Annotated in this window: 50 protein-coding genes and 1 tRNA gene (1 of these 51 running past the window's edge); 20 read left to right on the forward strand and 31 right to left on the reverse strand. The window is 61.3% G+C overall.

Going from position 1 to position 43,763, the window contains the following annotated elements:
• The 3 genes from QO231_RS07910 to prfA form a co-directional block, all read right to left on the reverse strand.
• On the reverse strand, nucleotides 1–352 hold the 5' portion of the coding sequence (locus QO231_RS07910) for a DUF4167 domain-containing protein (RefSeq protein WP_316774917.1). 326 nt of this gene lie to the left of the window's left edge; the window shows 352 of its 678 coding nt (coding positions 1–352); its start codon is at nucleotides 350–352; its stop codon lies beyond the left edge, outside the window.
• Nucleotides 353–588: 236 nt separating this feature from the next.
• On the reverse strand, nucleotides 589–1,401 hold the full coding sequence (gene prmC, locus QO231_RS07915; protein ID WP_316775007.1) for a peptide chain release factor N(5)-glutamine methyltransferase: 813 nt from the start codon (nucleotides 1,399–1,401) through the stop codon (nucleotides 589–591).
• A gap of 17 nt (nucleotides 1,402–1,418) precedes the next feature.
• Nucleotides 1,419–2,474: a peptide chain release factor 1 gene (prfA, locus tag QO231_RS07920; protein WP_316774918.1), complete on the reverse strand. Its 1,056-nt coding sequence runs from the start codon at nucleotides 2,472–2,474 to the stop codon at nucleotides 1,419–1,421.
• A 61-nt stretch (nucleotides 2,475–2,535) separates the two neighbouring features.
• Between prfA and QO231_RS07925 the strand changes: the two genes are divergently transcribed.
• Nucleotides 2,536–2,826: a hypothetical protein gene (locus QO231_RS07925; protein ID WP_316774919.1), complete on the forward strand. Its 291-nt coding sequence runs from the start codon at nucleotides 2,536–2,538 to the stop codon at nucleotides 2,824–2,826.
• On the opposite strand, the gene QO231_RS07930 is transcribed toward QO231_RS07925, so the two are convergent.
• From QO231_RS07930 to QO231_RS07945, 4 genes are read right to left on the reverse strand one after another with little or no spacing between them, the layout of a single operon-like run.
• Nucleotides 2,764–3,168 (reverse strand): DUF1499 domain-containing protein, encoded by a 405-nt coding sequence (locus QO231_RS07930; RefSeq protein ID WP_316774921.1) that lies wholly within the window; start codon nucleotides 3,166–3,168, stop codon nucleotides 2,764–2,766. The two genes, QO231_RS07925 and QO231_RS07930, sit on opposite strands and share 63 nt — an antisense overlap.
• A gap of 35 nt (nucleotides 3,169–3,203) precedes the next feature.
• Nucleotides 3,204–4,151 (reverse strand): agmatinase, encoded by a 948-nt coding sequence (gene speB, locus QO231_RS07935; protein WP_316774923.1) that lies wholly within the window; start codon nucleotides 4,149–4,151, stop codon nucleotides 3,204–3,206.
• Nucleotides 4,148–5,110 carry an agmatinase gene (gene speB, locus QO231_RS07940; RefSeq protein WP_316774925.1) on the reverse strand — a complete coding sequence of 321 codons (963 nt, stop codon included), beginning with the start codon at nucleotides 5,108–5,110 and terminating at the stop codon, nucleotides 4,148–4,150. The genes speB (QO231_RS07935) and speB (QO231_RS07940) overlap by 4 nt, the downstream gene beginning before the upstream one ends.
• Complete coding sequence (locus QO231_RS07945; protein WP_316774927.1) at nucleotides 5,111–6,289, reverse strand: M20 aminoacylase family protein; 1,179 nt, start codon at nucleotides 6,287–6,289, stop codon at nucleotides 5,111–5,113. It lies immediately after the preceding gene.
• A gap of 62 nt (nucleotides 6,290–6,351) precedes the next feature.
• Between QO231_RS07945 and mazG the strand changes: the two genes are divergently transcribed.
• Entirely contained in the window at nucleotides 6,352–7,176 is an 825-nt protein-coding gene (gene mazG / locus QO231_RS07950; protein ID WP_316774928.1) for a nucleoside triphosphate pyrophosphohydrolase, read from the forward strand.
• On the opposite strand, the gene QO231_RS07955 is transcribed toward mazG, so the two are convergent.
• Nucleotides 7,145–8,041 carry a hypothetical protein gene (locus tag QO231_RS07955; protein WP_316774929.1) on the reverse strand — a complete coding sequence of 299 codons (897 nt, stop codon included), beginning with the start codon at nucleotides 8,039–8,041 and terminating at the stop codon, nucleotides 7,145–7,147. The two genes, mazG and QO231_RS07955, sit on opposite strands and share 32 nt — an antisense overlap.
• Nucleotides 8,042–8,142: 101 nt before the next feature.
• Here QO231_RS07955 and QO231_RS07960 point away from each other — a divergent pair, with 101 nt between their 5' ends.
• Together QO231_RS07960 and QO231_RS07965 are read left to right on the forward strand one after the other, a co-directional pair.
• The gene (locus QO231_RS07960; RefSeq protein ID WP_316774930.1) at nucleotides 8,143–9,084 is read left to right on the forward strand and encodes a nucleoside hydrolase; all 942 of its coding nucleotides are present in this window, start codon (nucleotides 8,143–8,145) and stop codon (nucleotides 9,082–9,084) included.
• 180 nt (nucleotides 9,085–9,264) lie between these two features.
• Nucleotides 9,265–9,714 (forward strand): GNAT family N-acetyltransferase, encoded by a 450-nt coding sequence (locus QO231_RS07965; protein WP_316774932.1) that lies wholly within the window; start codon nucleotides 9,265–9,267, stop codon nucleotides 9,712–9,714.
• 36 nt (nucleotides 9,715–9,750) lie between these two features.
• Here the strand turns inward: QO231_RS07965 and QO231_RS07970 are convergent, their stop codons facing one another.
• The 3 genes from QO231_RS07970 to QO231_RS07980 are packed head-to-tail and all read right to left on the reverse strand — an operon-like array spanning nucleotide 9,751 to nucleotide 12,489.
• Nucleotides 9,751–10,257, reverse strand: a complete 507-nt coding sequence (locus QO231_RS07970; protein WP_316774933.1) for a GNAT family N-acetyltransferase — start codon at nucleotides 10,255–10,257, stop codon at nucleotides 9,751–9,753.
• A 17-nt stretch (nucleotides 10,258–10,274) separates the two neighbouring features.
• The gene (eno, locus tag QO231_RS07975; RefSeq protein WP_316774935.1) at nucleotides 10,275–11,552 is read right to left on the reverse strand and encodes a phosphopyruvate hydratase; all 1,278 of its coding nucleotides are present in this window, start codon (nucleotides 11,550–11,552) and stop codon (nucleotides 10,275–10,277) included.
• Nucleotides 11,553–11,565: 13 nt separating this feature from the next.
• Nucleotides 11,566–12,489, reverse strand: a complete 924-nt coding sequence (locus QO231_RS07980) for a DMT family transporter (RefSeq protein ID WP_316774936.1) — start codon at nucleotides 12,487–12,489, stop codon at nucleotides 11,566–11,568.
• Nucleotides 12,490–12,635: 146 nt separating this feature from the next.
• Here QO231_RS07980 and QO231_RS07985 point away from each other — a divergent pair, with 146 nt between their 5' ends.
• On the forward strand, nucleotides 12,636–13,679 hold the full coding sequence (locus tag QO231_RS07985; RefSeq protein WP_316774938.1) for an AbrB family transcriptional regulator: 1,044 nt from the start codon (nucleotides 12,636–12,638) through the stop codon (nucleotides 13,677–13,679).
• On the opposite strand, the gene QO231_RS07990 is transcribed toward QO231_RS07985, so the two are convergent.
• A complete protein-coding gene (locus QO231_RS07990; protein WP_316774939.1) occupies nucleotides 13,676–14,089 on the reverse strand; it encodes a Fur family transcriptional regulator in 414 nt (137 codons plus the stop codon). The genes QO231_RS07985 and QO231_RS07990 overlap by 4 nt on opposite strands.
• 403 nt (nucleotides 14,090–14,492) lie before the next feature.
• Here QO231_RS07990 and QO231_RS07995 point away from each other — a divergent pair, with 403 nt between their 5' ends.
• Nucleotides 14,493–15,770: a DEAD/DEAH box helicase gene (locus QO231_RS07995; RefSeq protein ID WP_316774941.1), complete on the forward strand. Its 1,278-nt coding sequence runs from the start codon at nucleotides 14,493–14,495 to the stop codon at nucleotides 15,768–15,770.
• A gap of 138 nt (nucleotides 15,771–15,908) precedes the next feature.
• Here QO231_RS07995 and QO231_RS08000 read toward each other — a convergent pair whose 3' ends face one another.
• The 3 genes from QO231_RS08000 to QO231_RS08010 form a co-directional block, all read right to left on the reverse strand.
• The gene (locus QO231_RS08000) at nucleotides 15,909–16,130 is read right to left on the reverse strand and encodes a hypothetical protein (RefSeq protein ID WP_316774943.1); all 222 of its coding nucleotides are present in this window, start codon (nucleotides 16,128–16,130) and stop codon (nucleotides 15,909–15,911) included.
• 15 nt (nucleotides 16,131–16,145) lie between these two features.
• Nucleotides 16,146–16,988, reverse strand: a complete 843-nt coding sequence (locus tag QO231_RS08005) for a DUF533 domain-containing protein (protein WP_316774945.1) — start codon at nucleotides 16,986–16,988, stop codon at nucleotides 16,146–16,148.
• Nucleotides 16,989–17,103: 115 nt separating this feature from the next.
• Nucleotides 17,104–17,817 (reverse strand): endonuclease/exonuclease/phosphatase family protein, encoded by a 714-nt coding sequence (locus tag QO231_RS08010; protein ID WP_316774947.1) that lies wholly within the window; start codon nucleotides 17,815–17,817, stop codon nucleotides 17,104–17,106.
• Between the two features lie 113 nt (nucleotides 17,818–17,930).
• Here QO231_RS08010 and QO231_RS08015 point away from each other — a divergent pair, with 113 nt between their 5' ends.
• Nucleotides 17,931–18,806, forward strand: coding sequence for a DMT family transporter (locus QO231_RS08015; protein WP_316774949.1), 876 nt, complete (start codon nucleotides 17,931–17,933; stop codon nucleotides 18,804–18,806).
• On the opposite strand, the gene QO231_RS08020 is transcribed toward QO231_RS08015, so the two are convergent.
• On the reverse strand, nucleotides 18,803–20,221 hold the full coding sequence (locus QO231_RS08020) for a protein adenylyltransferase SelO (protein WP_316774951.1): 1,419 nt from the start codon (nucleotides 20,219–20,221) through the stop codon (nucleotides 18,803–18,805). The genes QO231_RS08015 and QO231_RS08020 overlap by 4 nt on opposite strands.
• Before the next feature lie 46 nt (nucleotides 20,222–20,267).
• Here QO231_RS08020 and QO231_RS08025 point away from each other — a divergent pair, with 46 nt between their 5' ends.
• Nucleotides 20,268–20,687: a cupin domain-containing protein gene (locus QO231_RS08025; protein ID WP_316774953.1), complete on the forward strand. Its 420-nt coding sequence runs from the start codon at nucleotides 20,268–20,270 to the stop codon at nucleotides 20,685–20,687.
• A 52-nt stretch (nucleotides 20,688–20,739) separates the two neighbouring features.
• Here the strand turns inward: QO231_RS08025 and QO231_RS08030 are convergent, their stop codons facing one another.
• Nucleotides 20,740–21,864 (reverse strand): anhydro-N-acetylmuramic acid kinase, encoded by a 1,125-nt coding sequence (locus QO231_RS08030; protein WP_316774955.1) that lies wholly within the window; start codon nucleotides 21,862–21,864, stop codon nucleotides 20,740–20,742.
• Nucleotides 21,865–21,927: 63 nt separating this feature from the next.
• Here QO231_RS08030 and tyrS point away from each other — a divergent pair, with 63 nt between their 5' ends.
• Nucleotides 21,928–23,181: a tyrosine--tRNA ligase gene (gene tyrS, locus QO231_RS08035; RefSeq protein ID WP_316774956.1), complete on the forward strand. Its 1,254-nt coding sequence runs from the start codon at nucleotides 21,928–21,930 to the stop codon at nucleotides 23,179–23,181.
• A 105-nt stretch (nucleotides 23,182–23,286) separates the two neighbouring features.
• On the opposite strand, the gene QO231_RS08040 is transcribed toward tyrS, so the two are convergent.
• The gene (locus tag QO231_RS08040) at nucleotides 23,287–23,424 is read right to left on the reverse strand and encodes a hypothetical protein (RefSeq protein WP_316774957.1); all 138 of its coding nucleotides are present in this window, start codon (nucleotides 23,422–23,424) and stop codon (nucleotides 23,287–23,289) included.
• A gap of 46 nt (nucleotides 23,425–23,470) precedes the next feature.
• Between QO231_RS08040 and QO231_RS08045 the strand changes: the two genes are divergently transcribed.
• On the forward strand, nucleotides 23,471–24,400 hold the full coding sequence (locus tag QO231_RS08045) for a GNAT family N-acetyltransferase (RefSeq protein ID WP_316774959.1): 930 nt from the start codon (nucleotides 23,471–23,473) through the stop codon (nucleotides 24,398–24,400).
• 64 nt (nucleotides 24,401–24,464) lie between these two features.
• Nucleotides 24,465–25,220 carry a 3-hydroxyacyl-CoA dehydrogenase gene (locus tag QO231_RS08050; RefSeq protein ID WP_316774960.1) on the forward strand — a complete coding sequence of 252 codons (756 nt, stop codon included), beginning with the start codon at nucleotides 24,465–24,467 and terminating at the stop codon, nucleotides 25,218–25,220.
• On the opposite strand, the gene QO231_RS08055 is transcribed toward QO231_RS08050, so the two are convergent.
• From QO231_RS08055 to QO231_RS08065, 3 genes are all read right to left on the reverse strand, one after another.
• Entirely contained in the window at nucleotides 25,217–27,022 is a 1,806-nt protein-coding gene (locus QO231_RS08055; RefSeq protein ID WP_316774962.1) for an ABC-F family ATP-binding cassette domain-containing protein, read from the reverse strand. The genes QO231_RS08050 and QO231_RS08055 overlap by 4 nt on opposite strands.
• Nucleotides 27,023–27,094: 72 nt before the next feature.
• Nucleotides 27,095–27,835, reverse strand: coding sequence for a GNAT family N-acetyltransferase (locus tag QO231_RS08060; RefSeq protein WP_316774964.1), 741 nt, complete (start codon nucleotides 27,833–27,835; stop codon nucleotides 27,095–27,097).
• 82 nt (nucleotides 27,836–27,917) lie between these two features.
• Nucleotides 27,918–28,388, reverse strand: a complete 471-nt coding sequence (locus tag QO231_RS08065; RefSeq protein ID WP_316774966.1) for an outer membrane protein assembly factor BamE — start codon at nucleotides 28,386–28,388, stop codon at nucleotides 27,918–27,920.
• 84 nt (nucleotides 28,389–28,472) lie between these two features.
• Between QO231_RS08065 and QO231_RS08070 the strand changes: the two genes are divergently transcribed.
• The 8 genes from QO231_RS08070 (at nucleotide 28,473) to QO231_RS08105 (ending at nucleotide 34,008) form a co-directional block, all read left to right on the forward strand.
• Nucleotides 28,473–29,009, forward strand: coding sequence for a YceD family protein (locus tag QO231_RS08070; RefSeq protein WP_316774967.1), 537 nt, complete (start codon nucleotides 28,473–28,475; stop codon nucleotides 29,007–29,009).
• A 214-nt stretch (nucleotides 29,010–29,223) separates the two neighbouring features.
• Nucleotides 29,224–29,430 carry a 50S ribosomal protein L32 gene (gene rpmF / locus QO231_RS08075; RefSeq protein ID WP_316774968.1) on the forward strand — a complete coding sequence of 69 codons (207 nt, stop codon included), beginning with the start codon at nucleotides 29,224–29,226 and terminating at the stop codon, nucleotides 29,428–29,430.
• A gap of 21 nt (nucleotides 29,431–29,451) precedes the next feature.
• Entirely contained in the window at nucleotides 29,452–30,579 is a 1,128-nt protein-coding gene (gene plsX, locus QO231_RS08080) for a phosphate acyltransferase PlsX (RefSeq protein WP_316774970.1), read from the forward strand.
• Nucleotides 30,576–31,547, forward strand: coding sequence for a beta-ketoacyl-ACP synthase III (locus QO231_RS08085; protein WP_316774972.1), 972 nt, complete (start codon nucleotides 30,576–30,578; stop codon nucleotides 31,545–31,547). The genes plsX and QO231_RS08085 overlap by 4 nt, the downstream gene beginning before the upstream one ends.
• A 100-nt stretch (nucleotides 31,548–31,647) precedes the next feature.
• Entirely contained in the window at nucleotides 31,648–31,953 is a 306-nt protein-coding gene (gene ihfA / locus QO231_RS08090) for an integration host factor subunit alpha (RefSeq protein ID WP_316774974.1), read from the forward strand.
• A 15-nt stretch (nucleotides 31,954–31,968) separates the two neighbouring features.
• Nucleotides 31,969–32,754: a MerR family transcriptional regulator gene (locus QO231_RS08095; protein WP_316774975.1), complete on the forward strand. Its 786-nt coding sequence runs from the start codon at nucleotides 31,969–31,971 to the stop codon at nucleotides 32,752–32,754.
• Between the two features lie 60 nt (nucleotides 32,755–32,814).
• Nucleotides 32,815–32,891 (forward strand) — tRNA-Pro (locus QO231_RS08100).
• Between the two features lie 43 nt (nucleotides 32,892–32,934).
• On the forward strand, nucleotides 32,935–34,008 hold the full coding sequence (locus QO231_RS08105; protein ID WP_316774977.1) for a 2'-deoxycytidine 5'-triphosphate deaminase: 1,074 nt from the start codon (nucleotides 32,935–32,937) through the stop codon (nucleotides 34,006–34,008).
• A 19-nt stretch (nucleotides 34,009–34,027) separates the two neighbouring features.
• Here QO231_RS08105 and QO231_RS08110 read toward each other — a convergent pair whose 3' ends face one another.
• The 7 genes from QO231_RS08110 to QO231_RS08140 form a co-directional block, all read right to left on the reverse strand.
• On the reverse strand, nucleotides 34,028–34,270 hold the full coding sequence (locus QO231_RS08110; protein ID WP_316774979.1) for a hypothetical protein: 243 nt from the start codon (nucleotides 34,268–34,270) through the stop codon (nucleotides 34,028–34,030).
• 66 nt (nucleotides 34,271–34,336) lie between these two features.
• Nucleotides 34,337–34,945, reverse strand: a complete 609-nt coding sequence (gene scpB / locus QO231_RS08115) for an SMC-Scp complex subunit ScpB (protein WP_316775010.1) — start codon at nucleotides 34,943–34,945, stop codon at nucleotides 34,337–34,339.
• A 53-nt stretch (nucleotides 34,946–34,998) separates the two neighbouring features.
• Complete coding sequence (locus QO231_RS08120; protein ID WP_316774981.1) at nucleotides 34,999–35,790, reverse strand: segregation and condensation protein A; 792 nt, start codon at nucleotides 35,788–35,790, stop codon at nucleotides 34,999–35,001.
• The gene (nagZ, locus tag QO231_RS08125) at nucleotides 35,783–36,787 is read right to left on the reverse strand and encodes a beta-N-acetylhexosaminidase (RefSeq protein WP_316774983.1); all 1,005 of its coding nucleotides are present in this window, start codon (nucleotides 36,785–36,787) and stop codon (nucleotides 35,783–35,785) included. The genes QO231_RS08120 and nagZ overlap by 8 nt, the downstream gene beginning before the upstream one ends.
• Nucleotides 36,784–37,752, reverse strand: a complete 969-nt coding sequence (locus QO231_RS08130) for an SPOR domain-containing protein (protein WP_316774986.1) — start codon at nucleotides 37,750–37,752, stop codon at nucleotides 36,784–36,786. Before QO231_RS08130 ends, nagZ begins: the two co-directional genes overlap by 4 nt.
• Before the next feature lie 84 nt (nucleotides 37,753–37,836).
• Nucleotides 37,837–39,582, reverse strand: coding sequence for an arginine--tRNA ligase (gene argS / locus QO231_RS08135; RefSeq protein ID WP_316774987.1), 1,746 nt, complete (start codon nucleotides 39,580–39,582; stop codon nucleotides 37,837–37,839).
• A gap of 150 nt (nucleotides 39,583–39,732) precedes the next feature.
• The gene (locus tag QO231_RS08140) at nucleotides 39,733–40,902 is read right to left on the reverse strand and encodes a deoxyguanosinetriphosphate triphosphohydrolase (RefSeq protein ID WP_316774989.1); all 1,170 of its coding nucleotides are present in this window, start codon (nucleotides 40,900–40,902) and stop codon (nucleotides 39,733–39,735) included.
• Between the two features lie 82 nt (nucleotides 40,903–40,984).
• Here QO231_RS08140 and QO231_RS08145 point away from each other — a divergent pair, with 82 nt between their 5' ends.
• Complete coding sequence (locus QO231_RS08145; RefSeq protein WP_316774991.1) at nucleotides 40,985–41,308, forward strand: HesB/IscA family protein; 324 nt, start codon at nucleotides 40,985–40,987, stop codon at nucleotides 41,306–41,308.
• 9 nt (nucleotides 41,309–41,317) lie between these two features.
• On the opposite strand, the gene QO231_RS08150 is transcribed toward QO231_RS08145, so the two are convergent.
• The 3 genes from QO231_RS08150 to QO231_RS08160 form a co-directional block, all read right to left on the reverse strand.
• Nucleotides 41,318–42,235 carry a DMT family transporter gene (locus QO231_RS08150; RefSeq protein WP_316774993.1) on the reverse strand — a complete coding sequence of 306 codons (918 nt, stop codon included), beginning with the start codon at nucleotides 42,233–42,235 and terminating at the stop codon, nucleotides 41,318–41,320.
• Nucleotides 42,232–43,308 (reverse strand): DUF6902 family protein, encoded by a 1,077-nt coding sequence (locus QO231_RS08155; RefSeq protein ID WP_316774995.1) that lies wholly within the window; start codon nucleotides 43,306–43,308, stop codon nucleotides 42,232–42,234. The genes QO231_RS08150 and QO231_RS08155 overlap by 4 nt, the downstream gene beginning before the upstream one ends.
• Before the next feature lie 69 nt (nucleotides 43,309–43,377).
• A partial coding sequence (locus QO231_RS08160) for a DUF6749 domain-containing protein (RefSeq protein WP_316774996.1) occupies nucleotides 43,378–43,763 on the reverse strand: 386 nt, incomplete at its 5' end.

Below are 43,763 nucleotides of genomic sequence, written 5' to 3' on the forward strand. Positions count from 1 at the left end.
CAGCGGCCGCCTCGCGTTCCTGGCGCTCGGCGCGTTCACGATCACGCTCGGCCTGCCTTTCTCGGTTCTGACGTTCCTGCTCTTCACGCCGGTTGTCCATTTCCCGCTGTGCTTCACTCAGCAAACGCAGGTAATGCTCGGCGTGCTGCTGAAAGTTCTCGGTCGCGACGCGATCATTGCCCAGTTGCGCATCACGCGCCAACTGATTGTATTTCTCGATGATCTGCTGTGGCGTACCACGCACTTTTCCCTCAGGGCCGGAACTGTCAAAAACGCGGTTGATGACATTTCCACCACCCTGCGAGCGGTTGCGGTTCGACTTTGACCGCGAACGTGATTTGGACGATCTCATATGCTTAATGTCAGCCTTGTACTCGCTGTCTTTTGATCCGCTTCACGCCTCGTGCGTTCAAGTAAACACCGGATCACCGACTTTTTGGGCTTGGCGTTGCACGCGTGCTGCAAGAGCATCTGTCGGGGCAACACCCCTGAGTAACCATGTCCGGCAGGCACAGACAAGCCTTTCCAAGCATATTTCGCGTCTTTTTGCCTAAAATCGGTGCTTTTGGGTCGCAGAGGATCGATGAGTCAGGCTGCACGGGCCTGAATGACACGCGGTCGGCCATCAAGATCATGAATCACACCCGGCTCGATCAATCCGGCATCGTCCAGCAGGGCGATGACCGCATCGGCCTGTGTCGGGCCAATCTCCAGCAACAACCGGCCCCCGGGTCGCAGGTGATCCGCCGCGCGCGCGGCAATGGACCGATAGGCCCCCAGCCCGTCGCCACCATCGGTGAGCGCCATCTCTGGTTCATGCTGTCGCACTTCCGCCTGCAATTCGGGCATCTCGTCCTGCGCGATATAGGGTGGGTTCGACACGATCAGATCAAATGACCCCGAAACCGCACCAAACCAGTCCGACCGCAGGATCTCTGCACGGTTCTCAACATGATGCAGGATGACATTGGCGCTCGCCTGCAGACAGGCGGCTTCGCTCAGGTCGACCCCCAGCCCCGTCGATTGCGGGTTCTCTGCCAGCAACGTGACCAGAATGCAGCCGGACCCGACGCCCAGATCGAGCATCCTTGAGAACGGCTGCGACAGCGCGGCCTCGATCAGGGTTTCGGTCTCCGGTCGCGGATCGAGTACATCGGCGGTGATCTTGAACCTGCGGCCATAGAATTGCCGCTCGCCCACCAGATGCGACACGGGCACGCGAATGGCGCGCAGGGAAATCAGCTGTTCGTAGCGCTCGCCAATGTCCGGTGCCAGATCCTCGGGCGCGATCAGGGTCACACGGGCCGCATCGACCCGCGCGGCATGCGCCAGCAGAACACGTGCATCCCGCGCCGGCTCTGCAATCCCGGCGGCGCGCAGCCGCGCCGTCGCGGCCACCATTGCCTGGGCGGCGGTCGTCACGCGCCCATCTCGGCGAGCATCCGCGCTTGATCGTCAGCGGTCAGAGCGTCGATCACCTCCTCCAGATCGCCCTGCATCACCTGATCGAGCTTGTAGAGCGTCAGGTTGATACGGTGATCGGTCATGCGGCCTTGGGGGAAATTATAGGTGCGGATGCGTTCGGAACGGTCACCGCTGCCAACCTGCGCGGCCCGGTCGGCGGACCGTTCACTGTCGACCCTCTGGCGCTCCAGATCATACAGCCGAGTCTTGAGCACCTGCATGGCGATCTCGCGATTGCGGTGCTGACTCTTCTCGGAACTGGTGACCACGATCCCCGTCGGCAGATGGGTAATGCGCACCGCAGAATCGGTGGTGTTCACATGCTGCCCCCCGGCACCGGAACTTCGCATGGTGTCGATGCGCAGGTCATTCGCATCGATCTGAATATCCACGTCTTCTGCTTCGGGAAGCACCGCGACCGTGGCGGCCGAGGTATGAATGCGCCCGCCGCTTTCGGTTGTCGGCACCCGCTGCACGCGATGCACGCCGCTTTCGTACTTCATCCGGGCAAACACGTTCGTGCCTTTGATATGGGCCACGACCTCCTTGATCCCGCCCAGTTCGGTTACCTGTTCTTCGATGATATCAAAGCCCCAGCCGCGCGCTTCGGTGTACCGCTGGTACATCCGCAGCAGGTCTGCGGCGAACAATGCCGCCTCGTCGCCACCGGTTCCGGGCCGGATCTCGAGCATCGCCGGCCTGGCATCCGCCGCATCGCGAGGCAGCAGGCTGAGCTGGAGGGCATGTTCCGCTTCCGGGAGGCGGGCGCGCAGGACCGGCAGTTCTTCCGCGGCCAGCTCCTTCATGTCGGGATCGGCCAGCATCGTCTCGGCCTCGGCCAATTCCGCGCGCAAGCGACGGTAGGCTTCGATCTGTTCGACCACCGGGCGCAGGTCGGAATACTCCTTGGCCAGCGTGGCAATGTCGCCGCCGCTTGACCCATCGGCCATCGCGGCCTCAAGGAACTGAAACCGTTGGTTGATCTGTTCTAGGCGTTCTTCTGGGACCATCTGCGGGGTTTCTTATATCAGGGGTCTTTGGTCAAGAGGCAGCCTATGGTAGGATTTGCTCATGAGACGGTTTTTTCTACTGACGATGCTGGCAAGCGCATCCCCTGCCCTTGCCGATGTGACCGGACCCGGCGGCAAGGTGCAGGACTGTTATTGCACCGACAAGAGCGGCGCGCGTGTCGACCTGGGTGAAACCATCTGCCTGCAGGTCGACGGCCGCATGTTCATGGCGCAATGCCAGATGTCGCTGAATGTGCCCATGTGGCGGGAGGTCAGCAAAGGCTGCCTATCATCGCGCCTGCAGAGCATCGATCCAACCCTCGACGCGCGCACGGTTCACACCAAGATCTGACTTCCCGAACCGCGACCGTCCATAGATTTCAAGCGTATCGCCGGTTTGGCGCGCGGTGGTGTAATCCGGAAAGCCGAAGACGACAGATCGGGTGACATAGGTGACCATGCCGCCCTCGACGGATCCGAACATCAGTTCGGTATGTGGAGTCGTGGCGATGATCGCATTCAGGTCTTCCAGCCCGTTGGGGCCGGTCTCGACCACGCGGATCACCCCGTTCGCAAAGTCCTTGACCTGTGGCACGTCGGGCATCCGGTGCCAGATGACCGGGTCGCTGGGTGCGAGCCTGATGTATCCCATCGCGACAACCACGAGAGTCACACCCAACCATACAATCACCATCAGTCGTCTCATTCCGCTCCCGCAAACCAAACAAGTTAGCGCCGTGCGACGCCGGGCAACACGCAGAGCAGTTCATACAGCAGATTCGCCCCCGTCAGCGCCGTGTTGCCCGACGTGTCATAAGGCGGCGACACCTCGACCAGATCACAGCCTACTATATTTATGTCGGCCAGCGACCAGATCAACTCCATTGCCTGCGGCGTCGTCAACCCGCCGATTTCGGGCGTGCCGGTGCCCGGTGCGTATGAAGGATCGAGGCTGTCGATATCATAGGTCACATAGGTCGGCCTGTCACCGATATCGCGGCGAATTTCCGCCCCCAGATCCGAAAGTGAACGGTGCCAGAGGTCGCACGCCGGAAACTGCTGAAAGCCCCAGCCCTGCGCCTCGGTGAAATCCGATGCCGCATACCCGCTGCCGCGCAGGCCGATCTGATAGGTCTTGTCGGGCTGGATGAGCCCTTCTTCATAGGCACGGCGAAATACGGTCCCATGGGTTTCCCGTTCACCGAACATATCTTCGTTCACATCCGCATGGGCATCGACATGGACCAGTGCGACGGGACCATGCTTGCGGGCGATTGCGCGCAGGATCGGCAAGGTGATCGAATGGTCCCCGCCCATGGCCATCGGGATCACATCATGGGTGAGAATTGCATCGTAGCTCTCTGAAATGATCCGAAGACTATCTGCCAGCGAGAACGTATTGATGGCGAGATCACCGATATCCGCAACCTGAAGGCTCTCGAACGGGGCCGCCCCTGTCGCCATGTTGTAGGGCCGGATCATCGCGCTCTCGGCGCGGATCTGCTTGGGTCCGAACCGCGTGCCCGACCGCCAGGAGGTGCCGATATCCATCGGAATGCCGAGAATCGCGACGTCCAGCCCGTCCAACGCATTGACTGCGGGCAACCGCATGAACGTGTTTGGCCCCGAGAACCGGGCGAGGTCATTGCCGCTGATCGGTTGGTTCTTGTCGCTCATGCAAGTTTGTTCCACCCCAGGAGACACAGGATCTCGGTCGCCACATGGGCTCCGGCGATGGCGGTTGCGCCGGTGGTATCAAACGGTGGCGAGACTTCGACGACATCGCCGCCCTTGATGTTGATCCCCGCGATTTCGCGCAGGATCACCGCCACCTGCGCAGTGGTCATACCGCCCCAGACCGGGGTGCCGGTGCCGGGTGCATAGGCGGGATCGAGGCCGTCTATGTCAAAGCTGAGATAGGTGGGATGATCGCCAAGGATCGACTTGATCTTCGCCGCGACCGCCTTTGGGCCGATCTCGTGCACCTCGCGGGCGTCGATGATGTTCACACCCAGCGGATCATCGTTCACCGTGCGAATACCGACCTGTACCGAGCGCGCAGGATCGACGAGGCCGGACTTCACTGCTTTGTAGAACATCGTCCCGTGATCGACGCGCGACATGTCATCGTCGGGCCATGTGTCGGTATGGGCATCAAACTGCAGCAGCGACATCGGGCCGAACTTCTCGGCATAGGCCTTGAGAATCGGAAAGCTGATGTAGTGATCTCCGCCCAGAGTGACCGAGGCGACCCCGGCCTCCAGAATGCCACGAATATGCGCGGTCAGCCGATCGGGAAAGGCCGGAACATCCGCATAGTCAAACGCCATGTCACCATAGTCGACAATGGACAGATCGCTCAGCACATCAATGGGCCAGCCATAGGGCGGATCAAACGCCTGCAGCGCGCTGGCCTCGCGGATGGCACGCGGGCCAAGGCGGGTTCCGGGGCGGTTGGTCACCGCTTGATCAAAGGGAATGCCGGTCACCGCGATGTCGGCGCCGCTCAGGTCCTTGCTATAGCGCCGCCGCAAGAATGACGTCGCACCGCCAAAGGCGTTCTCGAATGACAATCCCCGCAGATCCTCGCGCGTAAACGCCTGATCTACTTGGGTCTTTGCGTCTTCCAGTGCCATTTATGCCCCCTCTGCCATGACCAGTGGCTGCGCCCGTTCGACCAGCCGGGCAAAGAACGATGCTCCGACCGGGGCAACCTCGTCGTTGAAATTGTACTTGGGATGATGCAGGCCCGCGGTGTCGCCCTGCCCCAGGAACAGATAGGCGCCGGGTCGTTTCAGGAGCATATAGGCAAAATCCTCTGCCCCCATCTCGCGGCCCGCATCGGCCACGACCCGGTTCTCACCCGAGATCTCGCGCGCGATGTCAGCGGCGAACCCCGCCTTATCGCTATCGTTGATCGTCGCCGGATATCCGATATCGTATCGCAGTTCTGCAGTGACGCCATAGCTCGCCGCGTGTCCGGCAACGATGGCGGTCATGCGCTCTTGCACCATCTGCTGAACACGCGGGTCAAAGGTGCGCACCGTGCCGTTGAGATAGGCCGTATCGGGGATCACGTTGTCCACGGTGCCGGTATGGATTTGCGTCACCGACACCACCAGATCGTCCAGCGCATAGTGATTTCGGCTGACGATGGTCTGGATCGCCTGCGCGATGCCACAGGCCGCGATCACCGGATCACAGGTTTCATGCGGCATGGCCCCGTGCCCCCCGACGCCTTGTATGTCGATGTGAAACGTATCCACCGCCGCCATGAGCGGGCCGGGCGTGGTGTAGAACCCCCCCGGTTCGAACCCCGGCGCATTGTGCAGCGCATAGACTTCGGAAATGTCGAAACGATCCAGGATGCCTTCCTGTACCATGACATCTGCGCCGCCCCCGGACTCTTCGGCCGGCTGAAAGATCAGCGCAACGCGGCCCGCGAATCTCCGGGTTTCCGCCAGGTAGCGCGCCGCGCCCAGCAGCATCGTGGTGTGTCCGTCATGACCGCAGGCGTGCATCTTGCCTGGATGGGTGCTGGCATAGTCGACTTCGGTTTCCTCGTGAATTGGCAGCGCATCAAAGTCCGCGCGCAACCCGATGGTCGGTCCCGGCTCACTGCCCTCGATCAGCGCCACGATCCCCGTCTGCGCAATCCCCTCGTGCACTGCATCAACGCCAAATTCCCGCAACCGCTCGGCAATGAATGCGGCGGTCTTGGGACAATCGAACCCCAGTTCGGGAATGGTATGGAGATGCCGTCGCCATTCTGTCATGTCCGCCGAAAAATCGGCGATGCGGTTCACAATGGGCATGGGCTGGACTCCTGTCTCGCGGGGTGGATGATGCATCTGACACAAGAACAAAGGCCGCCGCAATGCCCGATGATCCGTTGATCCATGACCAGACTGCAGGAATCGAGCGGCTGCTTGAAATCATGCGCCGCCTTCGGGATCCTGCAACCGGTTGTCCGTGGGATATCGAACAGGATTTTGCCTCGATTGCCCCCTACACGATCGAAGAGGCGTATGAGGTTGCCGACGCCATCGACCGGGGTGCCTGGGACGAGATGGAGGGCGAATTGGGCGACCTGTTGTTGCAGACCGTCTATCACACACAGATGGGCGAAGAGGCCGGGCATTTCGACTTTCAATCGGTGGTGCGCGCGATCTCGGACAAGATGGTGGCGCGGCATCCGCATGTATTTGGCGAGGAGTCCCGCGACAAGTCGGCCGAGCAGCAGACCGCCGATTGGGAGGCAATCAAGGCCGCGGAACGGGCGGGCAAGGCACAACAGGGCACGCTGGACGGTGTCGCGGTGGGCTTGCCTGCATTGCTGCGGGCCCACAAGCTGCAGAAACGCGCCGCACGTGTCGGGTTTGACTGGCCGGATGCGTCGCATGTGCTGGACAAGATCACCGAAGAAGCCGCCGAACTGACCGAGGCGCAGGAGCAGATGGAGGCGGATCAGGTCGAAGAGGAATTTGGCGATCTGCTGTTTGTCATGGCCAACCTCGCCCGTCATCTTGGTATCGAACCGGAGGCGGCACTGCGCCGCGCCAATGCCAAGTTCACCCGTCGCTTTCAGGGTGTCGAGGCAAAACTGGCGGAACAGGGAAAATCTCCGCAAGACAGCGATCTGGCCGAGATGGATGCGCTCTGGGATGCCGTCAAACGGGATGAGTGGTCGGCTGAAAGCTGATCCCCTCCAGTTCGCTCAACCGCGCGATATCCATGTCATAACGCGCCTGCAATTCCCGCCGCTCGGCCTCGGGAAACGCCGCGAATCCCGTCCGGTCGGTTTTTTCCAAATTGTCCTGCAAGATGCCCTGCCAGACCCTGCGGGGGAGCGTTTCGCCCGCCCGATACCGCGCCTGCAAGGCCTCAAGCGCCGCGTCGGTCGCGCTCTGGTTCACGGTGCGGGACGGCTCGACCAGAACCTCGCCAACAAGGCCCGGCACCAGTCGTTTCAGCAACGCGCAACTGCTGCCACGCCCCTCATAGGGCAGTACGGTGAGCGTTTCCGCACCGAGCGTGTCGCGCATCTCGCTCAGCAATTCAGGCCAGCCTCGGTCGATCGCCAAGAAATTCGGCACGATCTCTGAAAACGGAACAACCGGGTTATCTTCGGCCCGCTTGCGATAGGCCGAGACAAAGAGGTCCGCGTAGGATCGAACGACATACAGCACGTGCACCGGCGGGGCCTCCAGCGCACCGGCCAGTGACAGAAACCGTTTGCGCGACGCAGGAAAGAACTGGCCTTGATAGAAATGCAGCATCGGGCCGGGAATGTTCTCTTCCGACAGGATCAGGCCCCGCCCCGCTTCCGGGCTGAGCGCCGCCAGCACATCCCGCGCCTGTTCCGCGTATTGGGGTATGCGCTTTTCTCCATGGCGCCGGCGGGGCAGCGGAAGGCGCAAATTGCCACCCTGCACCCCATCGCGCCCCGGATAGGCGATGTCATAACCGTGCCGATCCAGCACCGCGCGATTCTCGTGCAGGCACAGCTGAAACGAACTGGTTCCGGTGCGATGCGCACCTGCATGGATCAGAACGGGCTTTGTCATGGGCGCGAAGATGGGCGAAGCCGCGTCAGCGTGCAATCGGCTTCTGGACAAATTCGGGCCGCCTTGACACTCTCTGTGTCTGGCAGATGCAAGAGGCAGACATGGGCGCATGCAAGATCATCATCGACACCGACCCCGGACAGGACGATGCGGTGGCAATATTGCTGGCGCTGGCCAGCCCGGATGAAATCGAGGTACTGGGCATCACCGCCGTTGCCGGAAACGTGCCGCTGGCGCTGACCGCCAGGAACGCCCGCATCGTCTGTGAACTGGCCGGACGGACGGATGTACCGGTTTATGCGGGCTGTGACCGGCCGCTTGGCCGCCCACTTGTCACGGCCGAGCATGTGCATGGCAAGACCGGGCTGAACGGGCCCGTCCTTCCCGACCCGACCATGCCCTTGCAGCAGGATCATGCGGTTGATTTCATCATCCAGACCTTGCGCAGCGAAGACAGCGGCGCGGTGACGCTTTGCCCGCTGGGTCCGCTCACCAACATCGCGATGGCCTTTGAGAAAGCGCCTGACATCGTGGGCCGCGTGGCGGAAATCGTGCTGATGGGCGGGGCCTATTTCGAGGTCGGAAACATCACGCCTGCGGCAGAATTCAACATTTACGTCGACCCGCAAGCGGCTGATATCGTGCTCAAATCCGGCGCCGAAATCACAGTGATGCCGCTGGATGTCACGCACAAGGCGCTGGTGACGCGCGCGCGCAACGATGCCTTCCGCGCCCTTGGCACGCGGGTCGGGACGGCGGTTGCCGACATGACCGACTTTTTCGAGCGGTTTGACAAGGAAAAATACGGTACCGCTGGCGCGCCACTGCATGATCCCTGTGTCACGGCCTATCTGATCCGGCCCGACCTGTTCACCGGACGGCATGTAAATGTCGAGATCGAAACGCGGTCGGAACTGACGATGGGAATGACGGTCGCCGACTGGTGGCGTGTCACCGACCGCGCCCCCAATGCCATGTTCATGGGTGACCTCGATGCGGACGGGTTCTTTGATCTGCTCACCGAACGCCTCGGGCGGCTGTGATCCGCGCATCGACGGATCAAACCCGCCATTTGCGACGTCCGGGGGTGCACCTGCCGCGATTTCCGCCGTAAGAGGGACGCGAACCGACCGGAAGGAACAGCTTCCGACAACAAACCAACCCGTGCCATCGCCATACACTCTAACTATTGAGACCGTCAGCACGGAACCGAAAGCAGGCCCATGAGCGCAGCACTCCACCTTGCCAAACCCGATGATCTGGACCGTCTGACCGCTCTGGTCGCCGCCTTTCACGCAGAACAGGGGATTGATCAGACCGATGCAGCACGCGAGGCCGGTCTCGCCCCATTGCTTGAAGGTATCCCACATGGGGCGGCCTATTTGATTGGCCCCGCCCGTGCGCCGATCGGGTATGTGATTGTCACTTTTGGCTGGTCGGTTGAATTTGGCGGCATGGATGCGTTCATCGATGAACTCTATCTGCGACGCGCCGTGCGTCGGCGCGGCATTGCCACCGAAGTGCTGATCAGCCTGCCCAAAGCGCTTGGGGATGCCGGAGTGAAAGGCTTGCATCTGGAAGTCGACCGCGAAGACGAAGCCGCCCAAAGGCTCTACGCCCGCGCCGGATTCCGCGCGCGGGAACGCTACATGCTGATGAGCCGAAAACTATAGCCATCAGGCAAAGCAGATGGGACTGGCGTTACCGGTTCAAAGACGCATCTCAAAGAACAGCAGCAACCCGTCAGCGATCTCCGGCACATCGTAATACGGGCCGCGAAGCTCGAATCCGAGCGACAGGTACAACTGTGTCGCCGCCTTGAGCGGCTTTCCCGTATCCATCCGGATCATTTCAAATCCATCCGCACGGCACTGGTCGATCAGCGCGGTCATGATGGCACGCCCTGCCCCTGTGCCGCGTGCCGCATCGGTGACATAGACGCGTTTGATTTCGGCAACGCCAGGTTCCAGCGTGCGGCTCATCCCGCAGCCAACCGATTCGCCGTCTTTCAAGGCCAACTTGACCGACCCGTGCGGCGGTGCACTGTCGCGGGTCAGGTTTTCCATCAGATCGGCATAGACATCATGCGGATAGAACGTCCGGATGATCCGGGCGTTTTCAGCATCAAAGGTCAACAGAAAGTCGCGATACGCCCAGCAAAGCTGCCGGACCGCGTCCAACTGCTCTGCTGTGGTCGCATCTATAACCTTGATCATCAAAGCAATACCGGACCTCAGCCGCGCAGCACCGACCGGCCCGCGAATTCCGCGACTTCGCCCAAGGATTCCTCGATGCGGATCAGCTGATTGTATTTCGCCAACCGATCCGAACGTGCCAGCGAGCCGGTCTTGATCTGCCCGCAGTTGGTGGCGACGGCGAGGTCGGCGATGGTGGCGTCTTCGGTTTCGCCCGAGCGGTGACTCATCACGTTGGTAAAGCCGGCGCGGTGGGCCATGTCGACGGCCTTCAGCGTTTCGGTCAGGCTGCCGATCTGGTTCACCTTGACCAGCATCGAATTGGCACAGCCCTGGCTGATGCCTTCGGCCAGCCGCGCCGGGTTGGTCACAAAGAGATCGTCGCCGACCAGTTGCACCTTGTCGCCAAGCGCCTCGGTCAGGGCCTTCCAGCCATCCCAGTCATCTTCGGACATGCCGTCCTCGATCGAGATGATCGGATAGTCGGCAACCAGCGCCGCGAGGTAGTCGACGTTTTCATCTGAACTGAGCGTCTTGCCCTCGCCCGCCATCTCGTATTTGCCGTCCTTGAAATACTCGGTCGCGGCACAATCCATCGCCAGATAGATGTCGTCACCCGGCGCATAGCCTGCCTTTTCGATGGATTTCAGCACGAAATCCAGCGCGTCGCGGGTGCTGCCCAGTTCCGGGGCAAAGCCGCCTTCGTCGCCGAGACCCGTGGACATGCCCGCCGCCGACAGCTCTTTCTTCAGCGTGTGAAACACTTCGGAACCCATGCGCACCGCGTCGCGGATGTTGGTCGCGCTGACCGGCATGATCATGAATTCCTGAATGTCGATCGGGTTGTCGGCATGTTCACCACCGTTGATGATGTTCATCATCGGCACCGGCAACAGCCGTGCGGATGTGCCCCCGACATAACGGAACAACGGTTGCGCCGTGAAATCCGCCGCCGCCTTGGCGACCGCAAGGCTGACCCCCAGGATGGCGTTCGCGCCCAACCGGCTCTTGTTCTCGGTGCCGTCGAGTTCGATCATCGTGCTGTCTATGGCGACTTGTTCGGTCGCGTCGAATCCGACCAGTTCCTCGGCAATCTCGCCATTCACTGCGGCGACCGCTTCCAGCACGCCCTTGCCCATGTATCGGGCCTTGTCCCCGTCACGCCGCTCGACCGCCTCGTATGCGCCGGTGGAGGCGCCGGACGGCACCGCCGCGCGGCCCATTGTCCCGTCTTCCAGAATGACGTCCACTTCGACGGTCGGGTTGCCCCGGCTGTCCAGAATTTCGCGGGCATGGATATCGATTATCGTGCTCATGTGGGCCTGTCCCTCAAATGGATTTGGGCGTTTCATACCCGTGGGATGCCGCAAGGGAAAGAGACACTTGCCGGGCAAGGCGCAGTTTGCGCTCCCGCCAGAGCGTATAGATACCCGACCCGACGATGATCGCCGCACCGATCAGCATCGGCATGTCCGGTGTTTCATGAAAGACGAACACCCCGACAATCAGAGCAAAGATCAGGCGACTATAGCGGAACGGTGTCACAAACGAGACTTCGCCCACCCGCATCGCGGCGACGATGGCATAGTAAGAGGCGACACCCATCACGACGGCCCCCACGATCAAGCCCCAATCCGGTGCCGCTGGCATGACAACGCCCTGCTGGCTGTAAAACGACAATAGGATCGCTGCCGGGATCAGGGTAAGAAACGCCAGGAAACTGAGTTGAAACGACGAGGTGGCGCGCGGCACGTTGCGCGTGGCCAGATCCCTCAAGGCCAGTCCGACCACGCCCATGACCGCAAGGAGAGACAGCGGATCAAACGCCTCCATGCCTGGCCGGATGATCAGCAAGACTCCGGCAAATCCCGCCAGGATCGCACTCCATCGCCGCCAACCGACGGGTTCGTGAAAAAACAGCGCCGCCCCGAGCGTTACCGCCAGCGGCGTTGCCTGCAGGATCGCAGAAGCCGACGAAATCGGCGTCAGCACGATGGCCGAGACAAAGCCAACCGTGCCGATCAATTCGCCGAAGTTTCGCAGCATGACCGTCACACTGAGTGCGGCGCGCGGAAATAAGGCCTCGCGCCGCAGCAAGGTCAGGGCGGCAAAGACACTGGCCCCGCCCAGACCGAGCATTCCGATGATCTGCCAGGTGGGAAACGCGTCGGCAAGCAGCTTGACGAACATATCCTCGATGGCAAAGCCAAGCATCGCCAGCGTCATCAACGCCGCACCGCGCAGATTTTCCATGTCACTCACTTTCGGGAATCAGGGTTACCAATTGCCTCTGTCGCAAATCCAGCGCCGCCGCAAGGTGGGGTTGCAAGCGCTGCATGGCACCTCTGCAAACCATGCCCTCAATTGTGAAGCCTCCGTTGCGATGATAGGCACGCCTCATGCCAGCCAGCCTGACCATGAACCCGGCAATGACGACACTGCTGACGATCCTTGTCGGACTCTGTGGTGCCTGCGTTGCCTATCTTCTGTCATTCCCGGCCTGGGTCCTGCTGGGCCCTGCTCTCGCGAGCAGCATCGCAAGTCTGTGGGGATTGCCACTGGCGATTGCGCCCCTGGTCCGCGACATCTGTTTCGTGATCCTGGGATTGGGAATCGGCGCCGGGTTTGATCCGCAGACCGGCGGCGCTCTTTTGCGCTGGCCAATGGCCTTTGCGGTACTGGCCATGGCGCTGGTGGTGACCATGATCCTCTGCCGCACGGTGCTGACGCGCGGGTTCGGCTTTGACAGGCGCAGTGCCACACTTGCGGCGGCCCCCGGCCATCTCAGCTTTGTTCTGGGTCTTGCGACCGATCTGAACATCGACGTCGCGCGGATTGCCGTAGTGCAATCGATCCGGCTCTTGTTCCTGACCATTTCCGTGCCATTCATCGCGGTTGCCATGGGGTACGAGTTCTCCAAGCTGGTCCTGTCCGGTGATGGCCCGTTGCCGATGATCTCACTTGCGGGTCTGGTGGCGGCCTCGGTTTGTGTCGGCCTCCTGTTCAGCCGCCTGAACTTTCCCGCACCCCTGCTGCTGGCCGCTATGGCAGTGTCCGCTCTTGGCCACGTCACCGAAGTCACGTCAGGTGCCGTGCCGCAAGAGTTGTTGGGCCCGGCATTCCTGGTGCTTGGCACGATGATCGGCACGCGCTTTGCCGGGATGACCCGCGCGCAATTCTTGGGGTCTCTACTGGCGGGGCTGAGCACAACTCTGGTCGCTGTCGCCGTCACGACGGTTGCGGCGGTGCCCGTTGCCATGGCTCTTGGAATGCCGACGGCGCATGTGCTCGCGGCGTTTGCGCCCGGCGGCCTGGAAACGATGATTGCCCTTGGCGCAACGATGGCCGCCAGCCCCGGCTTTGTCGTCGCCTGTCACGTCGCGCGGTTGCTGATCCTGATCGTCCTGATTCCGCTGTTGCTCGGCCGCCGAGCGCGCAGCTAGTCTTTGCGGGTGGGCACTCCGTAGAGTTCCAGCTTGTGTCCGCGCAGCTCGTAGCCCAGTTTGGCCGCGATCTTTTCCTGCAATGCCTCGATCTCGGGATCGACAAATTCGATCACTTCGCCCGAGTTCATGTCAATCAGGTGATCGTGGTGATCCCGCTCCGCATCCTCGTATCGGGCGCGGCCATCACCAAATTCGAGTCGGTCAAGAATGCCCGCCTCTTCAAACAACTTGACGGTGCGATAGACCGTGGCGATCGAGATACCCGCATCCAGCCCACTGGCCCGCGCATAGAGTTCTTCCACATCCGGATGGTCATTGCTGTCTTCCAGCACCTGCGCGATGATCCGCCTCTGCCCGGTCATCCGCAGGCCCTTGGCCTCGCAACGGGTGATGATCGTATCTGTCATGTCTGTCCTTCTCGGCGCCGGCGTCGCGGCGGGTTTAGAACATCCCGGCGTGCAGGAAAAGGGAAAGCCGTTCCCAATCTTGCAGCAAATCACACCGTCACGCCAATGCCGTTTCTCACCTTCCGGGTTGACTTGCAGCGCAGAAGCCCTCATGTGGCACTCAAGCGTTATCTTCTGCCGCGTGAGCAGGAAAGATCGAGAGCGGACTTCTCCGCCCGGCCACAAGACGGCCCGAATGCAAGATAGCGATACCGTGTTCCCAAAATCACGCGTGGGGCCAAACGCGCCGGACCAGTCCGTTTGCGGCATGCAGCCGTCGGACCAAGAGGGTCGGCGCTCCCCATTGTGGCCACGGACGTGGCCAGACGACAGGCCTGCGCTGTGCAGGTCGAAAGGAAATGAATTGAGCGATTTTGATATGATGGGCCTGCCCGCAAAACTGGTGGCACGCCTTGCGGATATGGGTATTACCGATCCGACACCGATCCAGAAACAAGCTATCCCCCATGCGCTGAACGGTCGCGACGTGATGGGTCTGGCGCAGACCGGTACCGGCAAGACGGCGGCCTTTGGCCTGCCTCTGGTCACCCGGATGCTGGAGTTTGGCAAGAAGCCAGAAAAATACACAGTACGTGGCCTCGTGCTTGCTCCGACCCGCGAGTTGGCCGGGCAGATCGCCCAGAACCTGCGGGCGATGTGCGAAAACACGCCGCTCAAGGTTGGCATGGTGGTTGGCGGACAGTCAATCAATGCCCAGATTTCGCGGCTTGAGCGTGGCACCGATCTTTTGGTCGCGACACCCGGACGATTGATCGACCTGATGGACCGCCGCGCCCTGACGCTGGAAACCTGCAGCTTTCTGGTGCTGGACGAGGCCGACCAGATGCTGGACCTCGGCTTTATCCATGCGCTGCGCAAGATCGCGGCGATGCTGCCCAAAGAGCGGCAGACCATGCTCTTCTCGGCGACCATGAACAAGCAGATGAACGAAATCGCGCAAAGCTATCTCGATCGCCCGATCCGCGTAGAGGTGTCACCGCCGGGCAAAGCGGCCGACAAGGTCACGCAGGAGGTTCATTTCATCGCCAAGGCGGAAAAGACCAACCTGCTGATCGAGCTCCTGAACAAGCACAAGGACGAGCGCGCATTGGTCTTTGGCCGGACCAAGCATGGATCCGAAAAGCTGATGAAGCTGCTCGAAAAGCGCGGCTTTTCAACCGCCTCCATCCACGGCAACAAGAGCCAGGGCCAGCGTGACCGCGCCATCACCGCGTTCAAGGCGGGTGACATCAAGGTTCTGGTGGCCACGGATGTGGCGGCGCGTGGGCTCGACATTCCGGATGTGAAACACGTCTATAATTTTGACCTGCCCAACGTGCCCGACAACTATGTGCACCGCATCGGCCGCACCGCGCGCGCCGGCAAGGATGGCGCGGCTATCGCGTTTTGCGCACCCGACGAGATGGGCGAATTCAAGGCCATTCAAAAGACCATGGGCACCACAATCCCCGTGGCCTCCGGTCGCCCGTGGGCGCCAAGCGAGGAAGAAAGCAAGCCGAAACAAGGCCGTGGTGGTCCACGCCGTCACGGTGGTGGCAACGCAGCCGGCAAACCCGGAGGCGGTCAGCGCCGCCGCAGGCCGAACCGCAGCAAGGGCGGCGGGCAAAAATCCGCAGCTTGACCCGAGCGGACTGAAACCGAACGACCGGGGCCACCGCTCCGGTCGTTCCGTTTTGACGATAGAGCCGCGCGCGGTCCATGTGAACGTGCTGTGCCTTGACCACCTCTTCCGACAGCTCGAGCGGTCAAGAAAGATCGCCTAGAGCGAATCCAACCGGATCTCCACCAAGGCCAATGGATAAACCTGTACGGCCTGTCCTGGTCGTGTCGCCTTTGCCAGTGACGCTACGTCGATCGGCGCCGCAAGTTCTCGCAGAACCAGTTCCCCGTGTTCCGCGTCGGTATCCGCCCCATCCCCATCCGTTCCGTGAAACAGCCGCCGCGATCGGGCGAACCCGACCGCGACCTTGGCCAATGTCATAAGGAGGGCCATGGATCAGGAATAGAGCGGCTGAGTCCCCATCTGCAGATGCAGCGCATTCACGGCCTGCTGGTTCAGACCAAGGGCGCGCGCGAGACTGTCCAGATATTCGGCCTCGGACTGACGATCCAGACGGATCGACATCAGGGACATGGAATAGACCTGCGCCTTGAGCGGCTCAGGCGTGTCCGCGGCCAGCGATTCGACATCCACGGGCGCCGCCAGCTGGGCGCGCACGAAGGCGATGTCGTCTGCATTTGCATCGGTGCCGACGGTTTCCATGATCTTGGCCTGTTCGTCGGAATCGATCTCTCCATCTGCCTTCGCCGCCTGAATCATCGCGCGCAGCATGAGGCCCGCGACCTCTTCGGCCTGGGGTGCGGTCTGGGAGGTGTCGAACTGGTCGATCATTGCGCCGGCACTCTGGCCGCTCATCGCAGCGGCTCCGCCCAGTGCGGCCAACACCCCAGCCAGCCCCGGACCACCATCAGGCTTGCTGGACAGCAGACCACCCTTTTCGCCCGCAGCCGCAGACCCGCCGCCAGTCAGGGCCGACAGGTCAAAACCGGCCTGCGACGCCATCTTTGAGATCATGTCCTGCATGTTTCCCATGCCGCCGCCCTTGGTCATCTGGGCGATCATGTCCTGTACGCCGCCCATCCCGGACCCGCTGCCCATCTTCGCCATCATGTCCTGCATGTTACCCATACCGGGTGCCTGATCCGCCTGTGCATCGTCTGGCGCGATCTGGGCACCACCAAACAGGGCGCCGACGCCTCCACCGCCAGACATCTTGTCCACGCCTCGTGCCGTCGCATATCCGATCGCCAGCTTTGCCAGTGTTCCCATCAGACTCATGTTGGTCTCCCCATCTATTTCAATTTGCTAAAACTACGGGTCACACCGTGACAGAAGTTTGCGGCCTGTGAAGGGGAAATATTCACAATTTCTGGCGCTGGCGCGCAGGTCAGCCCTATTCGGCGGCCAAATCCACCCAGATTGGCAGGTGATCGGATGCAATATGCGCCGGACGTTCGTCATAGACACCATGCCGTGCCGCAACCAGACCGGCACTCAGCGCGATTCTGTCGAGCGGTCCCATCGGGCGCGGCGACGGAAAGCTGGGACGCGGGGGAAGAAACTGCATCTTCGGCGCGCACTGATCCAGCACCGGGAGGCGCGACCATTCGTTGAAGTCACCGGCCCAGATCGTGGACATCTCGGGGAGTTCTCCTGACATTTCCGCCAGGTGTCGTACCTGTCTGCGGCGATACTGGCCGATCAGCCCCAGATGCACCCCAATCACCCTGATGGGTCCCAACGGCGTTTCGAACTCGGCCCGAATCGCTCCGCGCGGCTCAAGTCCCGGCAGCGTCATCTGCCCGATGTCCTTCAGCGCAACGCGCAATCCGCGCCAGATAATGGCGTTGCCATGCCAACCCAGCGAGCCCGCCCCACCCAGATCGGCAATCTGCCATCCAGCCTCATGCAGAACAAAATGCGGCAACGCTGCGGGCCGGGGCGGCAACCGCTTGTCAGCCTCTTGCAGTACCGCGATTTCGGCCCCCAGCCCGTCCAGAACCTGCAGAATGCGGCGGGGTTGCCGGCGCAAATCAAGGCCGACGCACTTCTGGATATTGTAACTGGCCAATCGCAGGCAGTTGGAGGCGGGCGCGTCTGGTTTCATGCTGGGGCCGAGGCTGCTACATCACCCCTCTATTGCGGTGTTCGAGCCGGAACCGCAAGCCCGCGCCGACAAGGATGCTTGACTTGTGAACCAACCACCCGTCCTTTGGACCAATGAATCAAAAGCGCAGCATTGACGGATTTGGGGCGGCGGCGCTCATCGGGTTCGCCGCAATCCTTGCGTTCAACCAGGTCGTGATCAAGGTCACCGGAGGTGGATTTGGTCCGGTCTTTCAAGCAGGGTTGCGCTCTGTCGGTGCGACCGTTTTCCTGCTGATCTGGATGCGGGCGCGTGGCCAGGGCCTGACCCCGCCATCGGGAACGGCGGTTTGGGGCGTTGTCTCTGGCTTCATTTTTTCTTTCGAATTCATATGTATATACATCGCACTTGATCTGACAACCGTGTCGCGCGCTTCGATCCTGTTCTATTCGATGCCGGTCTGGGTGGCGATTGGGGGGCACCTGCTGCTACCCGGCGAACGGCTAACACCCATCCGCATGGCAGGCCTCTTTCTTGCGCTCTGTGGCGTGGCATTGGCGGTGGCGGATCGCAGCAGCGGCGCCGCCAACATCTGGGGCGATTTGCTGGCGCTCGGGGCGGCATTGGGGTGGGCGGCGATTGCCCTCATGGTCCGGGTGACACCGATGCAGCAGATGCGCCCGGAGACCCAACTGCTCTGTCAGGTGGCCGTGTCCGCAGTGGTTCTACTGGCGCTTGCACCGCTCTTTGGTCCGCTGATCCGCGATCCACAGGCGATTCACTATGCCGGTCTGGCGTTTCAGGCCTTTATTGTTGTCGGGCTGGGTTATCTCATGTGGTTTTGGCTGATGACCATCTATCAGGCCAACAGCGTGACCTCTTTTTCCTTCTTGTCACCCGTGCTCGCCGTGCTGTTTGGCTGGCTGATTCTCGGGGAGACCATCGGGCCGCAGATCTGGGGTGCGCTGGCACTGGTCGCCGTCGGAATCACCCTGATCAACCGCCGCTAGGTGCCACAGAAGGTTGCGGGCACCACTTCGTCCGGTTCAGGCGGCCGCGCCAGATCTGCGTGCTCTGGCTGATCATCATAAGGACTGGCGAGAACCGTGTTGAGCCTGTGAAACAAGGTAAAGTCACCCTCGACCGCCGCCTCGATCATCTGCTCGATCCGGTGATTGCGCGGGATGAAGGCCGGATTCGCCCGTCGCATCACGGCGGTCGGGTCCTGCTCGTCTTTAAGACGTGCCTGCCACGCCGATTGCCAGCCATCAAACGCGGTGGGGTCGGTGAACTGATCGCGCGCAGCATCAGTCGCCAAAGCACGGAACGTATTGGTAAAATCAGCCTGGTTTTCCGCCATCCGCGACAGCAAATCACTGATCAAGCCGGCATCTTCTGGCCGCGCATCGGTCAATCCGATCTTGGCGCCGAACCCGGCCAGCCAATGCTGACGGATCATGCCAGGCATCGCATGCACGATCTCGGTCGCATTCTCGACCGCCGCTTCGCGATCCTCCATTTGCTGGATCAGTGCGGTGGCAAGCTGTGCCAGGTTCCAGACCGCGATATCGGGTTGATTGCTATAGGCATAACGCCCCATCCGATCGATCGAGCTGAACACCGTCGATGCGTCGTAGACGTCCATGAAGGCACAGGGACCATAGTCGATGGTTTCTCCCGAAATCGCGCAATTGTCGGTATTCATCACACCGTGGATGAACCCGACGCACATCCATCCAGCGATCAGCCGCGCCTGCGCATCGCGCACGGCCGACAGGAGCCCTATTGGCCCTTCCGCATCGGGATAGTGACGCGCGATCGCATAATCCGTCAACCGCTTCAGGCTGTTGGCATCGCTTCGCGCCGCAAAGATCTGAAAGGTGCCGACGCGCAGGTGGCTCGCGGCGACGCGGGTCAGGACCGCGCCGGGCATCGGCCCCTCGCGATAGACCGGCTCGCCGGTTTCAACCGCGGCCAGCGCGCGGGTCGTCGGGATGCCGAGTGCATGCATTGCCTCGCTGACCACATATTCACGCAGCACCGGGCCCAACCATGCGCGCCCGTCACCGCCCCGCGAATAGGGTGTACGCCCTGATCCCTTGAGCTGGATATCGCGGCGCACGCCGTCGGTGCCGACGGTTTCGCCCAGCAACACCGCCCGCCCGTCGCCAAGCTGCGGATTGTACTGGCCAAACTGGTGGCCGGAATACAGTTGCGAGATCGGTGTCGCGCCGTCAGGCAGTGTGTTTCCTGCGAATACCTGCGCCATGTCCTCGGCTTCGCCCGGTGCGATTCCCATCAGCGTTGCAAGATCGGTATTGAACGCGATCAGCCTTGGCGCTTTGACCGGGCTTGGTGGTTGCGCGGAAAAGAATGCGCCCGGCAGGCGCGCATAACTGTTGTCAAAGGGGATGCTAAGGGTCATGACTCCTACATAACGACCCGTGACACGATTGCCAGAGACTGCGCGCATGACAGCCGACGAGATCATCACCCACCTGGGCCTTGCGCCGCATCCGGAAGGCGGCTGGTTCCGGCAGACATGGGTTGCGGAGAATTCCGGCCGACCCGGCGGCACCTGCATCTATTTCCTGCTGCAAGGCGATCAGGTCAGCCACTGGCACAGGGTTGATGCAACCGAAATCTGGCTGTTTCACGCGGGCGCGCCTCTGGTTCTTTCCATCAGCGCAAACATGGACGGCCCCGCGACTGATCACCTGCTGACACCAGACCTGACAAAAGGCGCGCCGCAGATCATCGTGCCCGAGGACCATTGGCAATCGGCGCAGAGCACTGGCGCACATACGCTGGTCAGCTGCACGGTTTGTCCCGGATTTCAGTTCGAAGGCTTCACCCTCGCACCGCCCGGATTTGACATCCCACGGAACTGAGCAGCCCCGGTTCAATATCTCGCGAACAAGGCACCGAACGACTACGTCGCGCTTAAACCAGGCTACCTGCGCGCGTCGGGTTGCTGATCCTGCCGCCGCCAACGGGCCGCTGCACGCCGGTTGTTCCTGGACAGGAAGTCGGCAGCCCCCGCGCCACGCGGACCGCAAGATAGGCAAAGGCCTGCGCCTCGAGCATGTCGCCATCCAGCCCCACCGCCTCGACCGGCTCGACCGGGCAGTCCAGAGCGGTCGCCAGCATCGCCATCATCACCGGGTTCAGCCGCCCGCCTCCGGTGACCAGCAACCGGGTCGGTGGTTGCGGGCAAAGGCCAATCCCGCGCACGACTGCGGCGACAGACATGGCCGTCAAAGTGGCAACGGCATCGACATCGGGCAAACCGTCGACCAGCATCGCGGCCGCCTCAAAATCGTTTCTGTCCAGTGATTTGGGCGGAGTTCGTGCAAAATACGGCTCTGCGAGAAATCGCTTCAGCGCGCCTTCATCCACGGTACCACGCGCGGCGACGGCGCCGTCCCTGTCCATTTCTGCCCCTAGGCGGGCCTGCATCAGGTCATTGATCGGCGCGTTTGCCGGACCGGTGTCAAAGGCCAGCAATGCGCCGTCAGCTTCGGGTTGATCAAATGATGTGTCCACGTAGGTTAGGTTGCCGACACCGCCAAGGTTGAGGAAACAGATCGGCGCCTGCGCGGCGATCTTGCGGGCACATGCGAAATGACAGAACGGCGCCAGCGGCGCGCCTTCGCCACCTTGCGCGACATCGTCGCTGCGGAAGTCCCAGACCACCGGCACGCCCAGCACGTCGGTCAGACTGGCCCCGTCGCCAACCTGAAGCGTCCCGCGTCCGCGTGGTTCATGCGCCACGGTCTGGCCGTGAAACCCGACGAGTTCGATCCCTTCGAATTCGGCAATCACCTCGCGATGGGCCGCATCCACAACAGCCGCGGCAGCCGCCACTTTGGCGCCAGTCCAGTGCCCGAGGGCCGCGCGCAACACGGCCTTTTCGTCGGTGGAGTAGGCGCGGTATCGACCCGGCCCAGAGGCCGACAGGGTGTGCCCATCGGTCTCGATCACCGCCGCATCCACACCGTCGAGCGAGGTGCCCGACATCAGCCCGAGCGCCCGCACCGTGCCTGTTCCCTTTGCGGCCTTATCCATGGCCTTTTCCTTTGCTCAACTGCCGCCTATACACTGCCCCGCAACACCAGCCTGAGGCAAGCCATGACCTACCATCCCAAATCAGATTTCATCGCGACGATGATCGAGCGCGGTTTTCTCGCCGATTGCACCGATTATCAGGGCCTTGACGATGCTCTGATCGCCGGGATCGTACCGGGCTATATCGGGTTCGATGCGACCGCCAAATCGCTGCATGTCGGATCCCTGATCCAGATCATGACCCTGCGCTGGCTGCAAAAGTCCGGCGGCAAGCCGATCACGCTGATGGGCGGTGGCACGACGAAAGTGGGCGATCCCAGCTTTCGTGCCGACGAACGCCCGCTGCTCACACCGGCGCAGATTGACGACAACATCAGCGGTATCCAGAAGGTCTTTGCCAAGTATCTCGACTATGGCGATGGCCCGAATGATGCATTGATGATCAACAATGCCGAATGGCTGGATGAGCTGAACTATCTCGAATTCCTTCGCGACATCGGTCGGCATTTCAGCGTCAATCGGATGCTGTCCTTTGAGTCGGTGAAATCGCGGCTGGACCGGGAACAATCCCTGTCCTTTCTCGAATTCAACTACATGATCCTGCAAGCCTATGATTTCCTTGAGTTGAACCGCCGTTACGGCTGTCTGGTACAGTTTGGCGGCTCGGACCAATGGGGCAATATCGTCAACGGCATCGACCTGACGCGCCGAGTTCTGGATCACGAGATCTACGGGCTGACCACGCCGTTGCTCACCACGTCGGACGGCAAGAAGATGGGCAAGACCGCCGATGGCGCGATCTGGCTCAATGCTGACATGCGCAGCCCTTATGAGTTCTGGCAGTTCTGGCGCAATACGACGGATGCGGATGTGGGCCGCTTCCTCAAGCTCTACACCGAGATGCCGGTTGACGAATGCAACCGTCTGGGTGCGCTCGAGGGGCAAGAGATCAACGAGGCAAAAATCGTCCTCGCCAACGCAGTCACGACCCTGTGCCATGGGGCCGATGCCGCAGCCACCGCGCAGGAGACGGCGCATGAAGTGTTCGCGAAAGGCGGGGTTGGCGATGACCTTCCAACGCTCGACCTGTCGCGCGCGGAACTCGGCGATGGCATTTCCATCGTGCAGGTCATCGTACGCTCGGGGCTTGCGAAATCGGGGAAAGAGGCCAAGCGCCTGATTGCCGAACATGGGGTACGGATCGACGATGCGCCCTTGACCGACGCCGGACTGATGCTCGACGCCGCGGCGTTGTCGTCGCCAATCAAGCTGAGCGCGGGCAAGAAGCGCCACGTGTTGGTGCAACTGTCGGACTAGAAAGTTCCACGTATGATCCGGGCCATCCGGGATGACCCAACAGGTTGAAATTGATGATTTCAGGCCGCGTTGGGTTGCGTAGATCAAACGCGAAACGCTCTTGGCCTAATGAAACAGCCAGTTGATCAGGCTGAGGATCAGAAAGACCGGCACTGACAGGATACAGGCCAGCAGCAAGGCCGCCGCCCGCGTCGGGCGCGCGGCAGGGCAGTTGATGTCATATACTGTGTCGGATCTCGCCATGCCCCTATTAACCCGCCTTTAGGTTAATGCCGGGCTAATACGGCCCATGCTTGATAGCATCCCCAGTGCGACCCACCGTCCCTGCCCCCTGCAGCAACATCCGAATTTCGGTGCGGCCCTGCGCGCCTGTGGACAGGATCCATTGGTTCTGCCTCCACCCGACCCTGTGGTGATCTTGCGAAGACGGCTGGGCGGACGGCTGCCCGTGGCCATGCTGGCCCGTTCGGACCTGGCCGCGCTGCCGTCCGAGGATGGCGCGTTGCGCGACTGGTTGCGTCGCACCGGGCTGGAGCGCGCACCGATCCTGCTGTCGCCCGATTCTCCCTGCGCCGAACGGCTTGCAGATCTGGGCGCGGTGCCGGTGATGACTCCCGCCAGCGTGGCCGAAATTGACCTGACACTGCCCGAGGAACACCGCCGCGCCCGACTGCATCAGAAATGGCGCAACCGTCTGACACAGGCCGAGACCCGGAGCCGTTTGCGCGTCTCGCTCAGCACCCGCGCCCCCGCCCGCGGACATTGGCTGTTCACGGCGGATCGCGCCTTGCAGAAGCGGCGCGGCTATCGCAACTGGCCCGAGGCCCTGACGCTGGCCTATGGGCAGGAAAATCCGAAACAGACGGTGCTTTTGACCGCGTATAGCGGGCGCGATCCGGTCGCCGCGATGCTGTTTCTGCGCCATAGCCGCGCGGTCACCTATCACATCGGCCACAGCACGCCCGCCGGTCGAAAGCTGTCGGCCCACACATTGCTGCTGTGGCAGGCGGCCTGCTGGTGTGCGGCGCAGGGTCACCAGCGTCTCGATCTGGGCCTGATCGACACGCAAAACGCCGCCGGGCTTGCCCGGTTCAAACTGGGCAGTGGGGCCGATGCCCGAAAACTCGGCGGCACCTGGCTCTGGTGGCCCCCTCTCGGAAGAACGCTGCGCGGCCTTTCGGCTCTTGATCGCCGATCAATGAAGAGTCTGCCACACTGACGACTGGACATGCCCTGTGCCCAACGGTTAACTGAACACATGTTCAAATGAGGGGGAGCCACCCATGAAACTGTCCACCACAGCCGCAGTCATCACCGGCGGCGCATCCGGCCTTGGCGAGGCCACTGCCCGCCACTTTGCCGAAAACGGCGCGCAGGTGACAATTCTGGATCGGGACGCGGATCGCGGGACCGCCGTTGCCGCCGAGATCGGCGGGCATTTCGCCGAAACCGATGTGACCAACGAGGACTCCGTCGCTGCCGCAATCGCATTGGCGAAGGACAAGATGGGCAAGATCACCGCCTGCGTCAGCTGCGCCGGAATCGCTCTTGGTATCAAGACTGTCGGCAAGGACGGCCCGCACCCGCTGGACGCATTCAAACGCACGCTTGACATCAATCTCGTCGGTACATTCAACGTCTCGCGGCTCGCCGCCGTCGAAATGGCCAGAAACGCGCCCGAGCCCGATGGCGCGCGCGGCGTGATCATCAACACCGCCTCGGTCGCCGCGTTTGATGGGCAGAAAGGCCAGACCGCCTATGCTGCCTCAAAGGGCGGTGTCGTGGGTTTGACCCTGCCGATGGCACGCGATCTGGCAAGCACAGGTATTCGGGTGATGACCATCGCACCCGGCATTTTCATGACGCCGATGCTGGCGGGCCTGCCCGAGGACGTTCAGAACCAGCTGGCCGCCGATGTGCCCAACCCGCCGCGTCTGGGTGATCCGTCGGAGTATGGGCGGCTTGCCGGGTTCATCGTCGAGATGGGATACCTCAACGGCGAGGTGATCCGCATCGACGGCGCATTGCGGATGCGTTAGCCGCCTGCCTTCTCTTCCAGATGCAGCCACTCCTCTTCTGACGCGGCGAGCTTGCTCTGCCGTGCAACAAGCGCCTCGGTGGCCTTTCGAAACTTGGCTGGCTCGCGGGCATATAGCTCGGGGTCGGTCATCAGGTGTTCCAGCTTGGCGATTTCGGCTTCGAGGCGTTCGATTTCACCGGGCAACGCCTCCAACCGGTGCTTTTCGGTAAAGGACAGACCGGATTTGGAAGACGCAGGCTTCTGCGCTTTGGCTTTGGCGGGCTTGGATTTGCTCTCGGTTGATTCGGGCCTGCTGCCGCGTTGCGACATGTAATCGCTCCACCCGCCCGCATAGAGCGTCGCGCGCCCATCGCCCTCCATCGCCACCGTGGCGGTTGCGACCCGATCCAGAAAATCGCGGTCGTGACTGACCAGCAGCACCGTGCCGTCATAGTCGTCCAGCAATTCCTGCAAAAGGTCGAGCGTTTCCACATCCAGATCGTTTGTCGGCTCATCCATGACCAGCAGATTGCTCTGCCGCGCCATCAGCCGCGCCAACAGCAGCCGCGCTTTTTCGCCGCCAGACAGCGACCGAACCGGCGCGCGGGCCTGCGCCTCGTCAAACAGGAAATCCTTGAGATACCCCACCACATGCCGTGGTGCCCCGCGCACCATCACCTGATCGGCCCGGCCTGATACACGCATGTCGGCATCGCCGGTCAGGCTGTCCCAAAGAGTCATGTCCGGATCAAGCTGGGCGCGGGCCTGGTCGAACACCGCAACCTCAAGGTTGGTGCCGAGTCTGACCTGACCCGAATCAGGCGCGATTTCTCCAAGCAGCATCTTGAGAAGCGTCGTCTTGCCAACACCGTTCGGGCCGACAAACGCGATCCGGTCGCCACGTTGCACGTTGAGTGTAAAGTTCCGCACGATTTCGGTATCGCCGAAGGCTTTGGAAATCCCCTCGGCGTCAATCACCTTCTTGCCGGATTTCCCGCCCGACGACAGCGCAAGATCGGCTGTGCCCTGGCGCCGGATCTGGCTGGCGCGTTCGGCCCGCAGGTCTTGCAACGCACGAACGCGGCCCTGGTTGCGCTTGCGCCGGGCGCTGATCCCTTCGACCGCCCAACGGGCCTCGGACTTGATCAGCCGGTTCAGCTTGTGCCGCTGCATGTCCTCTTCTTCCCACAGGGTATCGCGCCATGCCTCGAACGCGTCAAAGCCCTTGTCCTGTCTGCGCACGACTCCCCGGTCGATCCAGAGGGTTGCGCGCGACAGGGCGCGCAAAAAGGCGCGGTCGTGGCTGATCATCACATAGGCGGCGCGGGTCGCGGACAGTTCCCGTTCGAGCCACTGGATTGCCTCGATGTCCAGATGGTTGGTTGGTTCGTCCAGCAGCATCAGATCAGGCGCTTCCCCCATCAGTTTGGCCAGCGCCGCGCGCCGTCTCTCACCACCTGACGCGGTCGCCACCGGACGATCGGGATCAAACTTCAACCCCTCGCCGGCGCGCTCGACCCGATACATCTCGCCCGGGTCCAGCCCGCTGGCGGCATAGTCGCCCAAGGTTGCAAAGCCCGCCATGTCCGGGTGCTGTTCCATGTACCCCACAGACGATCCCGGGGTGACAACGACCGAGCCCGCATCGGCCTCGACGAGGCCCGCCATCACCTTCATCAACGTGGATTTCCCGGATCCATTGCGCCCGACCAACGCCAGTCGGTCGCCGGGCTGGATCACCAGATCAAGTTGTGCGAACACCGGATCCCCGCCAAAGCCGAGGGAAATGCCGGAAAGCTGAAGCAGGGGTATACGCGCCATGGCTGCCAGCTAAACCGCCTTGCCCGAAGCGTCAACGTGCCGGATGCATGTTTCGTGGATCATCGGCGCGAGCTATCGCACCAGTGCACGCAGCAACCGTTTGCGGCTCTCGGGAATGGCACTGATTTCAAGCCCGGTGAACACATGCAACGTATCCATGTGTTGGTCGATCACGGCGTGGTCACTGACCTTTCCCCCCATAGCCAGATAGCTGCGCAAGAGCGGCGGCATCTGCACCTGGGCGCGGGCCTCGTCATGGCCCTGCTCATGATTTTGAACATAGGGGATCGTGCGCAGCGCTGTTGTCATCAGATTCCATGACTTTGGCGCAAGGTGGCGCGCGGCAAGTTCGGCGAATGCACCTCTGTAGGGCTCCGGATCCGTCCCCGCGAACGAACTACAGCCGATCAGCATACGCGCCCCGACGTCATCAACAAGGCGCGTCAACGCCCCCCAAGCCGTCCGCAGAATGTCCGCATCGCGCAAACCTGGCTCGACGCAGAAGCGTCCCATCTCGACCAGCGGACCGACCTCGCTCAACAGATGCCCGAAATCATAGAATTGGGCGCAATAGCTGCGGTCGATATCTGCAGGGCCGCGCAGCACGCATAGCCGAAAGCAACACACGACCGTGCCGGTCTGACAGTCCTGAACCAGCATATGCAGACAGGTCTCATCAAAGATGTCGGCGTCCGGTGCGGCGAGCGCAAACCCACGTTGTCGCAGAGCTCTTGCTGTGGCGATGTCGTCACCGGTCCGTGCCTGGCGCACATGATACCGGCCTTGGGTCGGAAAAGAGTTCTGCTCAAGCATGACATACTCGTATGGCAACCAGACGAATCGTAGGTCTGCAATGTCACAGGATCAAGCCAGAATGCAAAAAAGGCCTGCTGGATTATTCGCTCACGACGCTGCCCGGACCGAGGTTGCCGATATTGCCGAGAAGCTGACGCAGCAGAGTCTTGTCGTTGACGCTGGATTCGGTAACCCGACGATTCAGGGCGATCACCCGGCCGTCTTCCAGGCCGAACCGTTCGATGTTCTGCACGACCCCGGACTGGCTAAAACTGATCGCCACCAATTGACGCTCGACGACCTTTGGCTGCAGCGCACCATAGTGGCGCAGGCGCGAACTCACATAATAGTAGCCGCTATCGTTCAGCACACCGGAAACGGACGGCACCCCGACCGCCTCGGCGACGGTATCGCGGGTATCAACCCCGACGGTGACCTTGGCCAGGTCTTCTTCGGTCGGCACATAGCCGTGATTGCGATAGATCGCTGTGCATCCGGCGATCGCCAAACCGACGGCCAGAATGACCGCCGTGCGCAATGCCGGTCTGATACGCGATGCTGTGCCGATCATGGCTGCCCTCTTGCCTTGGCGTGGTACGCCTTTTATCCCGATTACAGAAACCGGACGGATGGTTCAAGAAACGAAAGTCCCACGATGCCAGACAAAACCGCCCTGCGGGTCGCTGACCTGCCGCAGAATGCACCAACCGCGTTTGAACTGCGCCCCGGCCCCGACACCCAGAAGGCCCTGGCTGACGAACTTGGTCTGAGCGGTTTGCGCAAGCTGCGCTTTGCCGGACAGGTCAGCGCTCAGGGGCGTCGCGACTGGGAGCTGACCGGCAAGCTCGGCGCGACGGTGGTACAGCCCTGCGTCGTCACGCTGGAGCCGGTGACAACCCGCATCGATGTGGATGTGCGGCGTTTTTATGCCGCAGATCTGCCAGACATCGCGGATGAAGAGGTGGAGATGCCCGAGGATGACAATGTTGAAAGATTGGGCAGCGTGATCGACCCTGGTGCCGTGATGGCCGAAGCCCTGACGCTGGCGCTCCCGCTCTATCCGCGCAAGGATGGGGTTGAACCGGAAAAATCGAGTTTTGCGGGAAAGGGAATCAAACCCATGACTGACGACGATGCACGCCCCTTCGCCGGCCTCGCGCAGTTGCGCGACACGCTGAAAAAGGATAGCTAGCGGCCAACGACACTCCAATCCTGTCGGGCCTGTGGAAAAATTGCTTGCACCTGCAGAAAATCGCAGTATTTTCGCGCGCTCACTGGATTTAAGGTTGGACATCGCACGGGCCGCGGCCTAAACGCACGTCACGCCGGTCAGAACGATACGCGAAACAAGAAATGCAACTCGGCCCCGGATCGTCCGCTGGCCCCTATCAGACAAAGGTTGAGACATGGCTGTCCAACAGAACAAAGTATCCAAATCGCGCCGCAATAACCGTCGTGCGCACGATGCACTGGTTGCTGCAAACCCGAACGAATGCCCCAATTGTGGCGAACTCAAGCGTCCGCACCACGTGTGCGCCTCCTGCGGTCATTATGACGACAAGGAAATTGTCGTGCTGACCGAAGAGATCGACCTGGACGAAGACGCCGCGTAAGTCGGACAGGCCAGCCCCTGAATGACGGCCCAGCCCGATCAGAACCCGGCACAAGCCGACCGCATCATCATTTCGGTTGACGCCATGGGCGGAGACAACGGTCCAGCGGCCGTTGTGGCAGGGATTGCGAAATCTGCAGACAAGAACCCGGAAATCGGGTTCATCTTGCATGGCCCGGAAGCCGAGCTGCGCGAGCTTGTTGCCAAGCGGACGATCCTGAATGACCGGGTCTTGTATCGGAACACGACCGACGTCGTGACGATGAAAGACAAGCCGCGGGACGTGATGCGCAATGGCAAGGGCACGTCCATGTGGTCGGCACTGGAGTCGATGAGCAACGGCGAAGCGGCGGGCGTTGTTTCCTGCGGCAACACCGGGGCGTTGATGGCGCTGAGCGTCATTCGGCTCCGCAAGCTGCCGGGCGTAAATCGCCCGGCCATTGCGATTCTCTTTCCCTCCCGCAATCCGCAGGGATTTACCCTGATGCTGGATGCGGGCGCTGATATCCGCGCGGATGAGCGCGATCTGTTGCAATATGCGCTGATGGGAGCGTCCTATGCGCGCAATGGCCTGGAACTGAGCCATCCCCGTGTCGGTTTGCTGAATGTCGGCACCGAAGAGCACAAGGGACGCTCGGAATTGAAAGACGCACATGGTCTGATCGCGGGTTTTGCCGAGCAGGCCAATTTCGAGTTTGTCGGCTTTGTCGAAGGCAGTGACATTCCCGGCAAGGTTGCCGATGTCATTGTCACCGACGGGTTCACCGGTAACGTCGCGATCAAGACCGGAGAAGGCACGGCCCGCCTGATCGCCTCATTGCTGCGCGAGGCGTTCAAGTATTCGTTCCTGTCCAGGTTGGCATCGGTACTTGCGATCACGTCGATGGGGCGGCTGAAAAAGCGAATCGATCCCCGTCGCGTCAACGGCGGTGTCTTCTTGGGTTTGAATGGCACGGTGATCAAATCGCATGGCAGCGCCGATGCCACCGGTGTATCGGCCGCGGTCAAACTGGCGTTCCAGCTTGCAAAGACCGGTTTCTCGGAAAAACTGGCCGCTCGGGTTGCATCCACCGTAGAGCTTGCCCAAGATGCACCGGAACCGCCCGATGACACGGCGGAACAACAAGAAGAAGAAAAAGGTCAGGCATGACACTTCGAGCAGTTGCCATCGGGATCGGGCACTATCTGCCGGAACGTGTGGTCCCAAACTCAGAATTCGAAGCGACACTGGATACCACTGATGAATGGATTCAGTCGCGATCCGGCATTCAGCAACGACATTTCGCTGCCGAAGGTGAAACCACGTCTAATCTGGCCGCCAGGGCCGCCGAGGCCGCCTTGCAGGACGCAGGGATCACCACCGCCGATGTGGATGCAATCATCGTCGCAACCTCGACCGCCGACCTGACCTTCCCGTCCGCCGCGACCATGGTTCAATCAGAGCTTGGCATGACGCATGGATTTGCGTTTGACATTCAGGCGGTCTGTGCCGGCTTTGTCTATGCGCTGAGCACGGCAAATGCGATCATCCTGTCGGGTCAGGCGCGGCGGGTGCTGGTCATTGGCGCGGAAACCTTCAGCCGGATCATGGACTGGACCGACAGGGCGACCTGCGTCCTGTTCGGAGACGGTGCCGGTGCGCTTGTTCTCGAAGCGCGCGAAGGCGACGGCACAGCGGCCGACAGCGGAATTCTGGCAACCGATTTGCATTCTGACGGACAGTTCAAGGATTTGCTCTACGTGGACGGCGGCGTTTCGACCCAGAGCACCGGGCATTTGCGAATGCAGGGCAACCAGGTCTTCCGCCACGCTGTCGAGAAACTGGCATCGACTGCGGAGACGGCTCTGGAAAAGGCCGGGCTGACATCGGAAGACGTGGATTGGATCGTGCCGCATCAGGCCAATATCCGGATCATACAGGGCACCGCGCGCAAGATGGGCCTTGATATGGACCGCGTGGTCGTCACGGTGCAGGATCATGGCAACACGTCGGCTGCATCGATTCCGCTCGCCTTGTCGGTCGCTAAGCAACGTGGCCAGATCAAACCGGGCGATTTGATCGTGACCGAGGCGATTGGCGGCGGACTGGCTTGGGGCGCCGTGGTTCTGCGCTGGTAGTGCTCCGCGCAATCACGCTTATCTCTGCGCTTGCAAATCATTGATATTGACAGCGAATTTGGGTCGGCCCTATGCTGCGGTTCAACATTAGGGGGTAACGATGGGCGAAAAGACATTGACGCGGATGGACCTGAGCGAAGCTGTTTTCCGAGAAGTCGGTCTTTCGAGAAACGAAAGTGCCCAGCTTGTTGAAAGCATGCTCGAGCATATGTCCGATGCACTGGTGCGCGGAGAGCAGGTCAAGATTTCCTCTTTCGGCACCTTCAGCGTACGCGACAAGTCTGCCCGTATCGGACGAAACCCCAAGACCGGAGAAGAAGTCCCGATTCAACCCCGCCGCGTCCTGACCTTTCGCCCATCGCATCTGATGAAAGACCGGGTTGCAGCTGGCAACAAGAATTCCTGATCCGGAGTCGCACGTATGACCAAGTCGCCTGACGCATTTCGCACAATCAGCGAAGTGGCGGATTGGCTGGGCATCCAGGCCCATGTCCTGCGTTTTTGGGAAAGCAAGTTCAGCCAGGTAAAACCGGTAAAGCGCGCCGGTGGGCGTCGGTACTACCGGCCAGCGGACATGCAATTGCTGGGAGGTATCAAGCAATTGCTGTACGAAGACGGGCTGACAATCAAAGGCGTTCAGAAAATTCTGCGTGAACAGGGCGTTAATCATGTTTCTGCCCTGTCTGCCCCGCTAACGGAAAGCGCTGCCGACGACGGCGCGGCGATGCAGCACCGCGAAGATCAGGTTTCCGAGGCCCCTGTAACAACCGCAGATCAGCCAGTCTCGCCGGCCGAAGTTGCAAACGAGGTTGTGCCAACGGTCTCGCCCGAGCCCGAAATCGCACCAGACGACGATGGCGCAAACGATCAGGAACAACTGCCTTTGCCTGCGTTCACACACCGGCAGGCAGTTGAGCAAGCGGCTCCGACAGCAGCGACCACCGCCGCCAACGAAGACCCGGTTGAGACACCGGCGGAGGTGACTGCCCCCGCCACGCCAACTGAGGCCCCTGCCCGACCTGCGGAACCGGCTGCCCTTGTCGTGGATGCGCCAGATCCGCCTGACGAAGACGAAATCCCCTACAAACCGGGGCTTCTGGTCGATCTGGTAAAGTTCGGCTCCCTTCGTGCGGAGCAGGTGAGCGCTGCGAAACCCTTGGTCCGGGCATTGGATGAGTGGCTGGAAAAAGTGTCCGGCGCGGCATAGGACAATTCCGGTGATTCCCTCTTGCTCCCGGTCTGAAAACCGGTATGAACGGCCCATCGTCGGGCTATGGCGCAGCCTGGTAGCGCGTCCGTCTGGGGGACGGAAGGTCGCAGGTTCGAGTCCTGCTAGCCCGACCAAATCATACCGACGATTTCCCCCCCGATCGCCATGGGGAACAAGATGACAGGCGTAAGTCCGAATCAGCAGATCACCGCGATGCTGGAGAGTGGGGCGATTTCCGCCACGATGCCCATTGCATCCGGGCAGATCCAACCTGCCAGCCTTGATCTGCGCCTCGGCAACGTCGCCTATCGTGTCCGCGCCTCGTTTCTCGCCGGACCCGGACGCACCGTGCGCGAGCGGATGGCGGATTTCACCATGCATGAGATCGACCTGAGCGGTGGCGCGGTGCTGGAAAAGGGCTGCGTCTATGTCGTGCCGCTCATGGAGAGCCTCGCCCTGCCCGCCAATATGTCGGGCGCTGCCAGCGCAAAATCATCCATCGGGCGTCTTGACTTGCTGACCCGCATCATCACCGATCGCGGCCTTGAATTTGATCGGGTCGCGCCAGGGTATCACGGCCAGCTTTATGTTGAAATCTGCCCTCAGAGCTTTTCCGTCATCGCCCGCACTGGCCAGATGCTGAACCAGATCATCTTTCGCACCGGCAAGACGGTGATTGACGATGACGACCTGCGCGACATCCATGCGGCCACGCCCATCGTGTCCGGAGAGGCGGTGATTTCGGATGGGCTTGGCTTTTCCGTCGATCTGCGGCCCGAGACCGGAACGCTGGTCGGCTATCGGGCCAAGCCCCATACCGGGGTGATCGATCTCGCCCGGCTGAACCACTACGCCCCGGACGATTTCTGGGAGCCAGTGCGCACCGACACGGGCTGGATCATTCTCGATCCCGGCGCATTCTATATTCTGGTGAGCCGCGAGGCGATTTCGATCCCGCCGCATTGTGCCGCCGAGATGGCGCCTTATCTTGCCATGGTCGGAGAGTTCCGGGTGCATTACGCGGGCTTTTTCGACCCCGGCTTTGGCTATGCACCGGCGGGCGGCGCAGGTTCACGCGGGGTGTTGGAGGTACGCTGCCACGAAGCGCCGTTCGTTTTGGAACATGGTCAGATCGTCGGCAAGCTGGTCTATGAACGGATGGCAGAGGTGCCAACACAGCTTTACGGTGCGGGAATTTCTTCGAATTACCAAGGTCAGGGGCTCAAGCTGTCCAAGCACTTCCGCTCCTGAAGACGCCTGCACAGCTCTCTTACAGTTTGGTGATACGTGAGGTGCGGCTTGCCATCTGCACGGCGCGTTTGGCCTGGCGTTGCTGCTCGGTCATATTAGGCTGATTGCCCGCGTTCTGTTGCGCCTGCGCCTCGCCGTCCTTGGATGCGGTACGTCGGCGGGAGAAATCCGAGGCAGCACCAATACCGGCGTTGACCCCCTTGTGAATGGCCTTTCGCATCAGGATGCGCACCACCATGTTGATAACCTGATTCATGTTCATGCCGAATCCCTAACTTGTTTGCACATACATATGCCGGATTTCGTCAATTTCAGCGTGTAGATAGTATCAATCTTCAAACAATTCCGGCTGTCCCGCGCTGATCTCATCTTCGTCGTCGCCTCCGTCGCCCATCGTGGGAAGCGCGCTCAGCGGCAATCGGCTTTCCAGAAGGCCCGCAGATCGCAGTTCCTTGAGCCCGGGAAGATCGCGCGCGCTCTCCAGGCCGAAATGATCAAGAAACTCGGGCGTGACAACAAATGTCACCGGTCGCCCGGGTGTCATCTTGCGCCGCCCGAACCGAATCCACTCCATTTCCAGCAACTGATCCACTGTGCCGCGCGATACCGATACGCCCCGGATTTCCTCGATCTCGGCCCGTGTCACCGGTTGATGATAGGCGATGATCGCCAGAGTTTCGATGGCCGCGCGGCTGAGTTTGCGGGTTTCCACGGTTTCCTTCTGCATGAGAAACCCGAGATCGGGAGCGGTTCGGATCGCCCAAGCGTCGCCCACCTTGAGCACTTGCACGCCGCGCCCTTCATAGCGTTTGCGCAGACGTGCCAGCGCCTCTGCCGCGTCGCAACCGTGCGGCATCCGCGCCTCGAGATCGCGCACTGTCACCGGTTCCGCGCTGGCGAACAGCACCGCCTCGACCATGCGTTCCTGCTCACCCATCGGCGGCGCCTGAAACAGGCTCTCTGACGGGGTATCTGCTGCACTTTCCTGGGTCACGAGCCTTCATCTTTCCTGCGCAACTGTATCGGGGAAAAGCATTCCGATTGCCGAATTTCCAGATGCCCCTCCTTTACCAGTTCAAGCGATGCGGCAAAAGTCGACGCCGTGGCCGAGCGGCGGCGCATTGGGTCGCCATCCCATCCCTCGGGCATATAGGTCGTAAGGTCTGTCCATGTCCCCGCAAAGCCGATCAGGGGCCGCATCCGGTCCAGCGCCTGTTCCATGGTAAAGACCGACTCCCGATCCATGACAAAGGGGCGAAATTCATCCCGGGTGCGGATGCGGGCATAGCCCTGCATCAGGTCAAGCAAGGTTGCGGTATAGGTCACCGTCTTGATCCGGGTCACGTCCTCGGCCTGGCCACGGGCAAAGAAATCACGCCCCAACCGATCCCGCCCCATCAGGCGCGCCGCCGCATCGCGCATCGCCTGAAGTCGTTCGAGTTGAAAGGCCAGATGCGCCGCAAGCTCTTCGCCGGATGGCCCCTCTTCGGTGGGATCGGGCGGCAGCAACAACCGCGATTTCAGGAACGCCAGCCAGGCCGCCATCACCAGATAGTCAGCGGCAAGTTCGAGCCGCAGGGCCTTGGCCTTTTCGACAAAGCCCAGGTATTGCCGCGCCAGTTGCAAGACCGAGATCTTGCGCAGGTCGACCTTTTGCGTCCGCGACAGGGTCAGCAGCACGTCCAGCGGGCCTTCAAAGCCATCGACATCGACAATCAGCGCCTCGGCGGCCACGCGTTCGGCCACCGACATCGTGTCTTCCTGAAAGGGAGTCTCAGCCATAGACCTTTCCGCTCATCAAGCGGTGAAGGTCGGCTTCGCAGGCCGGAATGTCAAGTTCCGCCGGGTCACGCCGGGCGGCCAGCGCGGCCTCGGCACGCGTCTGGGCGGCAGCGGTCATTTCTCCTGCCGCGTCTGCCACCTCTGCCCGTTCCGCGATCGTCCCGTTGCAGTGCAGGATGACATCACACCCCGCCGCGATGGCCGCGCGCGAAAGGTCGGTCAACGATCCGGACAGCGCCTTCATCGAGATGTCATCGGTCATGATCAGCCCGTCAAACCCGATTTGTTCGCGGATTACCGCCATCATCCGGAGCGAAATCGTGGCCGGTTGCTCATCGAACGCGTCATATACCAGATGCGCCGTCATCCCCATCGGCAGGTCGTTGAGCGCTCGAAACGGTGCAAAATCGGTGTCGTCCAGTGCTTCGGCATTCACCGACACATGCGGCAGGTCAAAGTGGCTGTCCTGCGTCGCGCGGCCATGGCCCGGAATGTGCTTGACCACAGGCAAGACTCCGCCCGCCAGCATCCCGTCGGCAGCGGCGCGACCAATTTGCGCGATGCGGTCAGGCTCTTCGCCATAACATCTATTCATCAGGAACGGATGGGTCTGCGGCCCCGCCACATCGACCATCGGCGCGCAATTGCTGTCGATCCCCAACGCGCGCAATTCATGCGCGATCAGCCGATAGCGCAGGTACATCGCCCGTTCGGCTCCGTCGCCGGCGTTGGCGACATGTTCGAGAGGCGGCAGCCATTGGCGTGCCAAAGGCGGGCGAAGACGTTGCACGCGCCCGCCTTCCTGATCGATGGTAATCGGCGCTTCACGCCCGACGGCCTCGCGAAAGTCGGCACAGAGCGCGCGGATCTGGTCGGGTGTTTCGAGATTGCGGGCAAACAGGATGAAACCGAACGGGTTCACCTCGCGAAAGAACGCCTTTTCGTCCGCACTCAGCCGGAGACCGTCAGCATCAAGGATCGTCGCGCCGAAACTCATCTGGTGACAACCGGGATGCAGTCTGCCTTTTCCGCAACCAGAACAGAACAAAAGCGCCGTGCCTCGGCCAGATCGTCAAAACCCATCGCCCGCAGGCGATAGAACGTGCGCCCGCCACTGTTGGCCTTCTGCACGACGCGCGATTTGCCGTTCATGTAATCGCTGAACGTGCTGGCGAGCCTGTCCCATTCCTGCCGCGCAAGGTCAGCACTTTCAAAGGCACCAAGCTGCGCAAGCCGGGTTCCGACCGGCAGGCTGTCAGGATCAACATCCAGCCCCGGTTTCAGCGCAACCGGCGTCACAACCGCCCTCTCGCCCGACGCACGGATCGGGCGGGGTTTCGGGCGCAACGACCGGGCCGGACCCGGGCCGGTCACATCCGCAGGCGTCGCATTTGCATCGTCGCTGGCAATTGCCGCCTGCGCCGAGGCGACGTCGGCCGGCTGCTCTACCCGTGCCGAAGCTTTGACAACCGTGGTGTCCGCCTGCTCGTCAGAGCCAGACAGGACACCCGCAAGCAGGCGGTCGACCATTGAACTGACAGTGCCGGGATCGGGCGCCCTTTCGGTGGTTTCCGGTTTCTCGGCCATGATCTCTTCGCCGGGTTTTGCGGGCTGATCCTCGTCGGCTAGGTCAACCGGTCGCGGTGCAAGAATGAGCCGGTCTGCCGGAGCCTCGGCCGTGCCCTGTGCTGCCACCGCATTTACCGCCAGCCCCTGATGGTCGGCAGGCAGGCCACCCGGGTTATCCGGCTGCACCCTCATTGGCCCTTCGACCGCGCGCACAACCGGAACACCGCTGACGTCGCGCATGACCAGTTGATATCCCCACATGCCGATCCCCGCGATCAGTGCCAGGGACGCCGCTGCGCCCAGCACGTTCAGCGCCGCACCAAAGGGCGCCCCGCCTTGATCACCAGAGGAATCCTGTTCACCCACGTCATGCGTGGAATAGAGTTCTGCCATGTCCGCCTCACTGCCCTTGTGCACCGATAATGTGGTGCGATGGGTTCTCGTTGCTGCCTCGGACCGGCGTTTCGGGCGAAATTGTTATCGCATCTCCTGCGCCGGTGTAACGCCGAGAATACCAAGACCTGCGGAAATAACAACGGAAACGGCACGGGCAAGCGCCATTTTTGACTGGCTGGTGGCGAAATCGCCCTCTTGAATGAACCGCAAGTCGGTCAATTCGTTGCCCCGGTTCCACAGCGCATGGAAGTCACCGGCGAGTTCATAGAGGTAGAACGCGATGCGATGCGGCTCGTTCGTGCGGGCCGCGATTTCGACCAGACGCGGCCATTCCGCCAGCTTCTTGGCGACGTTCAGTTCAGCTTCGTGGTCCAGCACTGTCAGGTCAGCACCCGTCAGCGCAGAGCCATCGGTCGCGATCCCGGCCTCTGCCGCCCGCCGCATCACGCTCATCACACGGGCATGCGCATATTGTACATAAAACACCGGGTTTTCGCGCGATTGTTCCAGCACCTTGTCAAAATCAAAATCCAGCGGTGCATCATTCTTGCGCGTCAGCATGACAAAGCGTGTCACATCCGCCCCGACCCGATCCACCACATCGCGCAGCGTCACGAAATTGCCGGCGCGCTTGGACATCTTGAACGGCTCGCCGTCCTTGAAGAGACGCACGAGCTGCGCGAGCTTGATATCCAGCGGCACGGTGCCACCAGACAGCGCAGAAACCGCCGCCTTCATCCGCTTGACATAGCCGCCATGATCGGCCCCGAACACATCAATAAGTGCGTCGAACCCTCTGGAAACCTTGTCATAATGATAGGCGATGTCCGGCGCGAAATAAGTCCAGCCGCCATCCGACTTCATGATCGGGCGGTCGACGTCGTCGCCGTGATCGGTTGATTTGAACAGCGTCTGCTCGCGCGGCTCCCAGTCTTCGGGCGTCTTGCCCTTGGGGGGTTCCAACACACCGCGATAGATCAGCCCCTTGCCCCGCAAGTCCTCGATCGCGGCTTCGATCCGTCCGGTGCCGTAAAGGGATTTCTCGGAAAAGAACACGTCCATTTCGATGCCCAACGACGCAAGATCGGCACGAATGAGCTTCATCATCGCATCGGTCGCATGATCGCGCAGTGTTTCGAGCCAGACGCTCTCGGGTTGATCGACCCAGATATCGCCTTTTTCCGCCGCCAGTTCCTCGCCCACCGGGATCAGATAGTCGCCGGGATAGGTGCCGTCCTCGAATGCGACCTCCTGCCCCAGTGCTTCGAGATAGCGCAGGTAGACGGACCGCGCGAGCACATCGACCTGCGCCCCGCCGTCGTTGATATAGTATTCGCGCGTGACATCATGGCCGGCAAACTGCAGCAGGCTGGCGAGCGCATCGCCAAACACCGCGCCGCGCGTATGACCAACATGCAGCGGACCGGTGGGGTTGGCGCTGACAAACTCGACATTGACCTTTCGGCCCTGCCCCATCTCCGAACGGCCAAAATCCGTACCGGTTTGCAGGACCTCACCAATTACCCCCTGCCAGACCGCCGGGGCGAGGCGCAGGTTCAGAAACCCCGGCCCTGCCACGTCTGCGGATTGGACACGGATATCCGCGACCAGCTTGCCCGCAAGCATCTGGGCGATATCGCGGGGTTTCATCCGGGCGGGTTTGGCAAGCACCATGGCGGCGTTGGTCGCCATATCCCCATGCGCCGGATCCCGTGGAGGTTCGACCGCGACATTCGTGAAATCCAGACCATCCGGCAACGCGCCCTCCGCCACCATGGCATCAAGGCTGTGCAGTACAAGCGTGCGAATATCGGCAAACAGATTCATCTCGGGATCCTCAGGGCTTTGGCGCGGTGTATCATGCGCGCCGGGACGGTCAATGCTCCGCTTCTCCGGCCCTTCACGACTTTCCGGTATCCCGGGTCGCCTTCATCCCTCAATTGACGCGGGGGCGGCACTGCACACGGTTCAGGTACGCTAGAGAGGCGGACGCCGGTCGGTCCGGTCATCGGGCTGGCACAGCCGCGCATGTTCCTGCAGCGCGAAACGGTCGGTCATTCCGGAGATATAATCCGACACGATCCGGGCCAGCGCGGTTTCACCCTGGGCCTCCTCAACATCCTTGCGCCATTGCTTTGGCAACTGATCCGGATGCGCCATGAAATACGGGAACAGATCAGTTACGACATCCGTTACCTCCGCCCGCATGACGACGACGCTCGGCGCGCGGTACATGCGCTCGAACAGGAATGCCCGGATGACCTTGAGCTCAGCGAACATCCCATCCGAGAACTGAACAATTGTCTGCCCTGCATGCCGCACGTCCGAAGCACTTTGCGGGTTCAGCGCGGCCAGCCGGTCGCGCGCCACCGTAATGACATCCTCGACCAGCACACCAAAGAAACGGCGCAGCGCCTCGTGCCGGCGGCGATAATAGTTCAGCCCCGGATACCGGCGATCGACCTCGGCGAAATTCTCCGCGAGAATCGGAAGCTCGGCCAGTTCATCCGTGGAAAACAACTCGGCGCGCAAGCCATCGTGCAAATCGTGATGGTTATAGGCCACGTCATCGGCGATGGCGGCCACCTGCGCCTCGGCGCTGGCATAGGTGCCAAGTTCCAGATCATGGCGCCGGTTGTAACCTTCCAGCGCCCAGGGGATCGGCATTGGCACCGGGCCATTGTGCTTGGCAATCCCTTCAAGGGTTTCCCAGGTCAGGTTCAGGCCGTCAAAATCCGCATAGTGGCGCTCAAGGTTGGTTACGATGCGGATCGCCTGCGCATTGTGATCAAACCCGCCATAGGGCTGCATCAAAGCATGCAGCGCGTCTTCGCCCGTATGGCCGAAAGGCGTGTGGCCGAGATCGTGGGCAAGCGCCACCGCTTCGGTCAGCTCCGCATTGAGCCCAAGTGTTCCGGAAATTGTACGGGCCACCTGGGCGACCTCGATCGAGTGGGTCAGTCGGGTACGATAATAATCTCCCTCATGCTCCACAAAAACCTGTGTCTTGTGCTTCAGCCGCCGAAAGGCGCTGGCGTGAATGATCCTGTCCCGGTCGCGTTGAAAACACGACCGAAAGCAGCTCTCCTCTTCCGTCACCAGCCGTCCCCTGCTGTCCGACGGATCCGAGGCATAGGGCGCATGCATTTTCGGTTGTCCTTGTCGCCTGTCCTTGGGATTTCTATATGTTAGGAGGACGCCCATTGAAACCGCTGCGGAGTAAGCAACGATGAACCTGCCCCCCAAAGTCACGGACCGTGCGTTTGCCCGGCTTGCCGAGATCGGTGCCTGGGATCAGGGTCAGGCCCTGCGCGTGGCCGTCGAAGGCGGCGGATGCTCGGGGTTTCAATATGAAATCGCCCTGGATGTCCCGGCCGAGGATGATCTGATTCTGGAAGGTCAGGGTCAGAAGGTTGTCGTGGACACCGTATCGCTGCCGTTTCTCGAAAACGCGGTGATCGATTTCACCGAAGAGCTGATCGGCGCGCGCTTTGTGATCGACAATCCGAACGCCACGGCGTCATGTGGCTGTGGTACATCATTTTCAATGTAAAACAAATCACTAGAGGTCAGTCTTTATCCCATTTATTCGCAATGGCATGCTCGGTACTGCCGGTCGTGTCGTGGCTGGCACGAACTGATCCCAGACCAGAAACAAGCCGCTGCCGATAACGATTGCAACGCCCAGATACGTGCCGGGTGCCGGGAATTCACCGAAGAACGCGGCCCCCAAACCGACCATCCAGACGAACTGCAGGTTCATCAACGGCGTCACCGCATAGGCCGCCAGCAGACGCAGCGCCACGACAAGCAACCAGCGCGCGCCAAACAACAGCGCCGCATAAGCGACGATAAGGCCCAGATCGGACAAGGGCATGGGTTGCCAGACAAAAGGCAAGGCCAGCGCCATCACGCCAAAGATCGCAAGGTTAGGATAGAACACCTGCGCCAGGCTGTTGGATTCGTAGCGCCCGATGAATCGGGCCATGATCATTGAAAGTGTGCCGAAAACCGCGGCGGCCAGGGCAAACCCGTGCCCCACCGTGACCGATCCCAACCCCGTCGGAAACAGGCACATCACGCCCACAAAGCCCGCAACCAGTGCCGCCCATGCTGCCGGGCGCACATGCTCCCCAAGGATCAGCCCCGACATCAAACCGGCGAGAATCGGCATCAAACCGATGAACAGAAAAACCTCGGCAAAGGGAAGATGGCGAAATGCGTAAAAGAACGACACGGCGGCCAGGACGGTGGCCCCGGCCCGAAGCGCCATCGCGCGGGGACAGTGGGTGCGGAATCCCCGTTGTTGTGAACGGTGCCGGTCCGCAAGTGCGCACAGCGCAACGACGATCAACCCCGACAGGCAGAACAGCTGAGGTGCCGCATAGCCGCCCGCGATCAGTTTGGTGATCGCATCTGCGGATGAGATCAGGGCGGTGTAGATGACGACCAGAGCCGCCCCGAATGCGGCTGCCCTCACAGCGCCACGCCGCGCAGGCCAGTGCGCGCGAACCCGGCAAAGAAATCCTCGAACTTGTCGCTGCTTTGCTGCGCCTCGCAAAGAATGTCGTGGCCGATTTCGGTCAGAGAGCCTTCGACATGGGCGCGCATGCTGTTCCAATCCGCACTGCGGGCGTCTTCGAGACGAAACATGCATTCGGACATTTCGCGCAATGGCCCGGCATATGGCTCGGCGCGGTAGAAAGCCATCCGATCATCGGCGGTTTCCTTGTGAAACGCATCCCGGCCGGACACTGCCATCAGCCAGTTACAGACAAAATAGTCATGGTAGTTGTCCGCAGTCCCCACATGCGGGCCGGTTTCCACGCTGAAACGATGGGTTTCCCGCTCAAGCCAGCTTTCCCAGATTTGCGACGGACCCTTTCCCGCATACCGCAAGGCCACGCAGATTTCGGCAAGCAGATCGGCGTTCTGATCCAGGTAGGCAAGGATGCCTGCAAACTCGAGCGACGTGATCGCCGCAGAGGACAGATGGGGATCGCGCCGGCCGTATTCGCTCAGGTAAAAGACAATATGGGTCAGCTCGTAGGCAGCTTTCTTGTTGGGCATCGCAAAGGTTTCGGAGCGATCAATGAAACTGCGCACACGATCTTCGAGTCCGGCGTCACCGGGAAGCGGATCGATACCCCGCCGCACCATCAGCCGACGGGCCTCGAGCCTTTGCAGGTCAGAGAGTTCAGCCTCGGCAAGCCCCTCTTGCGCGACCCAATTGGCCAACGCTTCGGCCTTGTTCCCCGGCAAACCCAGGTCTTCGAGATCCAGACAGATCGACAGAAGAAATCGGTAGTATTGTGGAAAGAACCCCAGACGCTTTTCGACCTGGTCATAAAAGCCCTGGTGCGGGGTCAACGCCTGTTCGTTCAGGTTCAGCCCCGTGCATTCCAGGATGTTCAAAAGCTCGGCATTTTCCTTGAGCCAGAATACATCATCCCCAAAACGGCGATACTGCGCGAAACTGGCGATCAGGGCGGCGCGCCGTGCTGCACCGCTTTGACGCTGGGACGGAACGTTCAGATGAATGACATTCGACATTGGGATTCCCCTTTTCAAATGGCGTCACTCTGAACGCCCCGCTTCCAACTTCAGACGATCAGATCAGGCTTAGCTGCCCGACGAGAACATTTCGGTCCGCTCACCCAGCGACGCATTGCTGCTGGCGACAGGTGCGGAGCCAGAGGAGAACATCTGTGTGCCTTCGCCGGTGATCGCATCGCCGCTGGCGACAGGCGCCGAGCCGGACGAGAACATCTGTGTGCCTTCGCCGGTGATCGCATCGCCACTGGCAACCGGAGCGGAGCCGGACGAGAACATCTGTGTGTCTTCGCCGGTGATCGCATCGCCACTGGCAACCGGAGCGGAGCCGGAGGAGAACATCTGTGTGCCTTCGCCGGTGATCGCATCGCCGCTGGCAACCGGAGCGGAGCCGGACGAGAACATCTGTGTGCCTTCGCCGGTGATCGCATCGCCGCTGGCAACCGGAGCGGAGC

The sequence above is a fragment of the Sedimentitalea todarodis genome (assembly GCF_032595355.1).
Lineage (GTDB): Bacteria > Pseudomonadota > Alphaproteobacteria > Rhodobacterales > Rhodobacteraceae > Sedimentitalea > Sedimentitalea todarodis.

What these genes read in the sequence shown, in the direction of transcription:
- prmC (WP_316775007.1), bottom strand. Translation starts at nt 1,401, where the DNA reads ATGGTGGCCGCGACGGCGCGGCTGCGCGCCGCCGGGATTGCAGAGCCG.
- prfA (WP_316774918.1), bottom strand. Translation starts at nt 2,474, where the DNA reads ATGGTCCCAGAAGAACGCCTAGAACAGATCAACCAACGGTTTCAGTTC.
- QO231_RS07925 (WP_316774919.1), top strand. Translation starts at nt 2,536, where the DNA reads ATGAGACGGTTTTTTCTACTGACGATGCTGGCAAGCGCATCCCCTGCC.
- QO231_RS07930 (WP_316774921.1), bottom strand. Translation starts at nt 3,168, where the DNA reads ATGGTGATTGTATGGTTGGGTGTGACTCTCGTGGTTGTCGCGATGGGA.
- speB (WP_316774923.1), bottom strand. Translation starts at nt 4,151, where the DNA reads ATGAGCGACAAGAACCAACCGATCAGCGGCAATGACCTCGCCCGGTTC.
- speB (WP_316774925.1), bottom strand. Translation starts at nt 5,110, where the DNA reads ATGGCACTGGAAGACGCAAAGACCCAAGTAGATCAGGCGTTTACGCGC.
- QO231_RS07945 (WP_316774927.1), bottom strand. Translation starts at nt 6,289, where the DNA reads ATGCCCATTGTGAACCGCATCGCCGATTTTTCGGCGGACATGACAGAA.
- mazG (WP_316774928.1), top strand. Translation starts at nt 6,352, where the DNA reads ATGCCCGATGATCCGTTGATCCATGACCAGACTGCAGGAATCGAGCGG.
- QO231_RS07955 (WP_316774929.1), bottom strand. Translation starts at nt 8,041, where the DNA reads ATGACAAAGCCCGTTCTGATCCATGCAGGTGCGCATCGCACCGGAACC.
- QO231_RS07960 (WP_316774930.1), top strand. Translation starts at nt 8,143, where the DNA reads ATGGGCGCATGCAAGATCATCATCGACACCGACCCCGGACAGGACGAT.
- QO231_RS07965 (WP_316774932.1), top strand. Translation starts at nt 9,265, where the DNA reads ATGAGCGCAGCACTCCACCTTGCCAAACCCGATGATCTGGACCGTCTG.
- QO231_RS07970 (WP_316774933.1), bottom strand. Translation starts at nt 10,257, where the DNA reads ATGATCAAGGTTATAGATGCGACCACAGCAGAGCAGTTGGACGCGGTC.
- eno (WP_316774935.1), bottom strand. Translation starts at nt 11,552, where the DNA reads ATGAGCACGATAATCGATATCCATGCCCGCGAAATTCTGGACAGCCGG.
- QO231_RS07980 (WP_316774936.1), bottom strand. Translation starts at nt 12,489, where the DNA reads ATGGAAAATCTGCGCGGTGCGGCGTTGATGACGCTGGCGATGCTTGGC.
- QO231_RS07985 (WP_316774938.1), top strand. Translation starts at nt 12,636, where the DNA reads ATGCCAGCCAGCCTGACCATGAACCCGGCAATGACGACACTGCTGACG.
- QO231_RS07990 (WP_316774939.1), bottom strand. Translation starts at nt 14,089, where the DNA reads ATGACAGATACGATCATCACCCGTTGCGAGGCCAAGGGCCTGCGGATG.
- QO231_RS08000 (WP_316774943.1), bottom strand. Translation starts at nt 16,130, where the DNA reads ATGACATTGGCCAAGGTCGCGGTCGGGTTCGCCCGATCGCGGCGGCTG.
- QO231_RS08005 (WP_316774945.1), bottom strand. Translation starts at nt 16,988, where the DNA reads ATGAGTCTGATGGGAACACTGGCAAAGCTGGCGATCGGATATGCGACG.
- QO231_RS08010 (WP_316774947.1), bottom strand. Translation starts at nt 17,817, where the DNA reads ATGAAACCAGACGCGCCCGCCTCCAACTGCCTGCGATTGGCCAGTTAC.
- QO231_RS08015 (WP_316774949.1), top strand. Translation starts at nt 17,931, where the DNA reads ATGAATCAAAAGCGCAGCATTGACGGATTTGGGGCGGCGGCGCTCATC.
- QO231_RS08020 (WP_316774951.1), bottom strand. Translation starts at nt 20,221, where the DNA reads ATGACCCTTAGCATCCCCTTTGACAACAGTTATGCGCGCCTGCCGGGC.
- QO231_RS08025 (WP_316774953.1), top strand. Translation starts at nt 20,268, where the DNA reads ATGACAGCCGACGAGATCATCACCCACCTGGGCCTTGCGCCGCATCCG.
- QO231_RS08030 (WP_316774955.1), bottom strand. Translation starts at nt 21,864, where the DNA reads ATGGATAAGGCCGCAAAGGGAACAGGCACGGTGCGGGCGCTCGGGCTG.
- tyrS (WP_316774956.1), top strand. Translation starts at nt 21,928, where the DNA reads ATGACCTACCATCCCAAATCAGATTTCATCGCGACGATGATCGAGCGC.
- QO231_RS08040 (WP_316774957.1), bottom strand. Translation starts at nt 23,424, where the DNA reads ATGGCGAGATCCGACACAGTATATGACATCAACTGCCCTGCCGCGCGC.
- QO231_RS08045 (WP_316774959.1), top strand. Translation starts at nt 23,471, where the DNA reads ATGCTTGATAGCATCCCCAGTGCGACCCACCGTCCCTGCCCCCTGCAG.
- QO231_RS08050 (WP_316774960.1), top strand. Translation starts at nt 24,465, where the DNA reads ATGAAACTGTCCACCACAGCCGCAGTCATCACCGGCGGCGCATCCGGC.
- QO231_RS08055 (WP_316774962.1), bottom strand. Translation starts at nt 27,022, where the DNA reads ATGGCGCGTATACCCCTGCTTCAGCTTTCCGGCATTTCCCTCGGCTTT.
- QO231_RS08060 (WP_316774964.1), bottom strand. Translation starts at nt 27,835, where the DNA reads ATGCTTGAGCAGAACTCTTTTCCGACCCAAGGCCGGTATCATGTGCGC.
- QO231_RS08065 (WP_316774966.1), bottom strand. Translation starts at nt 28,388, where the DNA reads ATGATCGGCACAGCATCGCGTATCAGACCGGCATTGCGCACGGCGGTC.
- QO231_RS08070 (WP_316774967.1), top strand. Translation starts at nt 28,473, where the DNA reads ATGCCAGACAAAACCGCCCTGCGGGTCGCTGACCTGCCGCAGAATGCA.
- rpmF (WP_316774968.1), top strand. Translation starts at nt 29,224, where the DNA reads ATGGCTGTCCAACAGAACAAAGTATCCAAATCGCGCCGCAATAACCGT.
- plsX (WP_316774970.1), top strand. Translation starts at nt 29,452, where the DNA reads ATGACGGCCCAGCCCGATCAGAACCCGGCACAAGCCGACCGCATCATC.
- QO231_RS08085 (WP_316774972.1), top strand. Translation starts at nt 30,576, where the DNA reads ATGACACTTCGAGCAGTTGCCATCGGGATCGGGCACTATCTGCCGGAA.
- ihfA (WP_316774974.1), top strand. Translation starts at nt 31,648, where the DNA reads ATGGGCGAAAAGACATTGACGCGGATGGACCTGAGCGAAGCTGTTTTC.
- QO231_RS08095 (WP_316774975.1), top strand. Translation starts at nt 31,969, where the DNA reads ATGACCAAGTCGCCTGACGCATTTCGCACAATCAGCGAAGTGGCGGAT.
- QO231_RS08105 (WP_316774977.1), top strand. Translation starts at nt 32,935, where the DNA reads ATGACAGGCGTAAGTCCGAATCAGCAGATCACCGCGATGCTGGAGAGT.
- QO231_RS08110 (WP_316774979.1), bottom strand. Translation starts at nt 34,270, where the DNA reads ATGAACATGAATCAGGTTATCAACATGGTGGTGCGCATCCTGATGCGA.
- scpB (WP_316775010.1), bottom strand. Translation starts at nt 34,945, where the DNA reads ATGGGTGAGCAGGAACGCATGGTCGAGGCGGTGCTGTTCGCCAGCGCG.
- QO231_RS08120 (WP_316774981.1), bottom strand. Translation starts at nt 35,790, where the DNA reads ATGGCTGAGACTCCCTTTCAGGAAGACACGATGTCGGTGGCCGAACGC.
- nagZ (WP_316774983.1), bottom strand. Translation starts at nt 36,787, where the DNA reads ATGAGTTTCGGCGCGACGATCCTTGATGCTGACGGTCTCCGGCTGAGT.
- QO231_RS08130 (WP_316774986.1), bottom strand. Translation starts at nt 37,752, where the DNA reads ATGGCAGAACTCTATTCCACGCATGACGTGGGTGAACAGGATTCCTCT.
- argS (WP_316774987.1), bottom strand. Translation starts at nt 39,582, where the DNA reads ATGAATCTGTTTGCCGATATTCGCACGCTTGTACTGCACAGCCTTGAT.
- QO231_RS08140 (WP_316774989.1), bottom strand. Translation starts at nt 40,902, where the DNA reads ATGCATGCGCCCTATGCCTCGGATCCGTCGGACAGCAGGGGACGGCTG.
- QO231_RS08145 (WP_316774991.1), top strand. Translation starts at nt 40,985, where the DNA reads ATGAACCTGCCCCCCAAAGTCACGGACCGTGCGTTTGCCCGGCTTGCC.
- QO231_RS08155 (WP_316774995.1), bottom strand. Translation starts at nt 43,308, where the DNA reads ATGTCGAATGTCATTCATCTGAACGTTCCGTCCCAGCGTCAAAGCGGT.